Genomic DNA, 57,671 nt, shown 5'->3' on the forward strand with positions numbered 1-57,671 from the left:
TGATGTACGGCCAGACCGAGGCCACCGCGCGGATGGCGGTGCTGCCCCCCGAGCTGTCGGAGCTATACCCCGATGCGGTGGGATGGCCGATCGCCCGGTCGGCGTTCCGGCTCGACCCGGCCGGAGTCGACGAAGCGGTGGGCGATGGCCCGGTTGGCGAGCTCGTGTTCACGGGTCCAGGCGTCATGCTCGGGTACGCCGAGCAGCCCGACGACTTGGCCCTGGGTCGGATGCACACCGAGCTTCGGACCGGTGACCTGGCGCGGATCGACGGGGACGGACTGGTCCGGATTGTCGGACGGCGGTCCGACTTCGTGAAGATCATGGGAATCCGGATCGACCTCGGCCAGGTCGAGCGTTCCCTGCGCGGCTGGGGGCTGCGGTCCTGCGTCACCGGCCGCGACGACCAGCTTCAGGTCACCTACCGGCGCGGTGGGCACTCCCCCGACCATGTTCGCGACGAGGCCGCCCAGGTTTCCGGTCTCAGCCGGTCGGTGATCTCGGTCCGCGCGGTCGACGACCTCCCGCTGCTGCCCAACGGCAAAGTCGACCGCCGGCGCAGCGCCGACCTGCACGTCACGGGGACCCCCGGCCAGAAGGCAGAGACCGCCGCTGCGGTGGTCGCCGTACTGGAGCCGCTTGTCGGCCCCGGTGGCATCGACCTCGATCGGTCGTTCGTCGAGCTCGGCGGCGACTCGTTCAGCCACGTCGTGGCGTCCGTCGGCCTGACGCGGTTGCTCGGTGATCTGCCGTGCGACTGGCACCACCGCCCGGTGCGCGACCTGGTCGCGCTCGCCGACCGGCCGCCACGTTCCCGGTGGCGGCGTCTGCTGGTGCGGCGGGTCGAGACGACCGTCGTCCTGCGCGGCGCGGCCGTGGTGACGATCTGTGGCAGTCATGTCGGGTTGTTCCGGCTGGCCGGCGGAGCGCACATCCTGCTCGCGGTCGCCGGCTTTCTGTTCGCCAGGTACGTACTCGCCTCGCCGACGACAGCGGAGCGCGTGCGGCGGACCGCCCGGATCGCGGCCGGGGTCGTCGTCCCGGCGGTGGCCGTCGCGGCGGTGATGCTGTTCGGGTTCGGAACGGGCCACTGGTCGAACGTCGCGCTGGTGCACTGGCTCGCCCGGCCGCAGGTCGGCAACAACTTCTGGTTCGTCGAGGCCTACCTGGTGATCATGGTCGCCACCGTCGCGGTGCTGGCTGTTCCGTGGCTGCGGGCCGCATACGCGGCCGACGCCTGGCGCACCGCGATGGTCGCCGTGGCCGTGCTGCTGGTGCCTCGCTATCTGGTGCTCGCGTTGTACGACGGTCCGCTGCGTGGTCTGCCGGGCACGGTGGCGTGGCTGTTCATGGCGGGAGCCGCGATGGCGGCGGCCGACAGCCGCAGGCGCCGGCTGATCACGACAGCGGTCGCCGCAGGCGCCGCCTTTGGCTTCTTCCCCGGGGAAGCCGCACGCAACCTGACGATCATGGTCGGGCTCACGTTGCTGGCGCTCGTTCCCGCGCTACCGGTACCGCGGCTGCTCGTCCGTCCGCTTGGCGCGCTGGCCGCCGCCTCGCTGCACATCTACCTCGTGCAGTTCCAGGTGTTCACGTTCTTCGGCTCTCCGACCATCAAGTTCGCGGCTGCGATCGCCGCCGGCCTGGGGTTCTGTGCGGTCGGCAACTACGTCCTGCGCCGGCGGCTGTCGCCTCTGCCGGCGGTCGCAGTCATCCGTCGTCGCGTGGCGGCGAAGCCATTCGTGAGAGAGGACATGACATGCGTCGACGCACGTTCCTGACCGGCCTGGGGGCCCTCGGGGCAGTGGGCCTGGTGGGGTGCGGGTCGAAATCCGAGGACGGGTACGTCGCCGACCCCGGTTCGCTACAGGTCTACTCCGCTCAGCACGAGAACCTCACCAAGGCGTGGGCGGAGGCGTTCACCGCGGCGACCGGCATCAAGGTGCAGGTCCGCAAGGGCTCCGACGCCTCGATGGGGCATCAGATCGTGGCCGAGGGCTCCGCGTCTCCCGCCGACGTGTTCCTCACCGAGAACAGTCCGGCGATGACGCTGGTCGAGCGGAACAAGTTGCTCGCCCCGCTGGACGAGGCGACCCGACAGCAGGTGCCGGCCAATCTGGCTCCGTCGTCGAAGGCGTGGACTTCGATCGCCGCCCGGTCCACGGTGCTGGTCTACAACACCGCCAAACTCGACAAGGCCGACCTGCCGAAGTCGCTGATGGATCTCGCCGGGCCGCAGTGGAAGGACCGCTGGGGTTGTGCCCCCGGTGGTGCGGACTTCCAGGCCATTGTCGCGGGCATGCTCGCCGGTCAGGGCGAGCAGAAGACCTCTGACTGGCTGGACGGGCTGAAGTCCAACGCCCGGGTGCTGCAGAACAACATCGCCACGATGAAGTCGGTCAACGCCGGTGAGATCGAGTGCGGCGTGATCTACCACTACTACTGGTACCGGGACCAGGCTGGCACCAAGGAGGGCAGCGGCAACACTGCCCTGCACTACTTCCGTAACCAGGACCCCGGCGCGTTCGTGTCGCTGTCCGGAGGTGCTGTGTTGGCTCGGACGAAGAAGCCGACCGAGGCCCACAAGTTCCTGGCCTTCATCACCAGCAAGGCCGGGCAGCAGGTGCTGGTCGACTCCCAGTCGATGGAGTACGCCGTGGGCAGTGGTGTCGCCTCGGCGCCCGCGCTGCCGCCGTTGAACAGCCTGCAGGCGCCGCCGGTCGACCCCTTCACGCTGAACTCCGACAAGGTGAATGAGCTGATGATCGATGCCGGCATCATCTGACCTTCGCGAGTCGCCCGCCGCCGCGTACGACGCACCGGTAACGCCCCGGCCGGTCGTACGCGCCCGTCGGTCCACCCGTATGCCGTGGCTTGTCGTGGCGGCCGCGGTCCTGGTCGCGGCCGTGATGGTCCTGCCGGTCCTGGTCGTGAGCAGTCAGGCTCTTACCGCCGGCGACGAGCTGTCGAGGCTGCTGCTGCGGCCGAGGACGGCCGAACTGCTCGGCAACACGATGCTCCTGGTCCTGCTGACCGTTCCGATCACCGTGCTGCTGGGCTGTGGTGCGGCCTGGCTGGTGGAGCGAACGACCCTGCCGGGCGCCGGCGCGTGGCGCACCCTGCTCCTGGCGCCGCTGGCCATCCCGGCGTTCGTCAGCAGCTACGCCTGGACGTCGGTGCTGCCGGCGGTGCAGGGGCTGTGGGGCGCGGTGTTCATCACCGCCCTGGCCTACTATCCGTTCGTCTTCCTGCCGGCTGCGGCTCTGCTGCGGGCGCTCGACCAGGGGCACCTGGACGCGGCACGGTCGCTCGGCTCATCCGGTCTGGGAGCGGTTCTACGGGTGGCGATGCCGCAGTTGCGTCCGGCCATCACCGGTGGCGCGTTGCTGGTGGCCCTGCACCTGCTGGCCGAATTCGGCGTCCTGCAGATGATGCGGTTTCCCACCTTCACCACGGCGATCCTGCAGCAGTTCGCGGTCGGGTTCAGCAACGCCGCCGGCAGCCTGCTGGCCGCAGTACTCGTGGTGCTCTGCGTTGGTCTGCTGGCCCTCGAGGTGCCGCTGCGCGGCCGCGCACGGATCGCCCGGATGGGCGCCGGCGCCCGGCAACGTCCGGTCGCGTACCGCCTGGGCGCGTGGACCATCCCGGCATCCGCCGCACTCGTCGCGCTGGTCGGCCTGGCGCTGCTGGTTCCGCTGGTGCTGGTGCTGCGGTGGCTGGTACGGGCGATGACGTCCGGCGCGGTGGTTGTCGGCCCGCTGCTCTCGGCGGCCGGTTCGACTGTCGGCCTCGCGGTGCTGGCGGGCCTGGCGGCGTCGGTCGCCGCGCTGCCCGCCGCGTGGCTCCTGCACCGGTACCCGTCTCGACTGGCGACCACGCTGGAGCGGGTGACCTACATTGCGAGCGCGCTTCCCGGGGTGGTGATCGGGCTGGCGCTGGTGACGCTGGCCGTGCAGTGGGCCCGCCCTGCCTACCAGACCGCCGCACTCGCGGTGCTGGCCTACACGGTGCTCTTCATGCCCCGCGCCATGGTCGCCTGGCGGTCCGGATTAGCCGCGGCTCCGCCCGAACTACTCGAGGCATCGCGTTCGCTGGGGCTGTCCGGTCTCAGTACCCTCATCCGGGTGGTCCTTCCGCTGGTGCTGCCATCGGCGCTGACCGGATTCGTCCTGGTCTTCCTCGCGACGTCGACCGAACTCACCGCGACCCTGCTCCTCGCCCCGACTGGCACGGAGACGCTGGCCACCGCATTCTGGTCGGCAAGCGACGAGTTGGATTACGTGGCGAGCGCCCCGTACGCTGCGGCGATGATCGCCCTGTCCGCCCCGCTCACCGTCCTGCTGCGCCGGCAGATCCTGGACCAGCGATGAGCGGCGCCGGCATCTCCGTCACCGGGCTCACCGTCGGCTACGGCGGCCCGCCGGTACTGGACCACGTCGATCTGCAGGTGCCCGCAGGCAGCTTCACCGCGGTGCTCGGTCCCTCCGGCAGCGGCAAGACCACGCTGCTACGGGCGATCGCCGGGTTCATCCGGCCCGACCACGGGCGAATCGAGGTACGCGGCGAGGTGCTCACCGACGGGCCGACACTGGTGGCTCCCGAGCGGCGCGGCATCGGTTACGTCCGACAGGACGGCGCGCTCTTCCCGCACCTCGACGTCACCGGCAACATCACCTTCGGGCTGCCGCGAGCCGAACGGCGCCGAGCGGCCCAGGTCGAGCCGTTGCTCGAACTCGTCGGTTTGTCCCCGAGCCTGGCCCGCCGCCGGCCGGACGAGCTGTCCGGCGGGCAACAGCAGCGTGTCGCACTCGCCCGGGCCCTGGCCCGCGAACCATCAGTGGTACTGCTCGACGAGCCGTTCTCATCGCTCGACACCGCGCTGCGCGCCGCAACCCGCGAGGCCACACGTGCCGCTCTCGCCGCGCGGGGCGCCACCACCGTGCTCGTGACACACGACCAAGCCGAGGCACTGTCGTTCGCCGACCAGGTGGCCGTCATGTTCGACGGCCGGTTCGCCCAGGTCGACAGCCCGGCCGGGGTGTACGGCGCGCCGGCCACGCCCGAGGTCGGCCGGTTCCTGGGCGACGCGATGCTCCTCAGCGGCCAGGCCATCGGCCGGACCGTCCACTGCTGTCTGGGCCAACTCGACCTGGCCGAGCCGGCCACCGGCGACGTACTCGTGATGGTGCGACCCGAGCAACTCGTCCTGGGCGAGCCGTCCGATACCAAGGCATCGGTCTCGTCGGTGACCTACCAGGGCGCCGACGCGATGGTCCGCCTGGATCTGGTCGACCAGACCACCCGCCTCGTGGCGCGCGTCCCCGGCAATCGGGTACCTCGCCCAGGCGACCAGGTGGGTATCGCAGTGCCCGCACCCGTCCGCTCATTCCCCCAACGCTGACTCGTCCGACGACGATGACCAGTCTGGTCCCCGACTGGTGTCGACGTGGAAGCGGTGCACGCTGGCGGCGAGCGCGGCGTTGATCTCGGCGTTGGTCTTGCCCGGCCGGCGAACGCCGCGACCGGCACGCCGGGCGATCATCGCTCACACCAAGCAGGTCCGGCGCGATTGGTCGAGCTGCTGGCCCGCCACCAGGTCGAGGGTGTGGGTATCGAGCGGCCTGACGGGCCGGTCGTTGACGCTGTCCTCGCCACCGGACACACCGTCTATGTGATCCCAACGGGTGCCTGCGTGCCCGGTTGGATCTTTCCACTGGTCAGCTCCCCCAGGGTTCCCACTTCGAAGGTGGGCGGATCGTGCATGAGGAAGTCGCGGTGGCTGATGTTCCACGCGTATGCGCCCGCCATCGCGAAAGCGATGACGTCTCCCGCAGAGATGGGGTCGGTTTCGACGGGGCGGGCCAAGATGTCTTTGGGTGTGCAGAGTTGCCCGACGATGGTTACCGGACCGTGGCCAGTGCGTGGACGGGGGTACGGGTGGCCCCAGTCCGTGCGGGGAAAGATGAGGAACGGTTGGGAGTGCCCCTTCGCCGCTGGGGTGCGTAGGTGGTGGGTGCCGCCCGCGACGACGGCGAACCATTCTCCACGGGAGAATTTGACGTCGATGACCTCGGTGACGTACCAGCCGCAGTAGGCGGTGACTGCGCGGCCTGGTTCGATGCGTAGCACGAGTTCGGGGTGTTCCGCGAGGGGCGCCTGAAGGTCGCTGCCGTAGCGGGCCCAGTCGAAGATGTTCGCCGGGTTGGTGTAGTCGACGGCCATGCCGCCACCGACATTGACCTCGCTGGCGCCGAGCTGTGACACCGCCCAGTCCACGATTCGGCGGGCGACCATCGCCGCCGCCGGTGCGGTCAGGCCGCTGGCGAGGTGGGCGTGCACGCCGTGGATGCGTATCCCGGGCAGGTCGAGGCGCGCGCAGTCGCGGGCCTGCTCGGGGTCCATCCCGAACGGGGTTGCCGCGCCGCCCATGATCAGTGCTGCACCCTCGAGGTCGACCGGGAGGTTGACCCGCAGGAGCACGTTGGCGACTGTGTCGGCGGCCGTCGCGAGTGCGGAGAGGCGGCGCAGTTCGTGCGGGGACTCGACGTGAAACCGGTGGACGCCGGCGGCGAGGCCGGCGTTGAGTTCCGCGTCGGTTTTGCCGGGCCCGCCGAGCACGGCCGGGTGGACTCGGGGCAGGGTACGGGCGAGGTGGCGCAGCTCTCCGGCGCTGGCGGCTTCGAAGCCGTCGACGTGCGGGGCGAGGGTGCGCAGCAGTTCGGGGGCGGGGTTGGCTTTCATCGCGTACAGCAGCTCGACCCTGCTCGGCAGCGCGGCGCGGATGGCGGCGGCGTGCGTCGTGAGCGCGTCCAGGTCGTACAGGTAGGTTGGTCGGTTCACAGCGCCTGTCCCAGCGGGTTGGGGAAGGGAACGTAGCCGGCGTGCCGGTCGGCGTCGCGTTGCCAGCGCACGAGCAGGTTGCCCTTGGCGGGCAGCGGCACCCCGGCGAGTACCGCCCGCAGCTGGGGCGGTGATCCCAGTGCCCTGGTCGTCTCGCTTACCACGTCGCGCAGGGCGGCCCAGAGTTGCGCCTCGATGCCGGGGTGGGCATCGGCTAGCGCTCCGGCGAGTTCGGCAAGGTGGTTGACGAAGAGGCAGTAGGCAACGCGGTTGAACGCCTGTTCTGGGTGGTAACCGATGGAGGATGGGAGGCCGCAGAGCCAGTCGGCGCGGCGTTCGGTGTCGAGTTTGACGCCTTCGAGGTCGCGCAGCAGCATCCGGATCGGGTGACGGTCGGCGTTGAGAACGACGACGACGTTTTGTAGGTGGGCTTCGTGTACGACACCGTGTTCGGCCCATAGCCCGAGTATGGCCGGGACCAGCAGCTTGGTGTATGCGCGCCACCAGCCTACGGGGTCGGCCAGCTGGAGGGGGCTGGCGGCGAGGGCGGCGGCGAGAACCGGGATGTCGCCGGGGCGCAGGTGACCACGCAGGCCGCCGCGGAGGATGACGCCGAAGGTCTCGTCCAGACCGGGCACGTCGACGGTGCGGTACGCCGGTTCGGGTAGCAGCGCGGTGCCTGGTGCCAGGGGTACGCCGCTGAGGAGCCTGGTGAGGGCGACCGCGCCGGTGAGTTCGTACCGGGCGTTCTTGCGTAGGCAGTTGGTGATCCGCACATGCAGGCTGGTCTTGACGAACAGGTCGGCCCCGGGGGCGTAGAGGGTGCGTACGCTGGCGGTCGGTCGCAGGGTGGCGCCGCCGACGCCGAGATCACGCAGGCGCGGGTCGAGTGGCCCGGCGAGTCGGTACTGCCAGGGATGCACCGGCAGCGGCACGTGGCCCGGGGGTGCGGGCGGCGGTTGGAGTGCGCTGATGAGCTGGTCGAAGGGGCCGTCTTCGGCGAGCAGGCTGCGGGGGACGCCGATCCAGTGCGCCTGAACTGTGGTCCGCAGTTCAGGGGCGTAGGTGTCCCAGGCCTCGGTGTCGCCGCTGCGCCACTTGGGCGTCGGGTGCCGGGGATGGCCGTAGACGAGGGACTGCTCAGAGTCCACGTAGGAGTCGGTGACGGGATCACCGGTGGGCTGCGGGTCGGCGGCGGGGCGATGCAGCAGAACTCGTTGCAGCGCGTCGCGGCTGGCGGCGACCTGCGTCACGAATTCCTCGTTCGGGAATCCGGTGCGCAGCCGCAGTTCGTCGCCGACCAGGGTGGCCAGGTCGGTTGCGGTGACCGGCGACCACAGGTCGCCGGACAGTCGCTGCACCGGCCCGGTGTAGCGGTGTGCGCCGACTGCGGACATTCGGGCGACCTCGCAGCGCAGCAGCACGTCGCTGCGGGGCAAGCGGACCAGGGCGTATCCGTCGGTGATCGTGATCTGTCGTTCCGGCCCGCACACCTCTCTGGCCAGGCAACCGAGCAGGGTGTGGCTGGCGGCGACATCCGCGGTGGACAGGGCGACTGCGGCGGTCATCGGCTGCTCCTGAGGATGAAGGAAACACTGAGTGCGGCGATTACCGCACCGAACAGCGCCGGCGCGGCCGGTCCGGACAGGCCGGCCAGGATGGAGGCGGACAGCCCGGCGGCGACGGCGCCGCCCTTGGACCAGGCTTCGACGGTGCCGAACAGCCGGCCGGGCGGGTGGGCTGCGGCGGCGCGGGCGGTCAGCTTCGCCAGCGCGACCAGGCCGCAGGTCAGTCCGGCGCCGAGCAGCAGCCTGCCGGTGACGAGCAGAGGGGGGCTTGCCCAGGTTACCGCCGCTGGGTGGGCTGCGGCGCCGAGCGCGACGAGGGCGAACGCGGCCGTGAGACCCCGGATCGGGTCCAGCCTCGGCATGACAAGCGGAGCCGCGAGCAGGTAACACACGTGCGGCAAGGCGAACAGCGCGCCGGCCAGGGCGGGACCGGCGGTGGGCCAGGCGGCCTGCACCACCGGCAGCAGGTACGGGAACGTGACGACCGTGGCCAGCACGAATGCCGCCTCCAGTACGCACAGTAGTCGGATGCTCGGCGCCGGGCCCGACCCGGACAGCGGGTCGGCCGGTGCCGCCGTCGTGGTCGCTGGGCGCGGCTCGGGCAGGGCGAGGGTCAGGCCGGCGGCCACCAGCGGTCCGAGGGCGGCGATGGCATACATACCTCGCACGTCGACGTGGGTGGCGAGCAGACCGGCTGCGGTCGGCGCCACGGCCAGTGCCGCCCGGGCGGATGCCTGGGCCGCCGTGAGTGCCTTGGCCAGTCGGGGCCCGCTGAGTCCGGCGGCGAGGTAGGCGCCGGTTGCGGCGAACGTGCCGCCCAGCAGCCCCTGCAGGGCGAGGGTGGCCGCCAGCGCTGTCACCGCCTGGACCTGGGAGGTGAGCAGGAACGCCACGGCCAGGCCGAGCTGGGCGCGCAGCAGCAGCCGCTTCCGGCCGTACCGGTCGGCCAGCCGGCCCCACAGCGGCGCCGATAGTGCGGTCGCGGCGGTGGGCACGACGTAGAGCGCGCCGGCCCAGGTCGCGTGTGGGTCACCGAGCGCCGGCAAGAGCTGGGGCAGGTACGGCGGCAACCCCAGTGCCGCGAACGCCGCGGTGAAGTGGCAGGCGACCACGGCGGCGACGTGGCGCCGGCGTAGCTCAGGTGCAGTCGTGGGTGCCTGAAGCGTCGCGGTCACGGTGTCTCCTCGGTCCGCGCGGCGAGGGCTCGCGAGCTCGCTCCTCGCGTCGACGGGTCCTCCCGCAGATAGTTCGGGCCGGTGCGCAGGTAGTACTTGTTGATGTCGGCGCAGCCGATCCGGTCCTTGGGCAGCAGCGTTCCGGCGGTGAGCATCGCCTTGATCGGAAGCGTGGCGGCGTCCAGCACGCGTTCGGTGAACAGGCGTGCGCAGGCGCCACCGGCCCACCGGTCCCGCGCGGCGACCAGCCGGTGCCGCAGGGCCGCGGCAGGCGTTGGGACTGGCAGACCGCGCGCGGCGAGGGCGAGCAGCGGCGCCGCCGCGCACAGGTGCAGGGTGATGGTGGTGAACACGTCGGCGAGCTCGCCCGGATCGTCGACCCGCATGCGGGCGTCGTCGAGTGCCACGGCGTGCCGGGAGTCGAGCCGGGCGCCGTCGTTGTCCTTGTAGAGCAGCCGCACCCCGCCGCCCGGGTCGATCACGAGGTGGATGTTCTGCTGGTGTGCCTCCAGCGCGATGCCGTGGCGCAGCCACAGGTACACGTGCCAGTCGATGAGCAGGTCGAGGTAGGCGTCCAGCAGCGGTCGTGGGTCACCGCTGGCCACCCGCTCGACGACGGTCGTACCGCCGGGGTCCGGTGCCGCAAGGGCAGCGACGGGGACGACGAGGCTCGACGCGAGCGTGGTCGGGTAGCGGCGCAGCAGGAACGCTCGCGTCTCGTCGCCGGTGTGGCCGTAGGTGGTCTCGTCGGCGTGCAGGATCCGGTCGGCGAATCGCGGCTCACCGGCGGCTATACGTTGCAGGAGGCGGTGTACGGCGTCGCCGTCGGTCAGGGTGCCGGGGGCGATCGTTCGCCGGTTGCGGGCGCCGAGGGTGGCGGTGGCCAGCGGCAGCTTGAGGTGGGTGTACGGGTCGGCGGCGAGGGCGACGGTGCGCATCGACAGCGTCGGGCGGACCAGCACGGGTGGGGTGTCTACGGCCGGCAGGTCCAGCCGGTCGGCGGTGAGCGGGTGGACGGGCAGCAGCATGGTGTCCGGGTCACCGGTGCCCGGCCACCACGGCGGCAGGCTTCCGGTGAGGGTGACCTCGGCGCGCTTGGTCGGCAACCACCGCAGCGCGAAGGTAGGGGCGTGTTCCGGCGCGTACGCGCGGAGTTCGGCGTCGTCCAGGCCGTGTCGGCACCGGCTGGTCGGGTGTACCGGGTGGTCGGTGTGTGCGGCGAGCGTCTCGTCGAGCAGGGCGCCGGCCATCCCCGTCGGCTGTTCGGCGCGGGCTGCGGCCACCGCGGCGTACACCCCGCTCTGGTGCTGTGCCGCGAGCCGCCGGGCGGCCAACTCGCCGTGGCATTCGGCGACGAACGCCGCCCAGCCGGTCTGCGCCTGCGGATCGTCGATCGGGGCGAGGATGTTGAGCAGCGCGTCGAGGGTGTCGACCAGTACTGGGATGTCGTCGCCTCGCTGCGCGAGGAACATCGGTCGGGAGGTTCGCAGGTGGTGTTGGAAACCGTCGGGGCGTACTGGCAGGCGGAGCCGCTTGTCCCGGCCGGTGTGCGTGCACCAGTCATCGCCGTCGCGGTGACCGTTGGTGCTCAGGCCCAGGTGGTTCTCGCGCAGCAGCGCGTCCAGGACTCGCTGGAACACCTGCTGCTCCGTGGTCTTATAGGCGTCGGTGGGTGCCTCGCCCCGCACTCTCATGCGATGTCCCAGCGGTGGGAGGCGCGGAAGCTGCGCAGGGCGACCGCCACCGCTTCCGGGTCCGCGCCGACGGCGTGCACGACGGCCAGATAGTCGCGGTTGGTACCGGTGACCGCGGAGGTGGTCCCCACGTTCCGCAGCGGTCGGCAGCCGACCCTGGCATCGCCTAGCTGCAGGTCGATGGCGCCGGGTGCCGCGACGAGGGTGCCGGACCGGCCGGCGCAGACGTACTCCACCCGGACGTACCGCGGGACCGTGTTCGGGTCGGGCAGCGGCATAGCGGCCAGCGACTCGCCCAGGTGCACCCGGATGACGTACTCGAACAGGGGCACCTCAAGCAGTTCAGCGAGGATCAGGTCCATCCGGTCGCCGATGAGCCGGTAGTTCACCTCGATGAGCCGAGCCCGGCCCTCCTGCAGGACGAACTCGGTGTGGCATGCACCGAAACCGGCGCCGAGGGCGTCGAGCTGCGCCCGCAGGTCCGCGACCACCGGTGCGGGCAGCGCCGGCGACCAGTCGAGACTCTCCTCGACGAAGCTGGGCGGCGGGCCGAGGGTGGTGTGCCAGCCCCCGGTCACCGCGAGGGCGGACCCGTCGCCCAGCGTGTCGAAGGTGTGCAGCTCGCCCGCGAGGTACTCCTCGACGACGAGACTCACCTCCGGCCGACGCGCCCGGACCTCGGCTACCCGAGCGGTGAGTTCGGCCAGGTCGGTGACGAGGTAGGTGTCTTCGCTGGCGACGCCTTCGCGGGGCTTGACCACCGCGGGGAAGGGCAGGGACGCGGCGACGGCGACGTCGTCGTCCGGGCCGAGGGTGACGGTGGCGACCGTGTCCAGGCCGGCGTCGGCCAGGGTCCGCCGGGTGAGCCGCTTGTCCTTGCACCGTAGGGTGGCCCGCCAGTCCTTGCCTGGCAGGCCGAGGTATTCCGCCGCGAGCGCGGTCGGGGTCTGCAGATGGTCGCTGTTGGACAACACGGCTGCGGGTCGTGGACCGTGGTGGATGGCGTCGATGACGGCGCGGGCGTCGCGGACGTCGCAGCCGGTGACGTCGGCGACCACCGGTGGCCATCCGTCCGGTTGGTCGGTGAGCACCGTGACGGGTAGCCCGAGCCGGGCGGCGGCCGGCAGGAACCCGTCGAGGACGGAGTCGGTCGGATTGAGCGCTGTCAAATACAGCCGCACCGTGAAACCTCCGGATGGCAAGGTCCGACGTGAGCCGGTCGGGCAGGGGCGCCCGGGATCCGCGCGGGCCCCGGTCGTGGGAGCCCGCACGCGTGAGACGTGGTGTTACTTCGCCGCGTCGACTCCGAAGGCCTTGGCGAGGTCGTCGAGCACGAAGTGCGCCCCCTGCGCCGACACCGAGGTCATCCACAACTCGTCCTTGACCTCGTACACCCGTCCGGCTTGGACGGCCTTGAGCCGCTGCCACAGCGGGTTGGCCTGGAACTTGGCCTTGCGGTCGGAGCCGCCGGCGTAGACGGTCACGAAGACGTGGTCGGCGTCGGCCAGCTCGATCTGCTCCTCGCTGATCTCCTCGGCGAAGGTGTCCTTGTCCTGCGACGCCGGGCGCTTGAGGCCGGCGTCGTTGAGGACGATGCCGATGAACGACGCGTGCGCCATCAGGCGGGTGGGGCCGTCGACGAACCGCACGACCGACACTGTCGGCTCGCCCGCCTTCGCGTTGATGGCGGCGCCGATCTGCTTCGCGCGGGCCTCATACTCGGCGAGCTTGCTGGCTGCTTTCGCTTCCTCCCCAAGGGCCTTGCCGAGGAGGGTGATGTTGTCCTTCCAGATCGGGCCGGTGGTCTTCACGAACACGGTCGGCGCGATCTTGGAAAGCTTGTCGTAGAGGACGTCGTGCCGCACGGTGGCCGAGACGATCAGGTCCGGCTTGAGTGAGGCGATGAGTTCGAGGTTCGGGTTGTCCAGCGGACCGATGTCCTTGGTGTCCTTGACGGCGTCGCCGAGGTACTCGGGGAAGGTCTTCTGGTTGCGGTAGCTGGCGATGCCGCCGACCAGCGGACGTTCCAGGAGCACGACGGCCTCGACGAGGCTGTTGTCGAGAGCGACGATCCGCTGCGGCTTCGTCTTGATCTCGGTGGTGCCCTTGTCGTGGGTGATGCTACGGGGGAAGCCCGCCGTAGCATCAACGCCCGCGGTTGGGGTGGCGTCCGTAGCCGGGGTGCAGGCCGACAGCCCGACAGCCAAGCTCAGCGCTGCTGTCAAGCCGACCGCGATCCTGGCGACCGCCGAGTAGCGGCGCGCGAACTGCAGCATGAACTCTCCTCATCGGATAAGTTAGGGTGCCCTTACCGGGGGAGATTAGCTTAGCCTATCCTTTGTGCCTGGACCCGGACGGGCTGACCGTCCGATTCGGCGCCGCTGAGTTGACACGCCTGCCTCACCGACGCGGCGCGCGCCATCGTCATAGACCGATCCGCCGCCGAGCGCGTCACCCACGGAATACACCTGCTCGTGCCGCTGCTGAACGGCGCCGGCCAGCTGGTGCGGCGTGGTCCCCGTGCGTTGGGCGTGGATGCCGCCGACCGGTTGATGACCGCACTGTTCCACAACAGCCAGGTGCTGGGCCGCCTCGACGCCTGGCCCGCGCCCAGAGACTGCTCACCGGCATGCCCGCCTCAGTGCGGCAGCGGATCCGGCTCATGGACACACCCGCTCAACAGTGTCGAGGAGAGCACCCGTCGCGGTGTCGGCGTCGATTCAGACCCTCACGCCCTGACCCGGCGTCCTTCCGGTATGACGATCGGCGTGCCGGCTACCGGGCACGTGATGATGCGACAATCCAGGCCGAACACCTCCCGGACCAGCGCCGGGGTTACCGCCTCCGCCGGGGGCCCGGCGGCGACGACGGCGCCATCGCGCATCGCGACCAGATGGTCGGCGTACCGGCAGGCCTGGTTGAGGTCATGCAAGACCATCACCACGGTGGTGCCCCTCCGGTCGTTCAGCTCCCGGACCAGCTCCAGGACATCGACCTGATAAGCCAGATCGAGGTAGGTTGTCGGCTCGTCCAGCAGCAGCACCGGGGTGTCCTGGGCCAGCGCCATCGCGATCCACACCCGTTGCCGCTGCCCACCGGACAGCTCGTCGAGTACCCGGTCGGCCAGCTCCATCGCACCGGTGGCCCGCAACGCATCGTCAACGACATCCTCGTCGGCCCGCGACCACTGCCGCCACCACCGTTGATGCGGCGTGCGGCCCCGAGCCACCAGGTCCCGAACGGTGATGCCGTCCGGAGCGATCGGCGCCTGGGGCAGCAGCGCGAGCCGGCGGGCCAGCTCCCGCCCGGCAAGGTCGCCGATCGGATCCTCGCCCAGGTAGACCGCTCCGCGAGTGGGAACCAACAGCCGGGCCAAGGCCCGCAGCGCGGTGGACTTGCCGCACGCGTTAGGGCCGACCAAAACGCTGACGCGGCCCGCCGGCATGTCCAGATCGAGGCCATCGGCCACGATGTGGTCGCCGTAGGCCAGGCGCAAATGACTGCCTCGCACCGCCGTCATGCTCAGCCTCCCGTTCCGGCCCGGTGCGCCCGAGCTAGCAACCACATCAGATACGGCGCGCCAACGGTCCCAGTGACGACACCGACCGGCAGCTCGATCGGCGCGAACACCAGCCGGGCGAGCAGGTCCGCGCCCAGCAGGAGCGCGGCGCCGACGCAGCCGCTGGTGAGGATCGGCAGGCTCGCGCTTCCGGTCAGCCGCCGGGCGATCTGCGGCGCGGCCAGCGCCACGAACGCCACCGGTCCTGCCGCCGCCGTGGCCACCGCCGCCAGCCCCACCCCGGCCACGAGCAGCACCATCCGCGCCCGGTCGACCGGCAGCCCCAACACTCGCGCGGTGTCGTCGTCGTACTGCGCCAACTGGTACGGCCGGATCAACCCGACCATGACAGGCACCAGAACCAGCAGCGCGAGGCCCACCCACCCGGCGTGCTCGAACCCGCGCCCGTTGAGGCTGCCGGTCAACCACACCATCGCCCGCGACGCCTGATCGATGTCGGCCCGTGCCAGCAGCCATGCGGTCAGCGCCTGGAGCGCGCCGTGCACACCCAGACCGACCAGCACGAACCGGTACCCCGTGATCGTGCCCGCCCGGAACGCCATCACGTAGATGAACCCGGCTGCGGCCAGTGCCCCCAACAGCGCCCCCACCGGCACCACCGCATACGAACCGGCCCCCGCTGCCGCGACGCCACCCAGCAAGATCGCACCGACCCCACCCGCACTGGCCCCCGCCGACACACCGATCAGATCTGGGCTCGCCAACGGGTTACGGGTCAGCGCCTGAAACAGCGCCCCGGCCAGACCGAACGCGCAGCCGACCAGCAGACCGGTGAGCGCCCGCGGCAGCCGCAGCTCCACCACGATCAGCGCGGCGTCCGCACTACCGGCACCAGTCAGGGCAGCCACGACATCGCGTACCGGGATCGGAAACTCGCCCAGCGACAGCGAGGCCACGACGCCGCCAGCAACAACGGCCAGAACTGCGGCCAACACCGCCCACACCCGGGGCCGCAGCACGCCGCCGACCGGACCGAACTGCCACCCGATCCGCCCAGCGGACCGATACAGCCGGCCCGGCCGGGCAGGCCGCCGCGCGACCGGCACGTCACGCAAACGAAGACCAGTCACCGGGTGTGCTCGCGCAGTACGCCGCGCTTGACCAGCACGATAAGGAACGGCGCCCCGACGAGGGCGGTCACGACACCCGCCTGAACCTCACCGGGATGGTCCAGAATCCGCCCCAACGTATCGGCAGACAGCAGCAGCACCGCACCGCCAAGCGCCGAACACGGCAGCAGCCACCGCAAATCAGGACCGGTGAACGCCCGCACCACATGCGGAACCACCAGGCCCACAAATGTCACCGGCCCGGCCGCCGCCACCGCCGCACCGGTCAACAAGATGACCGAGGCAGCACCCAGCAGCCGCGTCGTACCGACCTGGACGCCAAGCCCGCTGGCCACGTCATCACCGAGCGCCAAAGCATTGAGCCGCGGGACGAGCGCCACCGCCAAGACCCCACCGACAAGGACGAACGGACTCAACTGGCCGGCGAGCGCGGCGTCACGGCCAGCCAGAGATCCCACCGCCCAGAACCGGTACTCGTCCAAGGTACGCACATCGAGCAGCACCAACGCGTAGGTGAAACTGCCGAGCAGAGCCGTGACCGCAGCCCCCGCCAGCGCGAGTTTCACCGGCGACGCGCCACCGCTGCGCGCCGAGCCCCGCCCCGCCCCGCCGATCACGTAGACCAAAGCTCCGGCGCAGGCCGCACCGGCGAAGGCGAACCACACGTACTCGTACGGCGACGTGAACCCAAACACTCCGATGCCTGCCGCCACCGCCACTGCCGCCCCGGCCGAGATACCCAGCAAGCCCGGATCGGCCAACGGATTTCGGGTCAACTCCTGCGCGAGTGCCCCGGCCAGTCCCAACGCCAACCCGACCAGCAGACCCAGCAACGTCCGGGGGAAGCGCAGTGCCGAGACCACCAGCGCGTCGCCCGAACGGCCCCCACGCAGCGCCGCGAACACATCAGCCATCGGCACGCTCTTCGAGCCGACCGTCACGCTGAGAAATGCCGCAACCACAGCGGCCAACAGCAGCGCCGCCAGCACGGCCGACCGACGCGACACCACGCCGCCGGACCGGCCTGCCGGCACGAAGGAATCACGGGCAACGGGCACCCAAGTAAGATAAGGCATACCTAACAAGGCTCCAACTGGCGGCCGCGCGACGTCCGCCACAGCTAGCGAAACGCCCCCAAGGAGACAAGTCCGGCCGAAATGGATCCACGGCTGGGCGGGGTATCCCGAATGCACACCAACCGCCCACCCCCTGAGAAATCCTCGAGGAATCATCGGCGACGACCGCGTAGTCACCGGCGTACGTATCCGAGACATCCACCGCGGCGGCCAACGGGCCCTGGACGTCACCGGAGTGTTCGTCGCCATCGGCCACGACCCGCAGCAGCTGTCTCACGGCCAGGTCGACCTCGACCTCGAGGGCTACGTCAGAGTCGAACACCAGCACACGCACCAACCTGCCCGGCATCTTCGCCGCCAGCAACCTTGTCGACCACACCTACCGGCAAGCCAGCACTGCCGCCAGCACCGGCTACGCCGCCGCCCTCGGCGCCGAGCGGTACCTCGCCGCCTCCTGAGCCAGCGCCAGCCGCGCCTACCTCCGCGGGCAGTCGATGATCTCCGCGCACCGAACTGCGTAACCGTGGTGTGCGGGATGTGCTCATCGCCTGCTGCGACGGGCTGACCGGCCTGCCCGAGGCGATCGAAGCGGTGTGGCCCCACACCACGGTCCAGACGTGTGTCGTGCACCTGATCCGCGCCGCGATGACGTTCGTGTCCTACAAGGACCGTCGGGCAATGGCCGCCGCGCTCAAGGAGATCTACACCGCCCCGACGGTGGAGGCCGCCGAGACCGCGCTGCTCGCCTTCGCCGACAGCCCACTCGGTGAGCGCCACCCCGCCGCCGTCGCCGTCTGGGAACGGGCCTGGGACAGGTTCACCCCGTTCCTCGCCTTCCCACCCGAGATCAGGAAGATCATCTACACCACCAACGCGATCGAGTCGTTCAACTACCAGATCCGAAAGGTCATCAAGAACCGCGGACACTTCGCCTCGACTACACCCTCGCCGCCTGAACGAATTTGGCAACAGCGTCCCCTCCAAGTTCGGGCTGCACCAAGAAATCTACGGTTTGCCGGGACCACCGTCATCGTGGCGCACTCCCGGCCCCGACCGGCATTCCGTCGCTGTGAGTCGTCGGTAACCCCGGGACGGGCCCGCCGCCACAGGCGAACCCGCCATGGCAGGACGTCGTGCGACACGATGACGTTCTATTGCTGCCGGAATGACGTGCTCGCGCGTCAGATCCCCGTCTCCTTGATCTCGACGATGACGGCGCCGTGGGGGACGGTATCGCCGACGGCGGCGGCGATGCCTGTGATGGTGCCGGACTTGTGGGCGTTGATGGGCTGCTCCATCTTCATGGCCTCCAGGACCGCGACCAGCTCGCCGACTTCAACGGTCTGACCTTCCTTCACTGCGATCTTGACGATGGTTCCCTGCATGGGTGCGGTGAGTGCGTCGCCGGAAACGGCGGCGCTCCGTTTGCTGCTGCTGGAGCGCTTGGGTGCCTTCTTTTTCGCGGTGCCGCCGCCCAGGGCCAGGTCCCCTGGCAGTGCGACCTCGATCCGTTTGCCGTCGACCTCGATGACGATGGTCTGCCGCTCGCCGTCGTTGTGCTTCGCTTCGGCGACCGAGCCGGAGTACGGCTCGACGGTGTTGTGCCACTCGGTCTCGATCCACCGGGTGTGGACGGAAAACGGTTGGGCCGGGTCGGTCGGGGCGAATGCCTCGTCGGTGATCACCGCGCGGTGGAACGGGATCACGGTGGGTATGCCGTCGACGACGAACTCGGCCAGCGCGCGACGCGAGCGCTCCAAGGCCTCGTTGCGGTTCCGGCCGGTGACGATCAGCTTGGCCAGCATCGAGTCGAAGGCTCCGCCGACGATGTGGCCGGCCTCGATACCGGAGTCGAATCGCACCCCGGGGCCGCTCGGAGGACGAAACTGGGTGATGAAGCCTGGTGCGGGCAGGAAGCCTCGGCCGGCGTCCTCGCCGTTGATCCGGAACTCGATGGAGTGCCGCGTCGGGGTGGGGTCGTCGTAGCCGAGTGGCTCACCGTTGGCGATGCGGAACTGCTCACGCACGAGGTCGATGCCGGTGACCTCCTCGGTGACCGGGTGCTCGACCTGCAGGCGGGTGTTGACCTCGAGGAAGGAGATCGTGCTGTCCTGCCCGATGAGGAACTCGCACGTCCCGGCCCCGTGGTAGCCGGCCTCCTTCAGGATGGCCTTGGATGCGCGGACCAGCTCGGCGTTCTGCTCGTCGGTCAGGAACGGGGCGGGCGCCTCCTCGACGAGCTTCTGGTGGCGGCGCTGCAGCGAGCAGTCGCGGGTGGAGACGACCACGACGTTGCCGTGGGTGTCGGCGAGGCACTGGGTCTCGACGTGGCGGGGCTTGTCCAGGTATCGCTCGACGAAACACTCACCACGTCCGAACGCCGCCACCGCCTCGCGCGTAGCAGACTCGAACAGCGCCGGGATCTCCTCCAGGGTGCGCGCGACCTTCAGACCGCGCCCACCCCCGCCGTAGGCGGCCTTGATGGCGACGGGCAGGCCGTGATCCTTGGCGAAGGCTACGACCTCCTCGGCGTCGGCGACCGGGTCGGGCGTGCCGGGCACGAGGGGAGCGTTGGCGCGGGCCGCGATGTGCCGCGCCTTAACCTTGTCGCCCAACGCGTCGATGGCCTCCGGGGAGGGACCGATCCAGGTGAGCCCGGCGTCGATGACAGCCCTGGCGAACGAGGCGTTCTCCGCGAGGAACCCGTAGCCCGGGTGGACCGCGTCCGCGCCCGCCTTCCGGGCGACGTCGAGCAGCTTGTCCTGCACAAGATAGGACTCTGCGGGAGTCGCTCCGCCGATGGCGTAGGCCTCGTCGGCGACCTTGACGTGCAACGCGTCACGGTCAGGATCTGCATAGACGGCGACTGAACCGACACCGGTGTCCTTGCACGCACGGGCGATGCGAACGGCGATCTCGCCCCGGTTTGCAATCAACACCTTCTTCAGCATGGTGGCTCCATGGCGTAGTCAGGGTCCAGGCTGGGTCGCCCGACGGTTTCAGCGGTTGCCGCGAGGCTGGCGCCCAGGTGAAGGCCGTGCACATACCCGTCCTTCGTGTCGGCAGTGGGCATCGGGGAAGAGTTCACCCGCTGCGATGGAGGTGTTGGCGGCTTCGGGGTCGGCGAGGTGCAGGCTTGCCGGTCTGGCCGAGGCGTGGCCCTGTCGACGCGGGTGGGTGACCCAACGATGACATGGCTGCGCAGAAGATTCAGCATCCGTGTGTCTCCGTTTCGGGTCAGCGGGGCAGGGCCAAGCTGCGCCAGGCGCCGGGTGCGTGCGCCAATGGTTGGCGCGCCAGGCGTGCGCGTTCGGCCCAGACGGAGGTACGGCGCGGGGTCAGGTCGTTCGCCGTGGTGGAGCATGCGGCACGCGCGAGCACGACCATCACAATGGCGAGCTCTTCGGGAGTGGCGCCGCCGCGCACCAGGGCGATCGGCCGCGCAGATGCGGCATCCCGCTGCAAATCGGTGCCCATCACAGCGGAATGTTCCCGTGCTTCTTCGGCGGCAACGTCTCGCGCTTGCTGCGCAGGACGCGCAGGGCGCGGACCATTTGGGTGCGGGTTTCGTGTGGGGGGATGACCGCGTCGACGTAGCCGCGTTCGGCGGCGATGTACGGGTTGGCGAGGGTGTCCTCGTACTCGGCGATCAGCTCGGCGCGGACGGTTGCCGGGTCCTCGGCGTTCGCCAGTTCCTGCCGGTAGAGGATGTTCACCGCGCCCTGTGCGCCCATCACCGCGATCTGCGCGGTCGGCCAGGCGAAGTTCAGGTCGGCGCCGAGGTGCTTGGAGCCCATCACGTCGTACGCCCCGCCGTACGCCTTCCGGGTGATCACGGTGACCTTCGGGACGGTGGCCTCGGCGTACGCGTAGATCAGCTTCGCGCCGCGCCGGATGATGCCGTCCCACTCCTGCCCGGTGCCGGGGAGGAAGCCGGGAACGTCCACGAAGGTCAGTACGGGGATGTTGAACGCGTCGCAGGTCCGGACGAACCGGGCCGCCTTCTCCGAGGCGGCGATGTCGAGGGTGCCGGCGAACTGCAGCGGCTGGTTGGCGACCACGCCCACCGGGCGGCCCTCGACCCGGCCGAAGCCGACCACGATGTTCTGCGCGTACAGCGGCTGGACCTCCAGGAACTCGCCCTCGTCCAGGACGTGCTCGATCACCCGGTGCATGTCGTACGGCTGGTTGGCCGAGTCCGGGATCAGCGTGTCCAGCTCCCGGTCGGCGTCGGTGACGGCCAGGTCGGCCGGGGCGTCGTAGACGGGCGGCTCGTCCAGGTTGTTCGACGGCAGGTACGACAGCAGCGCCTTGACGTACTCGATCGCGTCCTCCTCGTCGGCGCCCAGGTAGTGGGCGTTGCCGCTGCGCGCGTTGTGGGTCCGCGCGCCGCCCAGCTCCTCCATGCCCACGTCCTCGCCGGTGACCGTCTTGATGACGTCGGGACCGGTGATGAACATGTGCGAGGTCTGGTCGACCATCACGGTGAAGTCGGTGACCGCCGGGGAGTAGACCGCGCCACCCGCGCACGGGCCCATGATGAGGGAGATCTGCGGGATGACCCCGCTGGCCCGCACGTTGCGGAAGAAGATCTCGCCGTAGAGGCCGAGGGACGCGACCCCCTCCTGGATGCGGGCGCCGCCGGAGTCGTTGATGCCGATGACCGGGCAGCCGATCTTCATGGCCAGGTCCAGCACCTTGACGATCTTCTCGCCGAAGACCTCCCCGAGGGAGCCGCCGAAGACCGTGAAGTCCTGCGCGAAGACGCAGACCTGCCGGCCGTCCACCGTGCCGTAGCCGGTCACCACGCCGTCCCCGTACGGGCGGGTCTTCTCCAGCCCGAAGTTGGTGGACCGGTGCCGGGCGAACTCGTCCAGCTCGACGAAGGAGCCCTCGTCGAGCAGCATCTCGATCCGCTCCCGGGCGGTCTTCTTGCCCCGCGCGTGCTGCTTCTCGACCGCCCGCGCCGACCCGGCGTGCACCGCCCCGTCGACCCGTCGCTCCAGGTCCGCCAGTTTCCCGGCGGTGGTGTGGATGTTGATCCCGGTCTCCGTCACCGGGACCGTTTCCGCGCTCATCGCGCGGACCCGGTGGAGTTGAGGCGGGTGACCAGCTTCCAGGCCGGTGGGAGGAGGCTTGACGCCAGTGCCGCCTTGAGGGCGTCGCCGACGAGGAAGGGGGCCACACCGACGGCGACCGCCTTGGCCGGACCCATGCCGGTGACGATGGCCAGCCAGGTCACCCCGCACGTGTAGATCGCCGCCGAAGCCAGCGCCATGACTGCCAGCTCGCGAAGCACCGTCCGGTCGGTGCCGCGACGCGAGCCGGCGCCTGCGATCAGCGACGCGAGCAGGAAACCAACGAGGTAGCCGCCGGTGGCGCCGACCAGGACATGCACGCCGTGAGCGCCCTGCGTGAAGACGGGCAGCCCTGCGGCGCCGAGCGCCAGGTAGAGCACCTGGCTGGCCAGTCCCCGGGCCGGACCGAGGGCGGCGGCGGTGAACAGGACCGCGAACGTCTGGCCGGTTACCGGGACCGGCGAGCCGGGGATGGGTACGACAACTTGAGCGGCGAGAGCGGTCAAGGCCGTACCCAGGACGACCGTGGCGCCGGTACGTGTCAGCACTTTCGGGAGTGCGGATTCGGCCAGCACGGGCAGTGGAGCGGGGAGGCTAAGCGCGGTAGTCATCGCTGTCCTTGTCTGCTAAGGCTGGAGGACGGCTGGTCGGCGGTTGTGGGCGCGTCACCACGAGTCGCGCGGGATGTATACGCCCCACACATCCCGCAGGGCATGGCTGACCTCGCCGATCGTCGCTCGCTGGCGCAGGGCCTCGCGCATCGGCAGAAGGACGTTGTCGCGGCCCGACGCCGCGGCGCGCAAGTCATCTAGGGCTCGACCGACCGCGTCGTTGTCACGCTGCTTGCGTAGCGCCGCGAGGCGTGCACGCTGGTCGATCTCAATCTGGGGGTCGACCCGAAGGGGCTCGTATGGCTCCTCCTCGTCGAGAATGAACCGGTTCACCCCCACCACCGTCCGCTCGCCGTGGTCGATCTGGAGCGCGGTCTGGTAGGCCGAGCGTTCGATCTCGCTCTTCTGGAAACCCTGCTCGATCGCCGCCACGGTGCCCCCACGGTCTTCGACAGCTTGGATGAGCTCCACCGCGGCCGCCTCCACGTCATCGGTCATCGCCTCGATGACATAGGACCCGGCGAACGGGTCGACCGTCTTGGTGACGTCCGTCTCGTAGGCGATGACCTGCTGCGTGCGCAGCGCCAAGCGGGCAGCCTTCTCCGTCGGAAGTGCGATGGCCTCGTCGTAGGAGTTCGTGTGCAGACTCTGCGTCCCGCCCAGCACCGCCCCGAGCCCCTGCAGCGCCACCCGCATCAGGTTGACCTCGGGCTGCTGGGCCGTCAGCTGCACGCCGGCGGTCTGGGTGTGGAAGCGCAGCATCTGGCTCTTGGGGTTCTTCGCGCCGAACTCCTCCCGCATGATGCGCGCCCAGATCCGCCGCGCCGCGCGGAACTTTGCCACCTCCTCAAGCAGCGTGGTCCGGGCGACGAAGAAGAACGACAGCCGCGGCGCGAAGTCGTCGACATCGAGCCCGGCCGCGATGGCCGCGCGAACGTACTCCTTGGCGTTGGCCAGCGTAAAGGCAATCTCCTGCACCGGCGTGGCCCCCGCCTCGGCCATGTGGTAGCCGGAGATGGAGATCGTGTTCCAGCGCGGGATTTCCTTCTGGCAGTAGGCGAAGATGTCGCTGATGAGCCGCAGGGACTCCTTGGGCGGATAAATGTAGGTGCCCCGGGCGATGTACTCCTTGAGCACATCGTTCTGGATCGTGCCCGTGAGCTGGTGCCCCGCGACTCCCTCCTCCGCCGCGACCAGTTGGTAGAGCAACAGCAGCGTCGAGGCCGGCGCGTTGATGGTCATCGACGTACTGACCTTGTCCAATGGCAGCCCGCGGAACAACGTCCGCATGTCATCGAGGGAATCGATAGCCACCCCGACCTTGCCCACCTCGCCGTGCGCGATCGGCTCGTCGGAGTCGTAGCCCATCTGCGTCGGTAGATCGAAGGCCACGGACAGGCCGCCCGTGCCCGCCTTGACCAGCTGGTGGTAGCGCTCGTTGGACTCCCTGGCCGTGCCGAATCCCGCGTACTGGCGCATCGTCCACGGCCTGCCGGTGTACATCGTGGGGTAGACGCCGCGGGTGAAGGGAAACTCCCCCGGCATGCCCAGCTTGGCCTTCGGATTGAAGCCCTGCAGCGAAGACTCGTTGTAGACCGCGTCGATGGGAAGCCCGGATTCGCTGCGGGCCGGCGGGAGCACAGGCATAGATCAGACCGTAGTGGCACTCGGTGTCAGATCTCAAGCATGGCGTGCCTGTGATCTGTCACTCAATCCGGAGCGTGATACTGTCCGACCATGTACCCCAACATTCCGTCGGCCGCCGCGACAGCAGGGGAGCCCATCCGGGATCGACTGGCACGAGCCGCCTTCAGGCTTTTCGCGGTCCAGGGGTACGAGAGCACGACCATCGACGACATCACGAGGGCCGCAGGCGTCGCCCGGCGCACGTTCTTCCGGCACTTCCCTTCGAAGGAAGACGTGATCTTTCCTGATCACGACTCGGTCTTGGACCGCGTGCGTTGGTACCTTGGTGCCTCAGCTAATACCGAGCCGGTCTTCGCCGTTGCCGAGGCGACCAGGCTGATCTTCGAGAGCTTCATGGCGACGCCAGAACAGACACTCGCCCGCTATCGGCTGACGCGCGAGGTGGCGGCTCTTCGAGACCGCGAGGTCGCCAGCGTCGCCAGGTACGAGCGGGTTCTCAGTGACTACCTGCGGGGCAGGCTGCCGAATACCTCCGATGCCGCCCTCGCGGCCCATGTCGCGGCCGCGTCCTTTGTCGCCGCCCACAACCAGGTACTCCGCGAGTGGCTGCGATCTGGGGGAGCAAAGAATCCCCGCTCCACCCTGGAGGCCGCATTGGCGACGGTCGCCGACCTCACGACCCCGCTGATCGCTCGTAGCAGCCGACAAAACTCACAGAACGCCGTCTGAGCGGGTTGCCAAAAGTCCTGCGCGTACACCTCAGCCAGGTGCGCACTGATCTCCCCGTGTGATCCCCTCAACCGACAAACGACAGCACCAGATCGTCGACCCGCGTACTGGCCGGCTATTACTTCGGCAGCAGCGAAGGAAACGGCCTGCTGCGATGACCCGCACTGCCGGTCGATGGTGACGCCCGGGATGTGCTCCGGCCATCCGGCCGACAGGACGGAGGTACGTGCGATGTCTGACGACTGTTCCCCGGCCTGGCCCACGCACCCCCAGATCACGTCGTCCATGACGGCTGGGTCGATCCCGGCCCCGTCGCTGAGCGCGTTCAGCACAGTGGCGGACAGGTCGGCGGGGTGGACGCCGGACAGGCTCCCGCCGCGCTTGCCGATCGGGTGCGCACGGCTTCGACGATGACTGCCTCGCTGGTCACGGTTGCTCCCTTTGGCGGTTGGTAGGCGGGGTCAGCGTGGTGCCATCCGGAGGGCGCCGTCCATGCGGATGACCTCGCCGTTGAGGTAGTCGTGGTGGATGATCGCGAGCGCAAGTTGGGCGTACTCGTCGGGCCGGGCGAGGCGCCGAGGGAACGGCACGCCGGCAGCGAGACTCTTGCGGAACTCCTCGGAGACGGTTGCCAGCATCGGGGTTTCGACGATGCCCGGCGCGATGGTGTTGACCCGGATGCCGTACTGGGCCAGGTCGCGCGCGGCGGGAAGGGTGAGGCCCACGATGCCGCCCTTGGACGACGAGTACGCGGCCTGGCCGACCTGGCCCTCGTAGGCGGCGACCGAGGCGGTGTTGATGATGACGCCGCGCTGCCCGTTCTCGTCGGGCTCGGTCCGGGCGATGGCTTCGGCGGCGAGGGCGAGGACGTTGAAGGACCCGATGAGGTTGATCTGCACGACGCGCGCGTAGAGGTCGAGGTCGTGGACGCCATTCTTGCCAAGGATTCGCATGGATGGGCCGATGCCCGCGCAGTTGACGACCGTGCGCAACGGGGAACCGGCGCGGGCGGTCGCGATGGCGGCTCGGACCTCATCGGGGCTGGTGACGTCGGTGGCGACGTATTCCACGCCGGCGATCCGGTTGGCCTTGTCGATGCTCTGCTCGAGGTCGAGTGCGAAGACCCGCGCGCCCTTGTTTGCCAGCGCTTCGGCGGTCGCGGCGCCCAGTCCGGAGGCCCCGCCGGTGACGATGGCTGCGGTGTCGGCTACCTGCATCAGTGCTTCTCCCTGTTGACGGTGGTGATCGTCGCGGTGGTGCCGCGGGCAAGCGCGCGGCTGATGACCATCCGTTGGATCTGGTTTGTTCCTTCGAGGATCTGCATGACCTTGGCTTCGCGCATAAAGCGTTCGACCGGGAAGTCCCGGGTGTAGCCGTAGCCGCCGAAGACCTGTACGGCGTCGGTCGTGACCCGCATGGCGTTGTCGGTGGCGACCATCTTGGCGATGGACGCTTCACGGCTGAAGGGCAGGCCCTGGTCTTTCAGGCGGGCGGCGTGCAGGGTCATCGCGCGGGCGGTCTGGACGGCTGCCTCCATGTCGGCGAGCAGGAACGCCAGGCCCTGGTGTTCGACGATCGGCTTCCCGAACGTGGTGCGACTCTTGGCATAAGCCACGGCCTCGTCAAGGGCGCCTTGGGCCAGGCCGGTGGCGATGGCGGCGATGCCTAGCCGACCGGAGTCGAGCGCGGCTAGCGCGATCTTGAGACCGCCGCCCTCGGCACCGATTCTGCGGCTGGCGGGAATCCGCACATTGTCCAGGCGCACCGTGGCGGTCACCGATCCGGTGAGGCCCATCTTGCGCTCCGGTGGGTCCGCGCTCAGGCCCTCTGTCTCCGCGGGGACCAGGAAGCAGGAGATGTCGGTGCGCTCATCCGACGTGCGCGCTATAACCTGGTAAAAGTCGGCGTGTCCACCGTGAGTGGTCCAAGCCTTCGCGCCGGTGAGTACGTAGTCGTCGCCGTCGCGGACGGCGCGGGTGGTGATGGCGGCGGGATCGGAGCCGGCGTGCGGCTCGCTGAGGCAGTAGGCGCCGAGCAGGTGTCCGCCGAGCATGTCGGGCAGCCAGGCTTGCCGCTGCCGTTCGGTGCCGTAGTTGACCAGCCCGAAGCAGGATAGGGCGTGCACGCTCGTGCCCACGGCGACGCTGGACCAGACTCTCGCGACCTCCTCGAGCACCTGTACGTACACCTCGTAGGGTTGACCGCCGCCGCCGTGCTCCTCGGGGTAGGGCAGGCCGAGGACGCCTACCGCGCCGAGCGTCTTGAACACGTCGCGCGGGAAGTCCTCGCCTGCCTCGGCCCGCGCGGCTCGGGGTGCCAGTTCCTTGTCGGCGAGGTTCCGGACGACCTCGATCAGATCGGCGCTCTCGTTGGTCGGCATGACGCGTGATGCTGGCATCGCACATCCTCTGAGTACGGGTATGAGTACTGCAATATCGGCTATAGTACTCGCCATGATCACGCTGCCGTAGAGTCAGTGCCATGCCATCGCATGAGAGGTTTCGCACTCGCCGCGAGAAGATGTTGGGTCAGCTCCGCGAGTTGTTCCTGGCCGAAGGGTTCGCGTCGTTCAGCATCGGCGATCTGGCCGAACGGTTCCGGTGTTCGAGGAGCACCCTGTACGCCGTGGCGCCCAGCAAGGAGCAGATCGTGGTTGCGACCGTGCGCTCGTACTTCAAGACCGGGGCGGAGCGCATCGAGGCCCGGGTCGCAGCGTCGGCTGATCCAGCGCAACAACTGGCGATCTATCTGGAGTCGGTGGCGTCTGAGCTCCAGCCGGCGTCGGCCACCTTCTTTGCGGACCTGGCCGACTTCGGCCCGGCCAACGAGGTGTACCAGGAGAACACCCAGTACGCCGCCCGGCGGGTCCAAGACCTGGTGACCCAGGGAGTCAAGGTCGGTGTGCTCCGCCCAGTGCACGCTTCGTTCGTAGGAGCCGCGGTGGCCGAAGTGATGGGCTCCATCCAGCGGGGTGCGATTCAGGAGGCTACCGGGCTTGACTCCGCACAGGCGTACCGGCACCTGGCCGACCTGGTCATGACCAGCCTGGCAGATCCGAAGAAACCAGCGCATGAGCGGAGGGCGACATAGTGGCTGTGGTTACCGCGCGGCTCCTCGATGGCCTCCAAACCGGTGGCGTTCCTGCTCGCCGACCTGGGCGTGACCAAGTCCCACGCCGGCCGCACTGCTGCCAATGACAACCCCTGTTCCGAGGCGCAGTTCGCAGAACACCCGGGCGTCCTCGATCGAGCCGAACCGGACCGGTTCTTCCGCTGGTACGCCCACGAGCACCGCCATTCGGGATCGGACTACATGCTCCCGCCGACGTCCACTACGGCCGCGCGCACGCGATCCGCGAGGCCCGCGGGCGGGTCCTGGACGCCGCCTACCAGGCCAGCCCCGAGCGGTTCGTCCGCAAGCCACCCGAGCCGCCGAAACTGCCCGAAACCGCCTGGATCAACAAGCCCGAGAACAAGACGAACCGGCTCAGTAGTTTGCTCAAGAACGTGTCTCAGAAGGGTTGACAGGTTCCGTACAGCTTCCCGGTCAGAAGTCGTCAGCCGCGTGGTCGAGGCGAACCATAGGCGCAAGCCTCAGCGCGAGCCAGAGCGGGAGGTCTCCGACTTCGGTCGGCCGACCACGGACCTTCTCGAACTTCTTGAGCCGTTGCGTCACCGTGTTTGGATGCAAGTGGAGCTGGCGGGCGGTCCGCGTCGGGCTGGCTCCGGTTTCCAAGAAGACCTGGACTGTCTGGATCAGGTCGAGACCGGCCGGCCACTGGTGGAGTAGAGCGCCGAGTTGCCGATGAACCAACCGTCGCGCTGCCTGGTGGTCCTGAAGCGCCAGCGTCTCGGCCTCGACATCAGGGAAGCACAGCGGCGATGCGGATGGATTGGCCTCCAGCAGAGGCGCGGCACTGAGCGCCTCCTCCCGAACACGTCGGAACCCGACGGCGCCATACTGCTCACTGCTGAGTGCGACCATGGCCCCCTCGGGTGGACGCGACGGCAGCCGTGACCCGAATGCTGTCCAGGAACCTTCGCGCACCGTGACCCACACCAACGCAGACCGGGCACCCAGGGCCAATGCCAGGAATGGACCGCCCAGCATGCTCGCAACATGGGAGACCGCAGCGTCCAATCGACCGGCCGGAAGGTCCGGCGCGGTAGCGACGACAAAGGCGACGTGGGCACAGCTGGCGATCGAGTATCCGAGGAGTTTCTCAGCGTGCGCGACGTCAATGTCTCCAGCGATGAAATTGTCCAGCGTTTCACGGACTTGGGCACCCTCGCGGTTGCTCAGATGAGCCGTTCTCGTGGAGTAGATCTCGACGACCTGCGCGTTGATGTCCTGGAGGTAGTCGGAGGTCCAACTCATGACGACCTCGAGCAACGCCAGCCGGAGGTCCGCGGACAGCGCCTCGTGGGACTCTGCCCGCACGGCTTCCAGGAACGCCTTCCAGATCTCGACCTTGCCGATCTCGTATGCCATCAGCAGCGACTCCAGCGGTGCGCCGCTGTCCGCCTGAGCGATGACGAGCGCGCGAGCCGGCTTCGGTATCGCCCACCTCCGAGGGCGAGCCACCAAACCAAAGCTCCGGAACGACGGCAGATGTGACATGACAGATGCCCTCAGTAGCGCCCGATCGACGTCATTGGGCACCATCCTCGGAACGCGTTCCGTAAGCAGATCGACCAGACGTTCGAAGACAACATCGCCCTGAGCTTCTATCCACTCGCGATAGAAGCTCCACCGATCTGTCGTCTCCGCCACTCTTGCAGTCGCCTTCAATCGGTGTCCGGATCGAATGGATCCAAAACATCCTCGCCGCTAATGCGGCGAGCGATCGGGAGGAACCCGTGAGCGATGTGCGTCTCGACGGCTGCGGCAGCCCTGTCTGGATCGCCAGCGCGCACCGCCTCGAGTATGGCGTGATGCTCCTTCCTGGAGGCTTCAGCACGGTCGGGTGCGCCGATCACGAGATCCCACGGGAATGACGCCCATAGCAAGGCGAGGTGGTCCGACAGCCCAGGGATTCCGCTACGATCATAGAAGTAGAAGTGAAAGTCGCGATTCGCCTGTCGGACGCGAAGCTCGTTGCCGGCGGCAGCCGCATCCTCGATCTTGAGAAGTAGTTCCTGTGCCCGCTTGATATCGCGGAGGCTGAACCGGGTGGCGGCACGACGCATGGCATAACTCTCAGTCAGACGACGCACGATATAGGTGGCCTTCACCCGGTCGAGGTCGATCCCTGCAACCCGGGTCCCACGATGCGGCGCTGATACGACGAGACCTTCTGCCTCCAGGACGCGCAGCGCCTCGCGCACCGGGGTAATGCTGCTGTTGAACCTCTTGGCGAGCTCGTCCTGCGGCAGGCGGCTCCCGCGTTCGAGCTCGCCCGAGACGATGAGCCGTCGCAGCCCATCGACAATCACGTCCCGCTTGGTCGCAGTGTTTACCACGGTTATCGCTTCGTCCGCCTTGATGAGGCACCATCCGGGCAGATTATACCCGGCGATGCTCTGGTGTTTGTTCAGAACGTCCCATCCCTCTTGAGAGCACGGATGTCGACGGCGTTGTACCCCAGTTCTTCGAGCAGGTCGTGGGTGTGTTGGCCGACGCTGGGGATCGGCTCCATTCGCGGTTCGCGGCCCTCGACGGTGATCGCGGGCAGCGTCGCCTGGATGGGGCCGGCAGGCGTTCCGATTTCGCGCCACCGATGGCGCGCGGTGAGCTGGGGATGGTCGATGACGTCGGCGACCTCGCGCTGTCGCGCGTTGGCGATGCGTGCACTGTTGAGTCGCTCAGCGAAGGTGGCCCCGTCGATCCGAGACAGCTGCTGGTTGATGAGGGTATCGAGCTCGACGCGATTGCTCACTCGGCGGCTGCCGGTATCAAAGCGCGAGTCTTCTGCCAGTTCGGGCATGTCGAGCACGACGTCACAGAACGCCTTCCACTCTCGCTCGTTCTGGATGGACAGCACGTACTTCTGGCCATCGGCGCAGGCGTAGGTGCCGTACGGAGCGATGGCCGCGTGGCTGGTGCCGGTGCGGCTGGGTGCCGCTCCGCCGTATCGCGTGTAGTACAGCGGGTAGCCCATCCACTCGATGAGGGAGTCGAAGAGGCTGATGTCCAGCTTGGTGCCCTCGCCTGTGCGTTCCCGGTCATAGAGGGCGGACAGAATCCCTGCGAACCCGTACATGCCGGCGCCGATATCGGCCGCTGGGATACCGCTCTTGGCGGGTGCATCGTCGCTTCCGGTGACTGAGACCAGTCCGGTCTCCGACTGGATCAGCAGGTCGTAGGCCTTCGCATGGCGGTAGGGCCCACTGGTGCCGTAGCCCGTGATCGAGCAGGTGATGAGCCGCGGATCGCGCGCCCGAAGCGCGTCGGCTCCTAGGCCCAGCCGCTCGGCAGCACCAGGCGCGAGGTTCTGGACGAACACGTCGGCGCGGTCGATGAGCCGGTGCATGACGTCCAGTGCTGACGGCTGCTTGAGGTCGAGGGCGATGCTCTCCTTCGAGCGGTTGAGCCAGACGAAGTGGCTGGACATGCCAAGAACCGTCTCGTCGTAGCCTCGCGCGAAGTCTCCGCTGCCGGGACGCTCGACCTTGATGACACGTGCCCCGAGGTCCGCCAGCTGACGAGTGGCGAACGGCGCAGCCACCGCCTGCTCACACGAGACAACGGTGACGCCGGCCAGTGGCAGCCCGGTCATCGCGTCCCCACCGCGATGGCCTTGGTCTGACTGTAGCCAGCCAGGCGCTCGAACCCCTTCTCACGGCCGGCCCCGCCGCCCTTCCAGCCGCCGAACGGCAGGTCCACGCCACCACCGGCGCCTCGGCGTTCCAGGACAGCACATCGCAGCCGCACCGCTCCGGCGCGACGGCAACGATCTGGGTGACGTCCGTCGTCGCGAACGACGTCGGCGCTTCCTCCGGCAACTTCCATCGGCTTGACCACCCGCTGGGCGCCCTCGAGATCCGGGTCCGCGATCACGACACCGGCCCCGAACTCGGCCAACCGCTCCGCGGGGCTTGCCCAATGCCGCTCGCACCGCCGGCCACGATCGCGACCCAGCCCTGCAGGTCAATCATCTCGATGCTCCTTCGACCCTTGTGCTGGCCACCACGCTAGCCGACACTATGCGTGACAGCAACAGATCATGCATACTTCGTGGATTCATGCCTATCCCGAAGGTGGCGTCTTTGACAACCGATCCGTCCGCGCCGAGCGGAGCTCTCCTCTTCGTACCGGGTGATCGACCCGACCGCTTCACGAAGGCGTCCGCCGCCGGCGCCGACCACGTGATCGTCGACCTCGAGGACGCAGTGGCCGAGGCCTCGAAGCAAGGCGCCCGCCAGTCCACCGCGGCTTGGCTGGCTAGCGGGCGCGAAGCCATCGTCAGAGTCAATGGCGTCGGCACCGCCTGGCACGAACCGGACCTGCGCATGGTCTCCGGGCGTGCCAGCTTCGTCCTGCTACCGAAGTGTGAGGACGCGGGCGATGTCAGCCGCTTCGTGAGCTCGTGTGACTCCCCCACCTTGGCCCTGATCGAGACTCCGCTCGGGCTCGCGGCTGCCCACGAGATCGCGGCCACCGGAGTTGCCGGCCTGGTCTTCGGCAACGTCGACTTCGCCGCCAACATCGGAGTGGATCCGGCGTCACAACCCGCGCTACAGTTCGCTCGCTCTCAGCTGGTCTACGCCAGCGCGGCCGCCGGGCTGCCCGCGCCGATCGACGGCGTCACCACGCGACTGACCGAGAGCGAGGCGCTCAGTGCAGACCTCACGCATGCACGCGAGCTGGGGTTCGGTGGCAAACTCTGCATCCATCCCAGCCAGGTCGCACCCACTCAGGTCGCCTTCCTCCCCACCGAGGAGGAGGTCGCCTGGGCCGTCGCGGTACTGGACGCCTCACAGGGCGTGACGGCCGTGGCCGGGCAGATGGTGGATGCGCCCGTCGTCATCCGCGCCCAGTCGATCCTGGATCGGCACCGCAAGAACGACAGGACGTTCGATGGCGACTGAACCTGGACCGCTCGCTACGAGGCCCGACTACGACGACCCGGACTTCGACTACACGCCGATCCTGCCCAGAGGCAAGGATACGGTGGAGTTCGTCGCCATCGACGCACCGCCACCGGAGGTGGTCGATCGCTGTGGGGACACACTCCTGAAGGTGTCGGACCTCACCCTCGCCCGGCTCGCCGACGTCGCGTTCACCCGCGTTTCCCATCAGCTGCGCACCTCGCACCTGGAGCAGTTGCGGAATATCCTCGACGATCCTGAGGCCAGCGCGAACGACAAGTACGTCGCCACAGACCTTCTCCGCAACGCCGCGATCTCGGCCCAGGGCATCCTGCCGATGTGCCAAGACACCGGCACTGCGATCGTGTTCGGGCAGCGGGGGTCCCGTGTGCTCACCGACGGACGGGACGCGCGCCATCTCAGCCGGGGCATCCACCACGCATACAAGACGCTCAACCTTCGCTACTCACAGCTCGCGCCGCTGACCACTTACCGCGAAGTCAACACGGGCAACAACCTGCCTGCACAGATCGAGATCCTGGCCGAGGGCCACGACACCTACGAGTTCCTGTTCATGGCCAAGGGCGGCGGCAGCGCGAACAAGAGCTTCCTGTTCCAGGAGACCCGAGCACTCCTGGACGAGCAGAGACTTCTCTCCTTCCTCACCGAGCGGATCAGTGCTCTCGGAACCGCGGCCTGCCCTCCGTACCATCTGGCAGTCGTCATTGGCGGCACCTCCGCCGAGTACGCGCTCAAGACCGCGAAGCTGGCCTCTGCCCGGTACCTGGACACACTGCCCACCTCGGGCTCACCCTCAGGCCACGGCTTCCGCGACCTCCACCTGGAAGAACAGATCCTCTCCATCACTCGCCAACTCGGCATTGGCGCACAATTCGGCGGCAAGTACTTCTGTCACGACGTGCGAGTAGTCCGGCTCCCGCGACACGGAGGCTCCTGCCCCGTGGCGATCGCGGTCTCATGCTCGGCAGATCGGCAGATCCTTGGTCGCATCACGGCCGAGGGCGTATTCCTGGAGAAGCTTGAGGAGGACCCCTCTCGTTTCCTGCCCGAGGTGACCGACGCCCACCTCGTCGGGGAGGTCGTGGCGGTGGATGTTTCAGCGCCTATGACCCAGATCCGAGCCAAGCTGTCGGGACTGGCCGTTGGAACCAGACTGTCGTTGTCTGGTGAACTCGTCGTCGCGCGCGACCTCGCGCACGCCGAGATCAGCGCCCGCTTGAAGGCAGGCGAACCGCTGCCGGGATATCTACGCGACCACCCCGTCTACTACGCCGGCCCCGCCAAGACACCGAACGGGATGGCCGCGGGATCCTTCGGTCCCACCACGGCAGGGCGCATGGACACCTACGTGGAGGAGTTCCAGGCGGCCGGTGGATCGCTGGTCATGCTCGCCAAGGGCAATCGGTCTCAGACGGTGGCAAACGCCTGCCGCCGACACGGGGGCTTCTACCTCGGATCCGTCGGAGGCCCGGCCGCGCGGCTGGCCCAGGACTGCATCAAGAGCGTCGAAGTCATCGACTACGAACACCTCGGCATGGAGGCCGTGTGGAAGATCCGGGTCGACAACTTCCCCGCCTTCGTCGTAATCGACGACCAAGGAAACGACTTCTTCGCCCCAAGGACGCCTGCCCTGCTCCAGATTCAGACGAGCAATGATCAGAACCTGTAAATGGCTCTCGGCGAGGTGACATGAAGCGGGCGCACCTCCCGAGCAAGATCGAAGCCCAGTAACAGTCTGATCAGGGTCGGCGTTGGCGCGCCGGCTCGGGAATGTGCACCCATGCTCAAAGTAGTCCTCGACGCCGCGGCGTCCAACGAGCCGGCCGGTGGGTCGTTGCTTGACGAGATCGTGCGTGACGGCGCGCGGCAGATGCTGGCCGCGGCGTTGGAGGCTGAGGTCGCCGCGTACGTCGAGGCGTTCCGCGAGGAGGTCGACGAGCACGGCCATCGGCTGGTGGTCCGCGACGCTGGTGGTCCGCAAGGGTCATCACGAGCCGCGGGAGGTGACCACGGCGGCGGGCGCGATCCCGGTGTGCGCGCCGCGGGTCAACGACAACCGGGGCGACGAGGCCACCGGGCAGCGGAAGCGGTTCTCCTCGGCGATCCTGCCCGCGTGGTCCCGGAAGTCGCCGAAGGGCTCGGAGGTGCTGCCGCTGCTCTACCCGGTGATCTTGGTGTGCCCGAAGCTGGCGTCCTGCTTGGCGTGCCCGTACACCGGGCGCAGCAGCGAGTCGATGTCGATGAACGCCCGCTGTTCGATCCCGGGCAGCAGGTCGGTCCGCTGCACCAGGTTCACCAGGTGCGCCCGCGCTACCGAGGCCAGCTGCAGGCTGTGGCCGTGGGTGAACTCGCGGAGGAACTGTCCCAGCGCGGCCGGCGCATACACCCCGCCGAACAGCCGTTTCATCCCCCGGAGCGGATCACCTGCAGGTCGTCGATGCTGTCCGCGCCGGCGGCCATCCCCGCGATGGTCGAGGACACCCTCCCGCCGGGTTCACCCCCGCCGAGGCGACCCGGGTCGGGCCGAGCCCGACCCGGCCGTCGACCAGTTCCAAGAACCCGGCCTGCTCGGCCAGCGCCATCACCGGCGCCAATCCCGCCGACGACACCAAGTGCTCATCATCGAACAACGGCGTGGCCTTGGACCACGAGTGCGATAGTTTCACTTCCAGTGCCTTTCCTGACATCCGTCACAGCCGTGCACCACGACTCCGGGCCATCAGAACCGCCGAGAGTGCTACAGCCACCACGACCACGGCGCCGGTGAAGGTCGGCTCGACCCAGTCATCGACGCCTGCGAGTGTCAAGCCGTTGACAGCAACCGCAACAAAGAAGACGCCGACGATCGCTCCGGCGACGGTGAACCTCCCCGGCTTGATCGTGGTCGACCCCAGGAACACTGCTGCCAACGCCGGCAGCATGAATCCTTCGCCGATCCCAGTCGAAGCCGATCCGGTACGGCAGACCAACAGCACCGCGGCAACCCCGGCGAGAGCACCAGCGACCACAAAACTGAACGCCACCCTCCCCGAGACCGGAACGCCGACCAGCTTGGCCGCCTTCTCGTTCGAGCCGATGAGGGAAAATTGCCTACCAGCGACGGTGTACCGCAACAGCACCGTCACCGCCAGGACGCAGATCAGCAGCAACCATGCTGGTTTCGGGATGCCCAGGAAGGACGTCGCCCCGAAGTCCGTCATGGAGTCGGACACGCCGAGGATGATGTCGTACCCCGAGAATAGTGCGCTCAACCCGCTGAGAAGCGTCGCTGTGCCCAGCGTGATCACCAGCGAGTTGGCTTGGAAGAGCGACACCAGCAAACCGTTCACGAGACCGATTAATGCCCCAGTGCTGATCCCGATGATGACGCCAACGGCCGTTGGAACCTCCCAATTAGCGACGGCGTGAGCCGTCGCGATCGCCGACACTGTGACATTTGCCCCCAAGGACAGATCGAAGCGGAACGCCACCAAGGGGACCAATGCGGCCAGCGCGACGATGCCGACAACGGATTCGCTGGCCACGATCGTCTGAACATTCGTCCAACTTGAGAACGTTTCGGACGTTTGCGGAGAGATAGCGAAGTAGAGCGTCAGGCCCACCAAGCCGGCGACGAGTGCGTATTTGGACAGGAAGTCGACCACCGCTGCCTTGGCCCCCGACAGCTGCCTAGATGGGATTTCAACCGTCTTTGACACGCGTGATGCCTCGTGCCCGGGGACTTCGGTCCGTTGGTTCATCGGAGGTCTACTTTCTCGTTCATCTCGTAAACCAGATTGATGAGTTCGCTGCGTGCGAGTGATTCGGTCGGCCTGCTGAAGGAAATGGCGCCTTCGTGAAGGCCCACAATCCGGGTGCAGTGCCCCAGGAGTTCCTCGATGTCGGAACTGACAACAATAACCGCGGCGCCCGATTCGGCAGCGGCGCCGATAAGGCGATAGATGTCTGCCCGAGCCCCGATATCCACACCCTGAGAGGGCTCGTCCAGGAGCAGCACTCGCGGCAGTAACGACAACCAGCGCGCGATGACGACCTTCTGCTGATTTCCTCCTGAGAGGGCAGAGACCGACGCATCCAAGCCGGGCGACTTGACGCCGTACTGGGCATGCGCCCGCGCTGCGGCCCGGCTCGCCTTCCGTGGTCGGAACACTCCCGATTGGGTGTAGCGATGCAGCGCATTGGGTACGATATTGTCCGATACCGACATTTCCGGGAACAGACTCAGACGAAGACGATCCTCGGGCACGTAAGCGACCCCGTTGGCCAGCATCGTACGAAAGCCAGCGCCCGACAGTTCTCGACCGGCAACCCTCACCGAGCCGCCAAGGTGCGGGTGCAAACCCGCGATCGTTTCCAACAGACTGGTCCGGCCACTTCCGACCAGGCCTGCGACGCCGACGACCTCACCGGCCCCGACCTGCAGGTCCACTCCGCGGAGCGGCCCCCGAGAAGCCCGGACACCGAGAGTACCTCTCGATGCTCAGCGTCCGCCCTCCCTGCCCGGACGTTCGTGCTGTCGACCTGTCGGCCGACGATCGCCTCTACGAGCTTGGGTCGGGCCAGATCTGCCGCCGGGCTATCGAGCACCTTCACGCCGTCGCGCAGCACTGTGACCGCATCACAGACGTCGAGTACCTCGTCCAGTCGGTGTGAGACGAAGACGATGCTGTGCCCGCGGCTGGCGTACCCACGCAGGCGTTCCAACAACTCACTCACCTCGCCATGCGGAAGACGAGCCGTCGGCTCGTCGAGGAACAAGACCCCGTCCGCGACCCCGCCGGACGGCACCTCGAAGTCGGAGAGGGCGCGCGCGATGGCAACCAGCGTCTGCTCGGCAGGCCGCAACTCACGCAGGTCCCGAGATGCGTCGATATCCAGCTCGAACCGGTCGAGGATGGACCTGGCCCGCTGACGCAGCGACTGCCGACCGAGGAAGCCTGCCGTGCTGTCCCCCGGTGCGAGAACCGGCAGCAAGTTGTCCGCTACCGACAGGTCCTCGAAGAGGCCAAGGTCCTGATGAACGAACCGAAGCCCCAACTGCCGGGAGACCGACGGCGTGATCTGGTCGGCCGGCTCGCTCCGGACCGGGGTGGCCACGTGGCCACCCCGGTCCGGCCGGACGACTCCAGCGAGCACCTTGATCAAGGTGGACTTGCCGGACCCATTTCCGCCCGCGAGGGCGTGGACGCTCCCTCGGGCGACGTCGAAGTCCACCTCAGCCAGAGCGCGTGATGCGCCGTATGTCTTCGACAGAGCACCGACCCGCAGTATGTAGTCGTTCGACCGCACTGTTACTTGCCTTGCCAGATTCTGATGTAGTTCTGCTGGTAGGCGTCGGCACCGGCGTTGCCGTCGTACTCCTCGACGTCCGGGACGCTGTCGGAGTCCATCGACTTGATACCGATACCCGAGTCGACAACGTCCCCGCCGGCGAACAGTCGGTTCAAGGAGTCGGCGGCAGCCCAGCCCAGCCAGGTCATCGGTCGACCGACTGCGAAGTTCTGCACACCCGACCGCAGCAGCTTGAGTGACGACGGGCTACCTTCGTGGCCGGCCAACAGGAGGTCGGAGCGACCCGCCTTCCGGGCCTGCTCGACAGCAGCTCCCACACCAACCGGGATGTTGGCATCCAAGGGCGACATCACCACATTGGCCTTCGGGAACTTCGAGAGCCCGGCCGCAGTCTTGCCCTGCAGTTTGCCGCTGAAGATGTCGCCAGAGGTGTACGGGATCGACTCGACCGTGCACGTCGAGCACTCTGCCATGCGAGCCCGGAACGACTCGCCGACATGGCGCGTAACAGCCAGGTCGTCCTGCTTCAGCTCCACCACAAAGGCTTTACCGTCGGTCTCTGCAATCACCCAGTCGGCGATTGCCGGTCCGACCACCGTGCTCAGGAACTGACCATAGGTGTCGAGGTTCTCGCCCCACGGGAGATAGCCGTCAAACATCCGCTCGCCGCCGCCTGCGAACTTGTCGTCGCAATCGAGGGCGTTGGCGCCGAACACGACGACCCCAGCCGCCTTGGCCTCCGAAATGGCTCCCTTTGTCGCTGCACAGTCCACCGAGAACAGCATGATCGCGTCAGCCTTGTCCGCGATGGCTGCTCGAATCTGCTGGTTGTAGACCTTGGGATCGAGCTTGCCATCGACCACCTTCACATCCCAGCCCAGGTGCTTGCCTGCTGCCGCGGCACCTTTGGCGGGCAGCGCACATCCAGAACCTTGGAGTGAGCATGCAATCGCCCAGACCTTCTTGCCGGGTACCGCCTTCGGCCCGGACTCGGGAAGCTCACGGTCCGTGCCGGCGAAGTTGGCCTCGGTTGCCTTCTTGGCCTGCGCGACAACGGCTGCAACGTCAGCATCGCTGCCACGATTCCCGGAAGGACCATTCTCACCGCATGCTGTCAGGAGGACCATCGCCGCCGCAGCGGCGATCGCCAATCTTGCATATCTCATACCTGTGCCTACTCTCCCTTGTCACAATTCACAGAAGGACCACTAGACGTAGAGGAGCCGCCACCAGATGACCTCGATTCGTGGTCGGGGATCACCGATTCGGACTTCGCCAGGCGGGCTAGACGCTCGTTGAGAATCTCGCCCGCTTCGTGAGTCGCATGACTGATCTGGTGCGACATGAAATGGAATGTATGGAACTGCGCCTCCCCCCGGAGGTCCGCCAGATACTGCAGGCTCTCCTTGGACAGTTCCAACGCTTGGCGAGGCGCACGCAGGAGCCGCTCGATGAGCCACGCCAACTTCGAGTCAAGGTCATCGTCCGGGACAACCCATGTCACCAGACCCGCCTGCCGGGCTTGCTCGGCCGACAGTCGCTCGTCCAACCAGAACACCCGTTTGGCCCAGCTCTCGCCAACTTTCGATGCGAAGTTGGGGACCTCGGCCTCGTTGACCCCCATGTGCATCAGGATCGGCGACCCGAATATCGCGGACTCGCCCGCAACGACAAAGTCAGTCGCCGCGGCAAACATGAGTCCGGCAGCCAAACAGTGACCTTGGATTCGACACACGGTGGGTATCGGCAAGTGGCGGAGCTTCGCAACCGGGTCGACGAACCAACGCTTCTCCTGCTCCTTGCGAGTCTCCACCTTGGAAAAGTTGCTGAAGTAGGTCTTGTCCTCGCCCATCATCCGAAGGTCGTGGCCCGAGCAGAAGCTCCGCCCCGCGCCCGCGATCACCAACACCCTGACAGAGCGGTCGGCTGCCACCTCGTCGATCGCGGCATCGAACTCACGCAACATCTCGAGATTCTGCGCGTTGTGAACCTCAGGACGATTGAAGGTGATTGTCCGGACACCGTCACGATCATCGACCAGGATCGGACCACTGTCCCACCGGGCCGACCGCCCGACGGGACTTGTTGCCGCTGCCCCGCCGTCCACGTCCGGCGCCTCGGATGCCGGCGCAGCGGACAATCGACTTGCCAGCTCGCGCAGTGCGGCCACATCAGGCTTGCCACCGGGCGTCCTGGGCACCTCAGGGACCACCTCAATCCACTTGGGGTGTTTGAAGCGAGCCAACGTCCGACGGAGCCGACCTTGAATGTCCTCGATCAGTTCGGGGTCGGCATAGAACTCCGGCTCCGGCTCTACGAAGGCCACGACGGACTCGCCGAACTCAGGGTCGGGGCGGCCGACCACCACTGCGTCAGCCACTTTGCGATGGCCAACCAGCGCGTTCTCGACCTCCTGCGGATAGATGTTCACACCGCCGGAGATGATCACGAAGGACTGCCGATCGGCGAGATAGAGGTACCCGTCGGAGTCCAATCGCCCAACATCCCCAACGGTGACCCACTCCGGATCCTCTGGGTGACGGGAACGAGCGGTCTTTTCCGGGTCACCGAAGTACTCGAAGGGGCGCACGCACTTGAAGTAGATCGTTCCGACCCGGCCAGCTTCGAGTGCGGCACCACTCTCGTCGCAGATCCGCACCAGCTCCGGATCAGGTCGCCCTACCGATCCTGGTCGCTCGGACCATTCCTGCGGGTCGAGGAACGCCCGACCGATGGCTTCCGAGGCGCCGTAGAAGTCCCAAAGGATCGGGCCCCACCATGACACCATCGCACGCTTGGTTGCGTCCGGGCAGGGTGCAGCCGAGTGAACGGCCACGCGCAACGACGAAAGATCGTAAGCGTGCCGAACTTCTGAGGGCAGCTGCAGCATTCGGACGAACATCGTCGGGACCCACTGGCTGTGAGTCACCTGATGCTGCTCGATCGCCTTGAGTGCTCCCTCGGCGTCGAACTTCTCCTGTACCACAACCGTGCCGCCCAGCACGTGCGTCGCGACGCAGAACCGCAGCGGGCTTGCGTGGTACAGCGGCGCCGGACTCAGGTAGACATCGCCGTCCTCGAAGCCAAATTCCGTCTCATACACCGATGCCAAGGAGAACGTCCGCTCGTCGATGGCTGCGTTCGGATCGATCGGCCGCCAGATACCCTTGGGAGCCCCGGTAGTGCCCGACGAGTAGAGCAGCTCGTTCCCTAGCCGCTCCCGGTCCGGGCGTTCAGTCGAGACCCCGGCAAGGGCCTCCCGCATGTTCCGGTACCCATCGACCAGCCCCGTCCCTACTGCCAGCCTGAGTTTCAGGTGGTCGATCTCGGCGAGCCTCGCCGCTGTGCCTTCGAAGTCCGTGCCGACGATTACGCCGCTCGCACGGCAGTCCCCCACGATGTAGGCGGCTTCATCTGGTGTCAGTTGAGTACTGAGCGTCGTGACGCGGTGGCCGGCTCGGAGGATGCCCCAGTACGCCACGAAGTACTCCGGGCAGTTCCCCAAGAGGATCGCGATCGGACTACCCTCGGGGAGGTTGGCTCCTTGGAGAACATTGGCCAACCGAGCCGAGTCGTCGGCGAGTTCACGATAGGTCATGGCTGCACCTGATGCAGCCATCACGACAGCGACCCGGTCAGGGGGCGCAACGAACGGGTGTGCTGGCCGGTCAGTCATGGATCGGCCGCACCGCGCTCTGCCAGTCGAACTCGCCGCCAGCAACTGTGCCGCCAACTTCCTTAGCGGCGTGGTTGCGCATCGCGCCGAAGACATCCTCGTAGGACATCCCCTCGCGCGGACTGACCGCCTCCATCCTGGACAACGTCTCCAACGGCGGAGTCCCCTCGAAGGAGACACCGAGGTGGTCGGCCCACTTCTGGGTGCTGTTTCGGAAGAGGCGGGTGTGCATTGGTGCTGGGAGCGCGTTCAACGGATCCCGCATCCCTTTTTCGAGCGATACGAACTCGACTCCGGCCGCGACCAGAGCCTCAAGCATCGGGCGTACCGAATCGGACGTAACAGCCGTACCGTGAAAAACCGAGATGAAGATCGGGTCGCGGCCGAACATCTCACGGGAAACCGCCGCGTGGCGCCGGAGCTGGTCGACCGCCGTTTCTGCGTAAGTCCGCACCAGCCAAGCGGCCGCGTCGGAGTCCGCGCTCTCGACTGCCCGCCAGTACGGCGCAACGAACTGAGCGTCATAGAACCAGTAGCTGACCGGCGCCGGGATGTAGTTCTCCTTGGCCAAGAAGTGGTGAATGTCGGCAACCTTTTCGGCCTCGGCGCCCCACATGTCCATCGGATACCGGAAGTACTTCACCGGAGCCGCCTCGATGAAGCTGCCGATATAGTCCTCGGAGAGTTTGATGTCTGCAGTGAATGCACTGGCCGGTACCCAATCGGGGCTGGCGTGATTGTGCGTGTGGTTTCCGACGTGGTGCCCTGCCGCACACCACGCTTCGACTTGCTCGCGCAGACTCGGATCCTGCTCCATAGGACCCGTGCTGAAGAACGCATAGCAATCGGTGATCCCGAAATCAGCGAATGCCGAGGTCAATGACGACACCACGCGCTCAGCGCTGTATCCGGTCGGAAACGGCACCATCTTCCACTGCAGGAAGTCGTCCACCGTAATGGCTACTTTCACCGGGCCGTTCGGAGAAATCGGTTCGCTCATAATTGCCTCTCTGCGCCGTCGTTCTCTGCGACGCAAGAGATGCTGCTCCTGGTGCTGCACCGAATCAACGTGCTCGGGCACCACAGTCCGGTGGTATGTCCCCACACATTCGGCTCAGGCAGACACGTCAGCGAACAAGCCGATCTAGGTTAAGTGAGGTGTTTGGGGTTGGGGCCTGGGTGGTGTTGGGCCGATCGGGTGATCTCCACGGTGGATCCGCAGGCCCGGCACGGGCACAAGACCTCGGCGCGGGGTTTCGACGGGTACAAGGGCCACATCGCCGCCGACCCGGACAGCGAGATCATCACCGCGACCGAGGTGAGCGCGGGCAACCAGGGCGACGCGCAGACCGCCGCTGACCTGCTCATCGACCTGCTGCCCGACACCGACGGGCAGGACGACACCGACGGGCAGGACGACACCGACGGGCAGGACGGCCAGAGCGGGCAGGACGGCGGTCAGGACCGGCCAGCCGTCTACGGTGATGCCGCCTACGGTGCTGCGGAGTTCCTCGAGAAGCTGGACGACGCCGGTACCGAGGCCACGGTCGAAACCCAGCCGGCGACCAACGCGGGCGGCCGGTTCACCAAAGACGCCCTCGGCATCGACCTCGACGCCGACACGGTGACCTGCCCGAACCAGACCACCGTGCCGATCCGCCGGAACCGTGCCGGTGACGGCACCGCCGACCTCGGCACCGCCTGCGCCACCTGCCCCCTGGCCGCGCGGTGCACCACGTCGAAATCCGGCCGGAAGGTCGCGGTCGGCCGCCACGAACGGCTGCCGGCCCGAGCCCGGGCCGCCAGCACCGACCCCGCCCGGCGGGCCGACTACCGGGCCACCCGGCCGAAAATTCGACGCAAACTCGCCCACCTGATGCGACACCGCCACGGCGGCGGACGCGCCCGGATGCGCGGCCGCACCAAGATCGCCGCCGACTTCAGCCTCCTCGCCGCCGCCGTCAACCTCGCCCGGCTCAGCGTGCTCGCGATCCGCTGGACCCGGCCGGGAACCTGGGCCGTGGCCACCCGATGACCAGCCGGAGAGCACGACCCCCGCACCACATCACGAGATCCTGCCCCGCCAAACCCCCGCACGAGCCTCCCCGCCGACCAAGCCCGGACCTCTCCGCGCGACGGGCGTTGCCCCCTGGTCCTGGACACTTGAACCTTGGATCGTGATGGTCCGGGGAGATCAGGAGTCCCTGACAGATGGTGAACAAGCACTACCAGCGCAGTTCAAGGCCGACGCGGTGGCGTTGTACCGGTCTCGGCCTGGTGCGACGATCGCGCAGATCGCTGACGATCTCGGGGTCAACCGGGAGACGTTGCGTTGCTGGGTCCGCGCCGATGATCAACGGCGGGGGGCCGACGAGGCGTGCCGGCAGGACATGGGGTTCTCCGGCGCGATCGTCGTCCCGCTGTTGCGGACCATCGCCAACGACCTGCTCCGGGCCACGGGTGTCCCCAAGGTCGAGGCGTGCCCAGATGGTGTGCCGGGCCGCCGCCGGGCACCGGTGATTGGCGCGGGATTCGACAACCAGCGTCGGCGCGATGTGCCGGATGCCGCGCCTGCCCGATATCTCCGGACAGGCCACTATGTCTGACTCCAGGCCATTCGACTAACGCTCAGTGGCGCGTTCGTCACTGAGCCTCTTGACGTATTTCTCACGGCCCCTGAGAATTGGCGATGCCGCTCTTCGAGAAAGGGTGAGAATTCGGGCTGGACGGCGGGTGTCGTCGACCACTCTTTCGCAATGCCACGCGATGTCGGATTGGCGACACCGGTCGGTCGGCCCGACGTTTCCTGCGACGGCGGGATTCGTGCGGTCGGGTGAGCCCTGGTGGCAGTTCAGTGGGCGCCCGGTGGGCGCGGCAAGAGTCGAACCGTCGGACTTGCGGATCTGCAATTCCCATTGTTCCGAAGTAACCCGTGCGGAATCTGTCGCGCAGGATCCCGCACTGTTGCTTGTTGGGCGGGGCGTGTCGTGGAACGGGCCCCGAAAGTCGCTGTCGAATCGTCGTGGCTCTACCCGGATCCTGGATCGGTGATCACGCACTTCCGTTGTCGGCGTTCCCGGCAACGGTCGGTTCAGTGTGCGTCCGGGCCAATCCGCAGTTTCTGTTCCCGCGTGCGGGATTCATCGAGTCGAGGATGGGGATGGCGAACAAGAATCTGGTCAGGGTGTACAGCGACAGGAACTACGTGTACACGACCATGGTGCGTCACCAGGGTACGACGGTGGCGTTCGCGATGGACGGCTCCCGGCGTATCTACTACAGCGTGTTGAACCTGGACCTGGGCAGCCGCGAGCGGGGTGAGATCGACAGCTCGTACTGGGACGACAATCCGCCGTTGCTCACCTTCCCGAGTGAGGTCACCGAGGTCGGCTTCGGTGTGGGCGAGACGGTCGGCGTGCCGGCGGTGCGGCTGGGCGGGCGGGCCGAGGTGGACGGTGGCCTGCAACTCCAGGCCGAGGACCTGGATCCGTTTCTGTCCACCACGGCCCGGCTGGGTGGTCAGGCGCCGTTCCAGGTCGTGTCGGACGGCCGGTACCTGATGCTGTTCCGCCAGTCGGTCGACGAGACGCACCCGGACGCGTTGTTCCGGCTCGCCGGTGGCGGTGCTTCCGGGGATGCGAGCCGGACAGACTACGCCCAGGTGGGCGGGGCGAAGGTGCCGTTGGTGTCGAGCACCGTCCTGTGCGACCGCTTCGTGCAGGTGGGCGCGACGGTGAAGCCGGTGCTGGAGGTGCGGTACCGGCGCAGTCGGAGCAAGACCTCGCCCGCGTCCAGCAGCGATACCCTGGGCACCAGGGATCTGGATGGCAAACCGTTCTACGAGCCGACCCGCAAGTTGTCCTTCGTCCGTAATGTCGCGGACGGTGAGATCGCCGTGCTGTTGCTGCCCACTCAGGTCAACGATGTCATGCGGTGGCAGTTGTTCGCGGTGAACAAGGTGACCGGCCGGATCGACGGGTTCAACGTCGAGCGAGCCGACGACGGGTTGTTCAACCTGGCCGGCACCCAGTTCTACACCAGTCCGGACCCGAGGTACGCCGGCTCCGTGCTGGAGCGTGAGCCCGGCGCGGACCCGTTCACCAATAAGCCGCTGGTGCCGGTGCCGCTGCCGACCGACCGGGCGGGGACCGCGCTGCGCCTGGATGGCCAGGACGACCACCTCGATCTGGGCAGTGCGCCGAGTGCGCGGTTGCAGGGCGCGTACACGGTGGAGGCGTGGGTCAACCCGGCCGCCGCTGGCGGGGCCATCGTGGCCGCCGGGGACGGGGCGCAGGCCGGGTCGTTCACGCTGCGCATGACCTCCGCTAGGGCGCTGGTGCTGACCCATCCCGGCACCGGCAACACGATCAGCGCGCCGGATGGAACAGTGCCTCTCAACCGCTATTCCCACGTCGCGGCGGTGTTTGGCGGCGACACGCCGGTCAAGGGGCGGCTGTACGTCGACGGCGTCGAGGTGGCCAACGGAGCGATGTCGTTCACTCCTTCCTCCTCTGGGGTGGCGTCGTATGTCGGCGCCCGACGGTCGGGGACCAGTGCCGCCGAGTTCTTCCGTGGTGACATCGACGAGGTGCGGATCTGGAGCCAGGCGCGGCCGGTCGGCGACCTGGCCCGCGACTTCCGCCGCCGTCTCGCCGGGGTCGAACCGGGTCTCGTCGCCTACTACCGCTTCGACGAGGGTGCCGGAAGCAGCGTCGCCGACCACACCGACAACGGGTTCGACGGCACAGTCCGGGGCGGCGCGGTGTGGGTGACCTCGGGTGCGCCGGTCGGGGACAGCCCAGGGCTGTCCCGGGAGACGTTCGGTTTCGCGGGCCGGTCCCTGTCCTCGGGGGTGGCGGCGGTGTTGTACTTCCAGCAGGAGGAGACGGTCGCCGGTTACGCCGACCAGCCGAGCCCGGCGAAGAGGCAGGCGCGGGTCCTGTTGGCGTGCCCGACGGTCGAGACGGCCGCGCCGGGCGGTGATCCGCTGCTGGCTACCCTCGATCTGGCTCTCGCCGCTGACGGTCGGCTTGCACGGGTGCCCCGTTCGGTCGTGCTGTCGACCATCGGGCGTCCCGACCCGACGAAAGATATGGATATGCTCAGCGCTGCCCAGGAGGCGGTCACGGCCGCGCAGGCGAAGCTGATCGCGGACCAGCATCTCCTCGACCTGGCAGACCAGGCGGTACGGGACGCCCAGCCGGGATACGAGTACTGGAACAACAGGTACTGGGCCTTCGTGAATTCCGGCTACTGCTACGACGAGGGATCGTTCGTCTGGCCCCACGAACGTTCAGGTCGGGCGGACGGCCTGCTCGCGTTGCTGGGCATGGCAGCCGCGCCCTACAACGCCGCACTGCGTTCTCGGGATGATGCGACGGCTCAGCTGGCCCGGGACCGGACGGTGCTGGCCGAGCGGCAGGCCGCGCTGGCCGCGCTCAGCGGCGGGCTACAGGGCGGTGACGACGTGACGCTGGCGATGCCGGTGGTCGCGGTCGACAGCATCGGCCTGAGCGTCTTCGGCGCGGTGTTGGCGTTCGCGTGGAGCCGGAACACCCCGGCTCTGCTCGACAGCTCGACCGGCGAGGTGGTGCTGTACTTCCGTGGTGTCGACGGCCAGTTCTTCTCCGTCTACTACGACGTCACCGCCTCCCGGGCGGCCAAGCAGCTCACGTTCCCGTCCGGGCGGTTGGCGCTGACCAGCCGGGACACCGGGGTTGCCCTGTCCGAGCTGGGTATCGTCGTCTCCGCCGGGCCGGACGCCGCCCGTTGCACGGTGACGGTCACCCGTACGGCGAACAACACCACCTACACCGAGACGTTCAACGGGGTGCCCCGACGCGCGGACCAGTTCGCGGCCGCGCTCACCGGCACCCCGACCGGGGACCTGCTGGGCACGGTCGTCTCGATCCAGGGCAACACCGTGACCCTGGCCGCACCACTGCCCGCAGCACTGGCGGCGGGCACCAAGGTCAGGGTGGCCGGGGCGGTCTACCAGGTGCGGGACTCCGTGCCCGCCGTCTCCAGCTTCACCCTGACCACGAATCCGGGCACGGTGGGGGCGGGTGCGCAGGTGCGCACGGTCGTCTACGACTACGCCTCGGCCACCTCCAGCCGCCCCGGGGCGCGTCTGGACGCCGGCTCGCTGATCGTCGCCGTCGATGCCGGTACGGCCACGGACGCCGTACCCAACGGCACGGCCGCCGACGTCGTTGCCGGCCGGGGCAACCACTGGCGGGGCAACGCCCCTGGGCGGGCGTTCTCCTTCGACGGCACCAAGCGGCTCGCCCTCCCGGCCGCCCAACGTGCTCGGGCGGCGATGGCCGGCGACCTCACCCTGGAGGCCTGGGCCAACCCGGGCTTCGCCAGCGCGCAGAGCCGCATCCTGCACGCCAACCTGCCCGGCACCCCGGCCACCCGGTACACCCTCGGCGTGTCGAACGCGCCCTACCTGTCGGCGCTGGAGTTCAACGGGAGCGGCGACTCCCTCGACTGCGGCACCGGCATCGACCTGACCAGCACGTCCTTCACAGTGGAGTTCTGGATCAAGCGCCTGGCAAGCGGCCGGTCCGACTACATCGTCGGGCTCGGCACCACGAACACGACGGACCAGAGCCTGCACATCGGGTTCCGCGACAGCAACGCCTTCACCTTCGCCTTCTGGAACGATGACGTGGACGTTTCGACCTCCTACAGCGACCAGAACTGGCACCACTGGGCATGCGTGTACGACCGGGAGGGCACCAACCGCACCCAGATCGTCTACCGGGACGGCGTGGAGGTCGCCCGCCGTCCCGCCACCGGGCACTTCGCCGGCACCGGCAAACTGCTGATCGCTCAGGCCGGGGGCAACAGGGCGTACGCACAGGTCGACGAGGTACGGGTCTGGGGACGCGCTCGTTCCGTCGAGGAGGTGAAGGCGAACAAGGACCGTCGGCTGACCGGCAGGGAAACCGGCCTACTCGGCTATTGGACCTTCCCCGGCCGGCAGACCACCGACCGGACCGGGCGCGGCAACGACGCCACGATCACTGGCAACCCCAGGCTCGTCGCCTCCAACTTGCCCGGCTACCGGATATTCGCCGGGGTCGGCGACCAGCTCGTCCGCAGCCGCGACGCCTACCCCGCCGGGCAGTGGGGCCACCTCGTGGCGGCGTTCGAACAGGACTGGGCGCTGCGCCTCGAGGCGCCGCTTGGCTGGACACCCCCCGCGCCGACGCCCTCAACATCGTGAACGACCTGACGATCGAGGTGTCCCTGCGGCTCGATGCGTTGGGCAACAACCAGGGGCTCGTTTGCAAGGGCGGGCTGGCTGACGGTGCCGGCGGGACCGTCCCGTACGCCTTCTACGTCCAGCACGACGGGGCGCTGGTCTTCACCTACGAGAACACCTCAGCCACCCAGCCAGGCGTCGCCGTCTCGTCGACCAGGTTGCAGGCGGGCGTGTTCGCCCGGGTCGCGGTCACCCGCAGAGCCAACGCCGGCAACTCCAACGCGCAGGACATCACGTTCTACGTCAACGGCGCGGCGGCAGGCAGCACCACCCTCACCGGCCCGGCCCCGACAGGTAACGACGGGGTCCTCGACATCGGCCGGTACCGCAGCGGCAAGACCGGATACGGGCTTCGCGGCGCGATCAGCGAGGTCCGGCTGTGGAACATCGCCCGGGAGGCGGCCAAGATCGGCGCGACGGTCACCGACAGCACCCCGGGCCTGGTCGCCCAGTGGAAGTTCCCGGAAGGCGCCGGGAACAACACCATCGACGTCACCGGCACCTACACCGGCCGGTTGCACGGCGTCACCTGGGTCAAGACACCCGACCCGAACGGCAACACGTTCCGGCTCTACCACAACGGCGACTCGACCCCCGCCGACCCGGTGCCGGCAACCGACACGGCCGTGACCGCCGGCTACGGGCCCGAGCAGTTCACCGTCGGTGGCGTCATGACCGCCGACACCACCATGCGCGACGGCTTCGCCGGCACCCTCGACGAGATCCGGGTGTGGCAGACCGCCCGTACCGGCGAGCAGGTCCTGGACAACGTCTTCACGCGGCTGCGCGGGGAGTCCGAGGATCTCGTCTGTTACTACCAGTTCGACGCCGTCTCCACCGTCACCGGCGCCCCGGTCCTGGACGCCGGGCCGCGTGGGAACAACCTGACCACCGCCGCCGGCAGCGAGCCGGCCATCGTGCTCTCCACCGCGCCCGTCTCCACCGACACCGCCGAGGTCCGCTCGGCACTGACCGGGATCCGCACCGCGTTCCACGACCTCATCAGCGCCGCCCCTGCGGTGGCCGAGTACGCCGACGCCCAGCGGATCCCGGACCGAGGCGTGCGGGGAGTGATGAAACGCTGTTACACCTACCAGCAGAACGGCCGCTGGTACCTGATCACCGGCTACAAGATCGGTAACCTAATCAGCAAGTGGGTCGGCCAAGCCCAGTTCGACCCGCAACTCGTCGGCTACATCGAGGGCGCACCCCCGGTCCCCTCCGAGAACCTCGTCAAGCGTCCCGGCACCGACGACTACGTCGACGCCGCCACCGTCTCCTTCATCCAGGCCGAAGAGGTCACCAACACCCTGTCGTCCAGCCGCGAGATCAGCATGGACGTCTCGGCCAAGCTGAAGTTCTCCTGGGAGGTCTCGGCCGACATCCTCAACATCACCGCCCCCCTCGGAATCGGCACCGCCCAGCCCCTCGCCAAACTGTCCATGGAGGGCAACCTCGCCCTCAGCTTCGACTTCTCCAACGGCTGGACCAGCGAAGCCGAGGTCTCCGAGGGCAGCAACACCACCCGCACCAGCAGCGTCGCGCTCAGCGGCGCGTGGGAGGACCCGGACCACCCGCTCAACCCGGCCGTCGGCCAGCGGTGGGTACCAGCGAACACCGGCTACGCCTTCGTCCAGTCCGAGACCGCCGACGTCTTCGCGCTGCGCCTCGAACACACCGGCGCGCTGGTCGCCTACCGGATGATGCCCAACCCCGACATCCCCAGGGACTGGAACATCATCGAATTCCAGATCAACCCGTTCTACACGAAACAGGGCACCCTCGACGGGCTCGTCGGCTTCGGGTTGGCCGGCTCCTTCCCGGACCCCGCCCACTATCCCAGCGCCGGTGACGGCGCCGAGTACAGCTACTTCAAACCCCGCGAGGCGTACGCCCTCAAACGCCGCATCGAACGCCAGGCCCAACAGTTGCAGAGCTACTACGACTCGGTCTCCACCGAAACCCACGCCCCCGACCGGACCGCCGAGAAGGCCAGGGAGATCGCCAGCAAAGCCTCTGCCCGGCGCAACCTGGCCAACACCTACGTCTGGACCGCCGGCGGCGGTTTCTTCGCCGAATCCACCGAGACCACCGACAGCGTGACCGAAACCACCGGCGGGTCCTACTCGGTCAAGGGCACCATCAGCGGCGGCGGCATGTTCGAGATCGGCGGAGCCGCAGGCGGCACCAAGATCGGCTTCGAGGCCAGCATGTCCGGCGGCAGCAGCGTCACCCGCACCAGAGCGAAAGCCGCCGCGAAGACGTTCGGGCTCGACGTCGGATGCACCGGCGGCCGGGACCTCCAGCGCTACACCGACAGCGGGGACGCCATCTACGACCCCGCCACCAACAATCCCGTCACCGCCCCCGGCCGGGTCGACGCCTACCGCTTCATGACCTTCTACCTCGACGTCACGAAGGACAACTTCGAGGACTTCTACGGCAAGATCGTCGATCCGCTCTGGCTCGCCACCTCACCCCAGGCCGCCGCTCTGCGCCAAGCCAACCAGGCCGACCAGAAACCACCCTGCTGGCGCGTCTTCCACCGGGTCACCTTCGTCAGCCGTCTCCTCGACCCCGCCGCCGCCACCCCCAACGCCCCCGCGTCCCTGACGAAGGCCCTGCAAAGCGAAGGCTTCAACAGCGTCTACGACCTCATCCAAACCCTCGAACCCGACATCAGAAACAACCCGGCCAACCTCGACAACCTCGCCAACCTGGCCACCGCCGCCACCGAGGTACTGGCCAAGAGGCTCTACCGACTCACCCCGTACACCCAGGACATCGTCGTACACGTCGCCCGCTACCTGGGCATCGACCGGTAGCCACCCGACCGTCGCCGGCGCGGCCACCCGCCGCGCCGGCGACGCCGCCTCGACCCCCGGAAGCGCCCTCTGACGGCACGTGCAGGCTGGGGTGGACCCCACGCTGGACCCAGAGGCCAGCAGAACAGCCGCACCCTCAAACCATCAAGATCAACTCATTCGGCCAAAGATCATGCCGGCCACCCGATCCACGGATTCAGGCTGAGGTGGCCCAGTCGGCGAGGTTCCCGCTGCCGTCGCCGGCCTGATCGTCGATGCTCGGCTGGCCGGGGTCGGTGGACATCGCAGCACCGTGCCCGTCGGTCACACCACTGCCGGAAACGGGCCCCGCCGGTCCCGCCCACCCCACCGTGCAGGCCGACGCGGCCGGCCCCGCCTGCCAGGACGACGCGGTGGGGGCGTCCGGGGCGTCCAGCGGCCAGGGCGGCCCTGAGAGTCCAGGCAGACCCGTGCCCGCCGGCGGGGCAGGTGCCGGCCCGGGCATCGGCGACGTATCCCCGTGGTTCAGCCAGGACAGATCCTCACCACCCTGCGGGCGGTCCGGTTCGGGGGCAGGGCCCGGCACCGATGCTTGCCGGGGCTGACCCGGATCGCTCACCCTGTACCGCGCCGCCCCGCCACCGTTTGCTTCCTGGACCAACTGCAGCAGACCACGGTCGCGCAATGCCCCGATCCGGTCACGCACCGTCCGCCGCGGTGTGGATGTCGCCGCGGCGAGGTCTGACTCGGTGACGGTGATGAGCCCGTCGCCGTCCATACTGTCGATCAGGGCGTTCCACAACTTCCGCAGCTGATCCCGCTGCCGCGTTGCGGGGGCGTTGTGGCCGGCGTGCTGGTCGAACAGCGTCCGGGCATCATTCCGGTCGCGCGCCCACTGGCTGCCTTCGGGAAGGTCCGGCAGTGGTGCTTGCCGGGGCTGACCCGGATCGGTCACCTCGTACCGCGCCGCCTCACGACCGTGACTTTCCTGGACCAGCTGCAGCAGACCACGGTCGCGCATTACCCCGATCCGGTCATGCACCGTCCGCTGCGGTGTGGATGTCGCCTTGGCGAGGTCTGGCTCGCTGGCGGTGATGACCCCGTCGTCGTTCATATGGTCGATCAGGGCGTTCCACAACTGCCCCAGCTGTTCCCGCTGCCGCGTTGTGGTGGCGATGTGGCCGGCGTGCTGGTCGAACAGCGTCCGGGCCCTATCCCGGTCGCGCACCCGCCTGCTGTCCGCAGTGGGTTGGGGTTGGGGTTGGTCGGGGTGCAGTGGGGCGGTGGTGGGTGGCTCGTCGGCCGGGTGATGGGGGGTGTCGCCGGCGTGGAGAGTGCCGGCGTCGGTGCGGGTCACCGCTGGGGATGGTTGCCAGTCCATGACCGGCCCCTGGTGGGTGGCCCAGTCGCCGAGATCCCCGCCGTCGCCGGCCTGATCGCGCGGCTGGCCGGGGTCGGTGGACATCGCAGCACCGTGGGCGGTCACATCACTGTCGGGAACCGGCCACCCCGGTTCCGTCCACCCCGCCTGCCAGGACGACGCGGTGGGGGCGTCCGGGTCGTCCAGCAGCCCGGGCAGGCCCGTGTCCGCCGGCGGGGCAGGTGCCGGGCCGGGCATCGGCAACGTATCCCCGTGGTCCAGCCAGGATAGGTCCTCACCCTGCGGGCGGTCCGATCCGAGGGCAGGGCCCGGCACCGGTGCTTGCTGGGGCTGACCCGGATCGCTCACCTCGTACCGCGCCGCCACGCCACCGTGACTTTCCTGGACCAGCCGCAGTAGACCACGGCCGCGCAATACCCCGATTCGTCTATGCACCGTCGGCCGCAGTGTGGATGTCGCCTTGGCGAGTTCTGGCTCGCTGGCGGCGATGGTCCCGTCGTCGTTCATATGGTCGATCAGGGCGTTCCACAACTGCCCCAGCTGTTCCCGCTGCCGCGTTGTGGTGGCGATGTGGCCGGCGTGCTGGTCGAACAGCCTCCGGGCCTCATCCGGGTCGCGCACCCACCGGCTGCCTGCGGGAAGGGCCGGCATCAGTGCTTGCCGGGGCTGACCCGGATCGCTCACCCTGTACCGCGCCGCCACGCCAGCGTGACCTTCCTGGACCAGCCGCAGCAGACCGCGGCCGCGCAATACCCCGATCCGGCTATGCACCGTCGACTGCGATGTGGATGTCGCCTTGGCGAGGTCTGGCTCGCTGGCGGTGATGAGCCCGTCGCCGTCGATACGCTCGACCAGGGCGCTCCACAACTGCCCCAGCTGTTCCCGCTGCCGCGTTGTGGTGGCGATGTGGCCGGCGTGCTGGTCGAACAGCCTCCGGGCCTCATCCGGGTCGCGCACCCACCGGCTGCCTGCGGGAAGGGCCGGCATCAGTGCTTGCCGGGGCTGACCCGGATCGCTCACCCTGTACCGCGCCGCCACGCCAGCGTGACCTTCCTGGACCAGCCGCAGCAGACCACTGCCGCGCAATACCCCGATCCGGTCATGCACCGTCTGCCGCAGTGTGGATGTCGCCTCGGCGAGGGCTGACTCGCTGGCGGTGATGATCCCATCGCCGTCCATACGATCGACCAAGGCGCTCCACAACTGCCGCAGCTGTTCCGGCTGCCGCGTTCTGATGTGGCCGGTGTGCTGGTCGAACAGCGTCCGGGCCTCATCCGGGTCGCGCACCCACCGGCTGCCCGCGGGAAGGGCCGGCATCGGTGCTTGCTGGGGCTGATCCGGATCGCTCACCTCGTACCGCGCCGCCCCGCCAGCGTGACCTTCCTGGACCAGCCGCAGCAGATCACTGCCGCGCAATACCCCGATCCGGCGATGCACCGTCGGCCGCGGTGTGGATGTTGCCTCGGCGAGGTCTGACACGCTGGCGGTGATGATCCCGTCGCCGTCGATCCGGTCGATCAGGGCGTTCCACAACTGCCGCAGCGGTTCCCGCTGCCGCGTTGTGGCGATGTGGTCGGCGTGCTGGTCGAACAGCGTCCGGGCCTCATTCGGGTTGCGCACCCGCCGGCTGTCCGCAGTGGGTTGGGGTTGGGGTTGGGGTTGGTCGGGGTGCAGTGGGGTGAGGGTGGTGGGTGGCTGGTCGGCCGGGTGATGGAGGGTGCCGTCGGCGTGGAGAGTGCCGGCGTCGGTGCGGGTCACCGCCGGGGAGGGTTCGAGGGATGGTTGCCAGTCCATGTCCGGTCCCTGGTGGGTGGCCCAGTCGCCGGGGTTTCCGCTGCCGTCGTCGGCCTGATCGTCGATGCTCGGCTGGCCGGGGTCGGTGGACATCGCAGCATCGTGCCCGTCGGTCACACCAATGCCGGGAACCGACCCCGCCGGTTCCGTCCACCCCGCCGGCCAGGCCGACGCGGCCGGCCCCGTCAGCCAGGACGATGCCGTGGGGGCGTCCGGGTCCTTCAGCGGCCCGGGCAGCCCGGGCAGCCCGGGGGGCAGGCCCGTGTCCGCCGGCGGGGCAGGTGCCGGCCCGGGCATCGGCGACTGAGGTGCCGGTTCCTGCATACCCGGTCCGGGCGGGAACGACTGAGTCCCTGGGGACTGGCTGGGCTGGTCGCCGCTGGGCTGCGACCACGATGTCGGGCCGGGCGGGGCCTGCGGCCGGGGCGGATCCATCGGTTGCGGCCCGGGGTCGGGTTCCGTGCCCACGGCCTCAAGCAGATAGAGCAGATCGGCCGGGTCCACATCGAGCGAACCGGCTGGGCCCACCTCGTAGGTGGCCCAGTCGCCGAGGTTTCCGCTGCCGTCGCCGGCCTGATCGTCGATGCTCGGCTGGCCGGGGTCGGTGGAGATCGCAGCACCGTCCCCGTCTGTCACACCCATGCCGGGATCCGGCCCCGCCGGTTCCGTCCACCCCGCCGGCCAGGACGACGCGGTGGGGGCGTCCGGGTCGTCCAGCGGCCCGGGCAGCGCTGACAGGCCCGTGCCCGCCGGCGGGGCAGGTACCGGCCCGGGCATCGGCGACGTATCCCCGTGGTTCAGCCAGGACAGGTCCTCACCCTGCGGGCGGTCCGGTTCGGGGGCAGGGCCCGGCAACGGTGCTTGCCGGGGCTGACCCGGATCGGTCACCCTGTACCGCGCCGCCACGCCACGGTGGCCTTCCTGGACCAGCTGCAGCAGACCACGGTCGCGCAATGCCACGATCCAGCGATGCACCGTCTGCTGCGGTGTGGATGTCGCCGTGGCGAGGGCTGACTCGGTGACGGTGATGATCCCGTCGGCGTTCATATGGTTGATCATGGCGTTCCACAACTGCGGCAGCTGTTCCCGCTGCCGTGTTGTGGTAGCGATGTCGGCGTGCTGGTTGAACAGCGTCCGGGCATCATCCCGGTTGCGTACCCACCGGCTGCCCGCGGGAAGGGCCGGCAACGGTGCTTGCCGGGGCTGATCCGGATCGGTCACCCTGTACCGCGCCGCCACGCCACGGTGTGCTTTCTGGACCAGCTGCAGCAGACCGCGGTCGCGCAATGCCACGATCCGGCGATGCACCGTCTGCTGCGGTGTGGATGTCGCCGTGGCGAGGTTTGACTCGGTGACGGTGATGATCCCGTCGGCGCTCATATGGTTGATCATGGCGTTCCACAACTGCCGCAGCTGCTCCGGCTGCTGCTGTGTTGTGGTGGCGATGTGGTTGGCGTGCTGGTCGAACAGCGTCCGGGCATCATCCGGGTTGCGCACCCACTGGCTGTCCGCGGTGGGTTGGGGTTGGGGTTGGCCGGGGTGTACTGGGGCGGTGGTGGGTGACTCGTCGGCCGGGTGATGGGGGGTGTCGCCGGCGTGGACAGTGCCGGCGTCGGTGCGGGTCACCGCCGGGGAGGGCGCGAGGGATGGTTGCCAGTCCATGTCCGGCCCCTGCCAGGTGGCCCAGTCGCCGAGATCCCCGCCGTCGCCGGCCTGATTGCGTGGCTGGCCGGGGTAGGTGGACATCGCAGCACCGTGGGTGGTCACATCAATGTCGGGAACCGGCCCCGCCCACCCCGCCGACCACGCCGACGCGGCCGGCCCCGCCCACCCCGCCGACCACGCCGACGCGGCCGGCTCCGCCGGCCAGGCCGATCCCATGAGGGCGTCCGGGTCGTCCAGCGGCCCGGGCAGCCAGGGCAGACCCGTGCCTGCCGGCGGGGCAGGTGCCAGCCCGGGCATCGGCAGCGTATCCCAGTCGTCCAGCCAGGACAGGTCCTCACCCTGCGGGCGGTCCGGTCCGAGGGCGGGGCCCGGCACCGGCAATTCCGCCCCTGGATCCCGCGACGGGCCCCGCATCCACTGGGCCGCGGACGCCGGGCCAGGACCAGACGGGTCGCCGTCTTCCGCTGGATCGGGCGACTGCCCGTGTGAGGTGTTGCCGGCCCACCGGTGCCGGCCGCCAGCGGCGGCGAAGTCCTCCTGGTCCGGCCAGCGGACGCCGGGTTCCTGACCGTTGTCGATGATGTCCGCGGTCCGTACCGCCTCCACCAGATCCGGTCCGAACAACTCCACCGAAGCGTCCGAGAACAACACCGACCGCACCGGCTCG

Annotated in this window: 40 protein-coding genes and 6 pseudogenes (2 of these 46 only partly in view); 16 read left to right on the top strand and 30 right to left on the bottom strand. The window is 68.4% G+C overall.

Annotated features, from left to right (window positions below):
• The 4 genes from JD77_RS29545 to JD77_RS29560 all read left to right on the top strand — a co-directional run.
• Positions 1-1,781, top strand: the 3' portion of a protein-coding gene (locus tag JD77_RS29545) for an AMP-binding protein (RefSeq protein ID WP_170286598.1). Its footprint begins 793 nt before the window's first position; only the last 1,781 of its 2,574 coding nucleotides appear in the window; its start codon lies off the left edge, out of view; its stop codon occupies positions 1,779-1,781.
• Positions 1,760-2,785: an iron ABC transporter substrate-binding protein gene (locus JD77_RS29550; protein WP_145777111.1), complete on the top strand. Its 1,026-nt coding sequence runs from the start codon at positions 1,760-1,762 to the stop codon at positions 2,783-2,785. The genes JD77_RS29545 and JD77_RS29550 overlap by 22 nt, the downstream gene beginning before the upstream one ends.
• Before the next feature lie 94 nt (positions 2,786-2,879).
• Positions 2,880-4,370, top strand: a complete 1,491-nt coding sequence (locus tag JD77_RS29555) for an ABC transporter permease (RefSeq protein WP_211372741.1) — start codon at positions 2,880-2,882, stop codon at positions 4,368-4,370.
• Positions 4,367-5,401 carry an ABC transporter ATP-binding protein gene (locus tag JD77_RS29560; protein WP_145777113.1) on the top strand — a complete coding sequence of 345 codons (1,035 nt, stop codon included), beginning with the start codon at positions 4,367-4,369 and terminating at the stop codon, positions 5,399-5,401. Before JD77_RS29555 ends, JD77_RS29560 begins: the two co-directional genes overlap by 4 nt.
• Here the strand turns inward: JD77_RS29560 and JD77_RS32595 are convergent.
• From JD77_RS32595 to JD77_RS29610, 10 genes are all read right to left on the bottom strand, one after another.
• Positions 5,384-5,542 carry a hypothetical protein gene (locus JD77_RS32595; protein ID WP_170286599.1) on the bottom strand — a complete coding sequence of 53 codons (159 nt, stop codon included), beginning with the start codon at positions 5,540-5,542 and terminating at the stop codon, positions 5,384-5,386. The two genes, JD77_RS29560 and JD77_RS32595, sit on opposite strands and share 18 nt — an antisense overlap.
• Before the next feature lie 125 nt (positions 5,543-5,667).
• Positions 5,668-6,840: a type III PLP-dependent enzyme gene (locus tag JD77_RS29570; RefSeq protein ID WP_145777114.1), complete on the bottom strand. Its 1,173-nt coding sequence runs from the start codon at positions 6,838-6,840 to the stop codon at positions 5,668-5,670.
• Positions 6,837-8,408 carry an IucA/IucC family protein gene (locus JD77_RS29575; protein WP_145777115.1) on the bottom strand — a complete coding sequence of 524 codons (1,572 nt, stop codon included), beginning with the start codon at positions 8,406-8,408 and terminating at the stop codon, positions 6,837-6,839. The genes JD77_RS29570 and JD77_RS29575 overlap by 4 nt, the downstream gene beginning before the upstream one ends.
• Complete coding sequence (locus JD77_RS29580) at positions 8,405-9,583, bottom strand: MFS transporter (RefSeq protein ID WP_145777116.1); 1,179 nt, start codon at positions 9,581-9,583, stop codon at positions 8,405-8,407. Before JD77_RS29580 ends, JD77_RS29575 begins: the two co-directional genes overlap by 4 nt.
• Positions 9,580-11,277, bottom strand: a complete 1,698-nt coding sequence (locus tag JD77_RS29585) for an IucA/IucC family protein (protein WP_145777117.1) — start codon at positions 11,275-11,277, stop codon at positions 9,580-9,582. The genes JD77_RS29580 and JD77_RS29585 overlap by 4 nt, the downstream gene beginning before the upstream one ends.
• Entirely contained in the window at positions 11,274-12,458 is a 1,185-nt protein-coding gene (locus tag JD77_RS29590; RefSeq protein ID WP_145777118.1) for an ATP-grasp domain-containing protein, read from the bottom strand. The genes JD77_RS29585 and JD77_RS29590 overlap by 4 nt, the downstream gene beginning before the upstream one ends.
• 105 nt (positions 12,459-12,563) lie before the next feature.
• A complete protein-coding gene (locus tag JD77_RS29595; protein WP_145777119.1) occupies positions 12,564-13,553 on the bottom strand; it encodes an ABC transporter substrate-binding protein in 990 nt (329 codons plus the stop codon).
• A gap of 452 nt (positions 13,554-14,005) precedes the next feature.
• Entirely contained in the window at positions 14,006-14,797 is a 792-nt protein-coding gene (locus tag JD77_RS29600; protein WP_145777120.1) for an ABC transporter ATP-binding protein, read from the bottom strand.
• A 2-nt stretch (positions 14,798-14,799) separates the two neighbouring features.
• Complete coding sequence (locus JD77_RS29605) at positions 14,800-15,927, bottom strand: FecCD family ABC transporter permease (RefSeq protein WP_246141098.1); 1,128 nt, start codon at positions 15,925-15,927, stop codon at positions 14,800-14,802.
• Positions 15,924-16,904 (bottom strand): FecCD family ABC transporter permease, encoded by a 981-nt coding sequence (locus JD77_RS29610; RefSeq protein ID WP_211372872.1) that lies wholly within the window; start codon positions 16,902-16,904, stop codon positions 15,924-15,926. Before JD77_RS29610 ends, JD77_RS29605 begins: the two co-directional genes overlap by 4 nt.
• 250 nt (positions 16,905-17,154) lie before the next feature.
• On the opposite strand from JD77_RS29610, the pseudogene JD77_RS35290 reads away from it, so the two are divergent.
• Positions 17,155-17,461: pseudogene (locus tag JD77_RS35290) on the top strand (NAD(P)/FAD-dependent oxidoreductase); the annotation flags it as partial.
• 52 nt (positions 17,462-17,513) lie between these two features.
• Positions 17,514-17,939 (top strand): annotated as a pseudogene (locus JD77_RS29615) (IS256 family transposase); the annotation flags it as partial.
• Between the two features lie 245 nt (positions 17,940-18,184).
• Here JD77_RS29615 and JD77_RS29620 read toward each other — a convergent pair.
• The 5 genes from JD77_RS29620 to JD77_RS29640 all read right to left on the bottom strand — a co-directional run bounded on the left by JD77_RS29620 (position 18,185) and on the right by JD77_RS29640 (position 24,339).
• Positions 18,185-19,951 carry an acetyl/propionyl/methylcrotonyl-CoA carboxylase subunit alpha gene (locus JD77_RS29620; RefSeq protein WP_211372873.1) on the bottom strand — a complete coding sequence of 589 codons (1,767 nt, stop codon included), beginning with the start codon at positions 19,949-19,951 and terminating at the stop codon, positions 18,185-18,187.
• A gap of 289 nt (positions 19,952-20,240) precedes the next feature.
• Positions 20,241-20,480 carry an acyl-CoA carboxylase subunit epsilon gene (locus JD77_RS29625; RefSeq protein ID WP_170286663.1) on the bottom strand — a complete coding sequence of 80 codons (240 nt, stop codon included), beginning with the start codon at positions 20,478-20,480 and terminating at the stop codon, positions 20,241-20,243.
• Positions 20,480-22,081, bottom strand: coding sequence for an acyl-CoA carboxylase subunit beta (locus JD77_RS29630; RefSeq protein ID WP_145777124.1), 1,602 nt, complete (start codon positions 22,079-22,081; stop codon positions 20,480-20,482). Before JD77_RS29630 ends, JD77_RS29625 begins: the two co-directional genes overlap by 1 nt.
• Positions 22,078-22,629, bottom strand: a complete 552-nt coding sequence (locus JD77_RS29635; RefSeq protein WP_211372742.1) for a biotin transporter BioY — start codon at positions 22,627-22,629, stop codon at positions 22,078-22,080. The genes JD77_RS29630 and JD77_RS29635 overlap by 4 nt, the downstream gene beginning before the upstream one ends.
• A 117-nt stretch (positions 22,630-22,746) precedes the next feature.
• Positions 22,747-24,339: an acyl-CoA mutase large subunit family protein gene (locus JD77_RS29640; protein ID WP_145777126.1), complete on the bottom strand. Its 1,593-nt coding sequence runs from the start codon at positions 24,337-24,339 to the stop codon at positions 22,747-22,749.
• Between the two features lie 90 nt (positions 24,340-24,429).
• Between JD77_RS29640 and JD77_RS29645 the strand changes: the two genes are divergently transcribed.
• The gene (locus JD77_RS29645; RefSeq protein ID WP_145777127.1) at positions 24,430-25,068 is read left to right on the top strand and encodes a TetR family transcriptional regulator; all 639 of its coding nucleotides are present in this window, start codon (positions 24,430-24,432) and stop codon (positions 25,066-25,068) included.
• Between the two features lie 107 nt (positions 25,069-25,175).
• Here JD77_RS29645 and JD77_RS29650 read toward each other — a convergent pair.
• From JD77_RS29650 to JD77_RS29660, 3 genes and pseudogenes are all read right to left on the bottom strand, one after another.
• Positions 25,176-25,498: pseudogene (locus JD77_RS29650) on the bottom strand (thiolase family protein); the annotation flags it as partial.
• Positions 25,499-25,529: 31 nt separating this feature from the next.
• Entirely contained in the window at positions 25,530-26,285 is a 756-nt protein-coding gene (locus JD77_RS29655; protein WP_145777128.1) for an SDR family NAD(P)-dependent oxidoreductase, read from the bottom strand.
• The gene (locus JD77_RS29660) at positions 26,285-27,466 is read right to left on the bottom strand and encodes an acyl-CoA dehydrogenase family protein (RefSeq protein WP_145777129.1); all 1,182 of its coding nucleotides are present in this window, start codon (positions 27,464-27,466) and stop codon (positions 26,285-26,287) included. Before JD77_RS29660 ends, JD77_RS29655 begins: the two co-directional genes overlap by 1 nt.
• An 83-nt stretch (positions 27,467-27,549) precedes the next feature.
• On the opposite strand from JD77_RS29660, the gene JD77_RS29665 reads away from it, so the two are divergent.
• Positions 27,550-28,158, top strand: a complete 609-nt coding sequence (locus JD77_RS29665; protein ID WP_145777130.1) for a TetR/AcrR family transcriptional regulator — start codon at positions 27,550-27,552, stop codon at positions 28,156-28,158.
• Positions 28,159-28,173: 15 nt separating this feature from the next.
• Positions 28,174-28,592 (top strand): annotated as a pseudogene (locus tag JD77_RS34465) (hypothetical protein); the annotation flags it as partial.
• Between the two features lie 22 nt (positions 28,593-28,614).
• Here the strand turns inward: JD77_RS34465 and JD77_RS29670 are convergent.
• The 4 genes from JD77_RS29670 to JD77_RS29685 form a co-directional block, all read right to left on the bottom strand.
• Positions 28,615-29,841, bottom strand: coding sequence for a PucR family transcriptional regulator (locus JD77_RS29670; protein WP_145777131.1), 1,227 nt, complete (start codon positions 29,839-29,841; stop codon positions 28,615-28,617).
• 14 nt (positions 29,842-29,855) lie between these two features.
• Complete coding sequence (locus tag JD77_RS29675; RefSeq protein WP_170286600.1) at positions 29,856-30,530, bottom strand: GntR family transcriptional regulator; 675 nt, start codon at positions 30,528-30,530, stop codon at positions 29,856-29,858.
• Positions 30,531-30,601: 71 nt separating this feature from the next.
• Positions 30,602-31,786: a CaiB/BaiF CoA transferase family protein gene (locus JD77_RS29680; RefSeq protein ID WP_145777133.1), complete on the bottom strand. Its 1,185-nt coding sequence runs from the start codon at positions 31,784-31,786 to the stop codon at positions 30,602-30,604.
• A complete protein-coding gene (locus JD77_RS29685) occupies positions 31,783-32,091 on the bottom strand; it encodes a hypothetical protein (protein WP_145777134.1) in 309 nt (102 codons plus the stop codon). Before JD77_RS29685 ends, JD77_RS29680 begins: the two co-directional genes overlap by 4 nt.
• 185 nt (positions 32,092-32,276) lie before the next feature.
• Here JD77_RS29685 and JD77_RS29690 point away from each other — a divergent pair, with 185 nt between their 5' ends.
• The 3 genes and pseudogenes from JD77_RS29690 to JD77_RS35820 all read left to right on the top strand — a co-directional run.
• Complete coding sequence (locus JD77_RS29690) at positions 32,277-33,098, top strand: HpcH/HpaI aldolase/citrate lyase family protein (RefSeq protein ID WP_246141103.1); 822 nt, start codon at positions 32,277-32,279, stop codon at positions 33,096-33,098.
• Positions 33,088-34,788, top strand: a complete 1,701-nt coding sequence (locus JD77_RS29695; protein ID WP_145777136.1) for a FumA C-terminus/TtdB family hydratase beta subunit — start codon at positions 33,088-33,090, stop codon at positions 34,786-34,788. The genes JD77_RS29690 and JD77_RS29695 overlap by 11 nt, the downstream gene beginning before the upstream one ends.
• Positions 34,789-34,899: 111 nt before the next feature.
• Positions 34,900-35,281 (top strand): annotated as a pseudogene (locus JD77_RS35820) (IS256 family transposase); the annotation flags it as partial.
• Here JD77_RS35820 and JD77_RS32605 read toward each other — a convergent pair.
• The 7 genes and pseudogenes from JD77_RS32605 to JD77_RS29730 all read right to left on the bottom strand — a co-directional run.
• Positions 35,281-35,591: pseudogene (locus JD77_RS32605) on the bottom strand (IS1380 family transposase); the annotation flags it as partial. The pseudogenes JD77_RS35820 and JD77_RS32605 overlap by 1 nt on opposite strands.
• A gap of 218 nt (positions 35,592-35,809) precedes the next feature.
• Positions 35,810-36,763, bottom strand: a complete 954-nt coding sequence (locus tag JD77_RS29705; protein ID WP_170286601.1) for an ABC transporter permease — start codon at positions 36,761-36,763, stop codon at positions 35,810-35,812.
• A 92-nt stretch (positions 36,764-36,855) separates the two neighbouring features.
• Positions 36,856-37,548, bottom strand: coding sequence for an ATP-binding cassette domain-containing protein (locus JD77_RS29710; protein WP_145777138.1), 693 nt, complete (start codon positions 37,546-37,548; stop codon positions 36,856-36,858).
• A complete protein-coding gene (locus tag JD77_RS29715) occupies positions 37,431-38,408 on the bottom strand; it encodes an ATP-binding cassette domain-containing protein (RefSeq protein WP_145777139.1) in 978 nt (325 codons plus the stop codon). Before JD77_RS29715 ends, JD77_RS29710 begins: the two co-directional genes overlap by 118 nt.
• Positions 38,409-38,410: 2 nt before the next feature.
• Positions 38,411-39,562 (bottom strand): sugar ABC transporter substrate-binding protein, encoded by a 1,152-nt coding sequence (locus JD77_RS29720; protein ID WP_170286602.1) that lies wholly within the window; start codon positions 39,560-39,562, stop codon positions 38,411-38,413.
• Positions 39,563-39,585: 23 nt separating this feature from the next.
• Positions 39,586-42,183, bottom strand: a complete 2,598-nt coding sequence (locus JD77_RS29725) for an AMP-binding protein (RefSeq protein WP_342799670.1) — start codon at positions 42,181-42,183, stop codon at positions 39,586-39,588.
• Positions 42,080-43,087, bottom strand: coding sequence for a polysaccharide deacetylase family protein (locus JD77_RS29730; protein WP_145777142.1), 1,008 nt, complete (start codon positions 43,085-43,087; stop codon positions 42,080-42,082). The genes JD77_RS29725 and JD77_RS29730 overlap by 104 nt, the downstream gene beginning before the upstream one ends.
• A 198-nt stretch (positions 43,088-43,285) precedes the next feature.
• Here JD77_RS29730 and JD77_RS29735 point away from each other — a divergent pair, with 198 nt between their 5' ends.
• From JD77_RS29735 to JD77_RS29750, 4 genes are all read left to right on the top strand, one after another.
• A complete protein-coding gene (locus tag JD77_RS29735) occupies positions 43,286-44,122 on the top strand; it encodes a transposase (protein ID WP_145777143.1) in 837 nt (278 codons plus the stop codon).
• A 145-nt stretch (positions 44,123-44,267) separates the two neighbouring features.
• Positions 44,268-44,693 (top strand): transposase, encoded by a 426-nt coding sequence (locus JD77_RS35825; protein ID WP_145777845.1) that lies wholly within the window; start codon positions 44,268-44,270, stop codon positions 44,691-44,693.
• Positions 44,694-45,247: 554 nt separating this feature from the next.
• Positions 45,248-49,321 (top strand): LamG domain-containing protein, encoded by a 4,074-nt coding sequence (locus JD77_RS29745; protein ID WP_145777144.1) that lies wholly within the window; start codon positions 45,248-45,250, stop codon positions 49,319-49,321.
• The gene (locus JD77_RS29750; protein WP_246141105.1) at positions 49,318-52,185 is read left to right on the top strand and encodes a laminin G domain-containing protein; all 2,868 of its coding nucleotides are present in this window, start codon (positions 49,318-49,320) and stop codon (positions 52,183-52,185) included. The genes JD77_RS29745 and JD77_RS29750 overlap by 4 nt, the downstream gene beginning before the upstream one ends.
• 196 nt (positions 52,186-52,381) lie before the next feature.
• Here the strand turns inward: JD77_RS29750 and JD77_RS29755 are convergent, their stop codons facing one another.
• Positions 52,382-57,671 carry the 3' portion of a hypothetical protein gene (locus JD77_RS29755; RefSeq protein WP_145777146.1) on the bottom strand. The gene runs 3,053 nt beyond the window's last position, so the window shows 5,290 of its 8,343 coding nt (coding positions 3,054-8,343); its start codon lies off the right edge, out of view; it ends in the stop codon at positions 52,382-52,384.

It is taken from the genome of Micromonospora olivasterospora (genome assembly GCF_007830265.1).
In the GTDB taxonomy this organism is placed as follows: Bacteria; Actinomycetota; Actinomycetes; order Mycobacteriales; family Micromonosporaceae; genus Micromonospora; species Micromonospora olivasterospora.

Excerpts from the sequence above, each read along its gene's own strand:
- JD77_RS29550 (WP_145777111.1), top strand. The coding sequence starts at position 1,760 with ATGCGTCGACGCACGTTCCTGACCGGCCTGGGGGCCCTCGGGGCAGTG.
- JD77_RS29630 (WP_145777124.1), bottom strand. The coding sequence starts at position 22,081 with ATGAGCGCGGAAACGGTCCCGGTGACGGAGACCGGGATCAACATCCAC.
- JD77_RS29725 (WP_342799670.1), bottom strand. The coding sequence starts at position 42,183 with ATGTCTTCGGCGCGATGCGCAACCACGCCGCTAAGGAAGTTGGCGGCA.
- JD77_RS32595 (WP_170286599.1), bottom strand. The coding sequence starts at position 5,542 with ATGATCGCCCGGCGTGCCGGTCGCGGCGTTCGCCGGCCGGGCAAGACC.
- JD77_RS29655 (WP_145777128.1), bottom strand. The coding sequence starts at position 26,285 with ATGCAGGTAGCCGACACCGCAGCCATCGTCACCGGCGGGGCCTCCGGA.
- JD77_RS35825 (WP_145777845.1), top strand. The coding sequence starts at position 44,268 with ATGGTCCGGGGAGATCAGGAGTCCCTGACAGATGGTGAACAAGCACTA.
- JD77_RS29600 (WP_145777120.1), bottom strand. The coding sequence starts at position 14,797 with ATGACGGCGGTGCGAGGCAGTCATTTGCGCCTGGCCTACGGCGACCAC.
- JD77_RS29695 (WP_145777136.1), top strand. The coding sequence starts at position 33,088 with ATGGCGACTGAACCTGGACCGCTCGCTACGAGGCCCGACTACGACGAC.
- JD77_RS29625 (WP_170286663.1), bottom strand. The coding sequence starts at position 20,480 with ATGGGCACCGATTTGCAGCGGGATGCCGCATCTGCGCGGCCGATCGCC.
- JD77_RS29645 (WP_145777127.1), top strand. The coding sequence starts at position 24,430 with ATGTACCCCAACATTCCGTCGGCCGCCGCGACAGCAGGGGAGCCCATC.
- JD77_RS29730 (WP_145777142.1), bottom strand. The coding sequence starts at position 43,087 with ATGAGCGAACCGATTTCTCCGAACGGCCCGGTGAAAGTAGCCATTACG.
- JD77_RS29640 (WP_145777126.1), bottom strand. The coding sequence starts at position 24,339 with ATGCCTGTGCTCCCGCCGGCCCGCAGCGAATCCGGGCTTCCCATCGAC.
- JD77_RS29665 (WP_145777130.1), top strand. The coding sequence starts at position 27,550 with ATGCCATCGCATGAGAGGTTTCGCACTCGCCGCGAGAAGATGTTGGGT.
- JD77_RS29560 (WP_145777113.1), top strand. The coding sequence starts at position 4,367 with ATGAGCGGCGCCGGCATCTCCGTCACCGGGCTCACCGTCGGCTACGGC.
- JD77_RS29595 (WP_145777119.1), bottom strand. The coding sequence starts at position 13,553 with ATGCTGCAGTTCGCGCGCCGCTACTCGGCGGTCGCCAGGATCGCGGTC.
- JD77_RS29585 (WP_145777117.1), bottom strand. The coding sequence starts at position 11,277 with ATGAGAGTGCGGGGCGAGGCACCCACCGACGCCTATAAGACCACGGAG.
- JD77_RS29745 (WP_145777144.1), top strand. The coding sequence starts at position 45,248 with ATGGCGAACAAGAATCTGGTCAGGGTGTACAGCGACAGGAACTACGTG.
- JD77_RS29680 (WP_145777133.1), bottom strand. The coding sequence starts at position 31,786 with ATGACCGGGCTGCCACTGGCCGGCGTCACCGTTGTCTCGTGTGAGCAG.
- JD77_RS29660 (WP_145777129.1), bottom strand. The coding sequence starts at position 27,466 with ATGCCAGCATCACGCGTCATGCCGACCAACGAGAGCGCCGATCTGATC.
- JD77_RS29575 (WP_145777115.1), bottom strand. The coding sequence starts at position 8,408 with ATGACCGCCGCAGTCGCCCTGTCCACCGCGGATGTCGCCGCCAGCCAC.